Annotated in this window: 42 protein-coding genes and 4 pseudogenes; 29 read left to right on the forward strand and 17 right to left on the reverse strand. The window is 60.3% G+C overall.

Annotated features, from left to right (window positions below; genetic code table 11):
- Positions 1–1,236 precede the first annotated feature (1,236 nt).
- From AC0L25_RS25040 to AC0L25_RS25055, 4 genes are all read right to left on the reverse strand, one after another.
- Positions 1,237–1,431 carry a hypothetical protein gene (locus tag AC0L25_RS25040; protein ID WP_473597974.1) on the reverse strand — a complete coding sequence of 65 codons (195 nt, stop codon included), beginning with the start codon at positions 1,429–1,431 and terminating at the stop codon, positions 1,237–1,239.
- 441 nt (positions 1,432–1,872) lie between these two features.
- Positions 1,873–2,118 (reverse strand): hypothetical protein, encoded by a 246-nt coding sequence (locus tag AC0L25_RS25045; protein ID WP_473597975.1) that lies wholly within the window; start codon positions 2,116–2,118, stop codon positions 1,873–1,875.
- Positions 2,119–2,307: 189 nt separating this feature from the next.
- Positions 2,308–3,390, reverse strand: coding sequence for an FAD-binding oxidoreductase (locus tag AC0L25_RS25050; protein ID WP_473597976.1), 1,083 nt, complete (start codon positions 3,388–3,390; stop codon positions 2,308–2,310).
- An 89-nt stretch (positions 3,391–3,479) separates the two neighbouring features.
- Positions 3,480–4,337 (reverse strand): LysR family transcriptional regulator, encoded by an 858-nt coding sequence (locus tag AC0L25_RS25055; protein WP_473597977.1) that lies wholly within the window; start codon positions 4,335–4,337, stop codon positions 3,480–3,482.
- Between the two features lie 133 nt (positions 4,338–4,470).
- Here AC0L25_RS25055 and AC0L25_RS25060 point away from each other — a divergent pair, with 133 nt between their 5' ends.
- The 7 genes from AC0L25_RS25060 (at position 4,471) to AC0L25_RS25090 (ending at position 11,979) form a co-directional block, all read left to right on the forward strand.
- Positions 4,471–5,553 carry an amidohydrolase family protein gene (locus AC0L25_RS25060; RefSeq protein WP_473597978.1) on the forward strand — a complete coding sequence of 361 codons (1,083 nt, stop codon included), beginning with the start codon at positions 4,471–4,473 and terminating at the stop codon, positions 5,551–5,553.
- Positions 5,554–5,565: 12 nt separating this feature from the next.
- Entirely contained in the window at positions 5,566–5,919 is a 354-nt protein-coding gene (locus tag AC0L25_RS25065; protein WP_473597979.1) for a Rieske (2Fe-2S) protein, read from the forward strand.
- 113 nt (positions 5,920–6,032) lie between these two features.
- Entirely contained in the window at positions 6,033–7,640 is a 1,608-nt protein-coding gene (locus AC0L25_RS25070) for an ABC transporter substrate-binding protein (RefSeq protein WP_473597980.1), read from the forward strand.
- A 74-nt stretch (positions 7,641–7,714) separates the two neighbouring features.
- On the forward strand, positions 7,715–8,761 hold the full coding sequence (locus AC0L25_RS25075; protein ID WP_095488652.1) for an ABC transporter permease: 1,047 nt from the start codon (positions 7,715–7,717) through the stop codon (positions 8,759–8,761).
- Positions 8,758–9,642 carry an ABC transporter permease gene (locus tag AC0L25_RS25080; protein WP_473597981.1) on the forward strand — a complete coding sequence of 295 codons (885 nt, stop codon included), beginning with the start codon at positions 8,758–8,760 and terminating at the stop codon, positions 9,640–9,642. The genes AC0L25_RS25075 and AC0L25_RS25080 overlap by 4 nt, the downstream gene beginning before the upstream one ends.
- Positions 9,632–11,284 (forward strand): ABC transporter ATP-binding protein, encoded by a 1,653-nt coding sequence (locus tag AC0L25_RS25085; protein ID WP_473597982.1) that lies wholly within the window; start codon positions 9,632–9,634, stop codon positions 11,282–11,284. The genes AC0L25_RS25080 and AC0L25_RS25085 overlap by 11 nt, the downstream gene beginning before the upstream one ends.
- Positions 11,285–11,631: 347 nt before the next feature.
- On the forward strand, positions 11,632–11,979 hold the full coding sequence (locus tag AC0L25_RS25090) for an ATP-dependent DNA ligase (RefSeq protein WP_473597983.1): 348 nt from the start codon (positions 11,632–11,634) through the stop codon (positions 11,977–11,979).
- 228 nt (positions 11,980–12,207) lie between these two features.
- On the opposite strand, the gene AC0L25_RS25095 is transcribed toward AC0L25_RS25090, so the two are convergent.
- Positions 12,208–12,444: a hypothetical protein gene (locus AC0L25_RS25095; RefSeq protein WP_473597984.1), complete on the reverse strand. Its 237-nt coding sequence runs from the start codon at positions 12,442–12,444 to the stop codon at positions 12,208–12,210.
- A gap of 52 nt (positions 12,445–12,496) precedes the next feature.
- On the opposite strand from AC0L25_RS25095, the gene AC0L25_RS25100 reads away from it, so the two are divergent.
- From AC0L25_RS25100 to AC0L25_RS25155, 12 genes are all read left to right on the forward strand, one after another.
- Positions 12,497–12,715 (forward strand): hypothetical protein, encoded by a 219-nt coding sequence (locus tag AC0L25_RS25100; protein WP_473597985.1) that lies wholly within the window; start codon positions 12,497–12,499, stop codon positions 12,713–12,715.
- 419 nt (positions 12,716–13,134) lie between these two features.
- Entirely contained in the window at positions 13,135–13,512 is a 378-nt protein-coding gene (locus AC0L25_RS25105; RefSeq protein ID WP_473597986.1) for a VanZ family protein, read from the forward strand.
- Between the two features lie 1,008 nt (positions 13,513–14,520).
- Positions 14,521–15,300, forward strand: coding sequence for a GlcG/HbpS family heme-binding protein (locus tag AC0L25_RS25110; RefSeq protein WP_473597987.1), 780 nt, complete (start codon positions 14,521–14,523; stop codon positions 15,298–15,300).
- 85 nt (positions 15,301–15,385) lie between these two features.
- Positions 15,386–17,182 carry a methanol/ethanol family PQQ-dependent dehydrogenase gene (locus tag AC0L25_RS25115; protein WP_473598011.1) on the forward strand — a complete coding sequence of 599 codons (1,797 nt, stop codon included), beginning with the start codon at positions 15,386–15,388 and terminating at the stop codon, positions 17,180–17,182.
- Between the two features lie 31 nt (positions 17,183–17,213).
- Entirely contained in the window at positions 17,214–18,026 is an 813-nt protein-coding gene (locus AC0L25_RS25120) for a substrate-binding domain-containing protein (RefSeq protein WP_473597988.1), read from the forward strand.
- A gap of 1 nt (position 18,027) precedes the next feature.
- A complete protein-coding gene (locus tag AC0L25_RS25125) occupies positions 18,028–18,561 on the forward strand; it encodes a c-type cytochrome (protein ID WP_473597989.1) in 534 nt (177 codons plus the stop codon).
- Between the two features lie 17 nt (positions 18,562–18,578).
- Positions 18,579–19,571: a cytochrome c oxidase subunit II gene (coxB, locus tag AC0L25_RS25130; protein WP_473598012.1), complete on the forward strand. Its 993-nt coding sequence runs from the start codon at positions 18,579–18,581 to the stop codon at positions 19,569–19,571.
- On the forward strand, positions 19,568–21,544 hold the full coding sequence (gene ctaD / locus AC0L25_RS25135) for a cytochrome c oxidase subunit I (RefSeq protein WP_473597990.1): 1,977 nt from the start codon (positions 19,568–19,570) through the stop codon (positions 21,542–21,544). Before coxB ends, ctaD begins: the two co-directional genes overlap by 4 nt.
- On the forward strand, positions 21,541–22,146 hold the full coding sequence (locus AC0L25_RS25140) for a cytochrome c oxidase subunit 3 (protein WP_473597991.1): 606 nt from the start codon (positions 21,541–21,543) through the stop codon (positions 22,144–22,146). The genes ctaD and AC0L25_RS25140 overlap by 4 nt, the downstream gene beginning before the upstream one ends.
- Before the next feature lie 64 nt (positions 22,147–22,210).
- A complete protein-coding gene (locus tag AC0L25_RS25145) occupies positions 22,211–22,489 on the forward strand; it encodes a hypothetical protein (RefSeq protein WP_473597992.1) in 279 nt (92 codons plus the stop codon).
- On the forward strand, positions 22,486–23,364 hold the full coding sequence (locus AC0L25_RS25150) for a cytochrome c oxidase assembly protein (RefSeq protein ID WP_473597993.1): 879 nt from the start codon (positions 22,486–22,488) through the stop codon (positions 23,362–23,364). Before AC0L25_RS25145 ends, AC0L25_RS25150 begins: the two co-directional genes overlap by 4 nt.
- Positions 23,345–23,755, forward strand: a complete 411-nt coding sequence (locus tag AC0L25_RS25155) for a c-type cytochrome (RefSeq protein ID WP_473597994.1) — start codon at positions 23,345–23,347, stop codon at positions 23,753–23,755. The genes AC0L25_RS25150 and AC0L25_RS25155 overlap by 20 nt, the downstream gene beginning before the upstream one ends.
- A 785-nt stretch (positions 23,756–24,540) precedes the next feature.
- Here AC0L25_RS25155 and AC0L25_RS25160 read toward each other — a convergent pair.
- Positions 24,541–24,777: a hypothetical protein gene (locus AC0L25_RS25160; protein ID WP_473597995.1), complete on the reverse strand. Its 237-nt coding sequence runs from the start codon at positions 24,775–24,777 to the stop codon at positions 24,541–24,543.
- A gap of 162 nt (positions 24,778–24,939) precedes the next feature.
- Between AC0L25_RS25160 and AC0L25_RS25165 the strand changes: the two are divergent.
- The 5 genes and pseudogenes from AC0L25_RS25165 to AC0L25_RS25185 all read left to right on the forward strand — a co-directional run bounded on the left by AC0L25_RS25165 (position 24,940) and on the right by AC0L25_RS25185 (position 28,506).
- Positions 24,940–25,582: pseudogene (locus tag AC0L25_RS25165) on the forward strand (DUF1007 family protein).
- 21 nt (positions 25,583–25,603) lie between these two features.
- Positions 25,604–26,124: pseudogene (locus tag AC0L25_RS25170) on the forward strand (HoxN/HupN/NixA family nickel/cobalt transporter); the annotation flags it as partial.
- Between the two features lie 356 nt (positions 26,125–26,480).
- The gene (locus AC0L25_RS25175) at positions 26,481–27,134 is read left to right on the forward strand and encodes a Crp/Fnr family transcriptional regulator (protein WP_473597996.1); all 654 of its coding nucleotides are present in this window, start codon (positions 26,481–26,483) and stop codon (positions 27,132–27,134) included.
- A gap of 79 nt (positions 27,135–27,213) precedes the next feature.
- A pseudogene (locus tag AC0L25_RS25180) lies at positions 27,214–27,394 on the forward strand (transposase); the annotation flags it as partial.
- A 341-nt stretch (positions 27,395–27,735) separates the two neighbouring features.
- Complete coding sequence (locus AC0L25_RS25185) at positions 27,736–28,506, forward strand: LuxR C-terminal-related transcriptional regulator (RefSeq protein ID WP_473597997.1); 771 nt, start codon at positions 27,736–27,738, stop codon at positions 28,504–28,506.
- A 385-nt stretch (positions 28,507–28,891) separates the two neighbouring features.
- Here AC0L25_RS25185 and AC0L25_RS25190 read toward each other — a convergent pair whose 3' ends face one another.
- Entirely contained in the window at positions 28,892–29,713 is an 822-nt protein-coding gene (locus AC0L25_RS25190; RefSeq protein ID WP_473597998.1) for a LuxR C-terminal-related transcriptional regulator, read from the reverse strand.
- Between the two features lie 645 nt (positions 29,714–30,358).
- Between AC0L25_RS25190 and AC0L25_RS25195 the strand changes: the two genes are divergently transcribed.
- Complete coding sequence (locus tag AC0L25_RS25195) at positions 30,359–32,311, forward strand: polysaccharide biosynthesis/export family protein (protein WP_473597999.1); 1,953 nt, start codon at positions 30,359–30,361, stop codon at positions 32,309–32,311.
- Positions 32,312–32,471: 160 nt separating this feature from the next.
- Here AC0L25_RS25195 and AC0L25_RS25200 read toward each other — a convergent pair whose 3' ends face one another.
- The 9 genes from AC0L25_RS25200 to AC0L25_RS25240 form a co-directional block, all read right to left on the reverse strand.
- Positions 32,472–33,641, reverse strand: a complete 1,170-nt coding sequence (locus AC0L25_RS25200; protein WP_473598000.1) for an FAD-dependent oxidoreductase — start codon at positions 33,639–33,641, stop codon at positions 32,472–32,474.
- A gap of 111 nt (positions 33,642–33,752) precedes the next feature.
- Entirely contained in the window at positions 33,753–35,015 is a 1,263-nt protein-coding gene (locus AC0L25_RS25205) for a GNAT family N-acetyltransferase (protein WP_473598001.1), read from the reverse strand.
- Between the two features lie 13 nt (positions 35,016–35,028).
- The gene (locus AC0L25_RS25210) at positions 35,029–36,363 is read right to left on the reverse strand and encodes a lipopolysaccharide biosynthesis protein (RefSeq protein ID WP_473598002.1); all 1,335 of its coding nucleotides are present in this window, start codon (positions 36,361–36,363) and stop codon (positions 35,029–35,031) included.
- Positions 36,354–37,631 (reverse strand): glycosyltransferase family 4 protein, encoded by a 1,278-nt coding sequence (locus AC0L25_RS25215; protein WP_473598003.1) that lies wholly within the window; start codon positions 37,629–37,631, stop codon positions 36,354–36,356. Before AC0L25_RS25215 ends, AC0L25_RS25210 begins: the two co-directional genes overlap by 10 nt.
- Before the next feature lie 13 nt (positions 37,632–37,644).
- Positions 37,645–38,403, reverse strand: coding sequence for a hypothetical protein (locus AC0L25_RS25220; RefSeq protein ID WP_473598004.1), 759 nt, complete (start codon positions 38,401–38,403; stop codon positions 37,645–37,647).
- Positions 38,390–40,348 (reverse strand): hypothetical protein, encoded by a 1,959-nt coding sequence (locus AC0L25_RS25225; RefSeq protein ID WP_473598005.1) that lies wholly within the window; start codon positions 40,346–40,348, stop codon positions 38,390–38,392. The genes AC0L25_RS25220 and AC0L25_RS25225 overlap by 14 nt, the downstream gene beginning before the upstream one ends.
- Positions 40,349–40,356: 8 nt before the next feature.
- Positions 40,357–41,502 (reverse strand): glycosyltransferase family 4 protein, encoded by a 1,146-nt coding sequence (locus AC0L25_RS25230; RefSeq protein ID WP_473598006.1) that lies wholly within the window; start codon positions 41,500–41,502, stop codon positions 40,357–40,359.
- Complete coding sequence (locus tag AC0L25_RS25235; protein ID WP_473598007.1) at positions 41,490–42,308, reverse strand: glycosyltransferase family 2 protein; 819 nt, start codon at positions 42,306–42,308, stop codon at positions 41,490–41,492. The genes AC0L25_RS25230 and AC0L25_RS25235 overlap by 13 nt, the downstream gene beginning before the upstream one ends.
- 674 nt (positions 42,309–42,982) lie before the next feature.
- Complete coding sequence (locus AC0L25_RS25240) at positions 42,983–44,638, reverse strand: glucosamine inositolphosphorylceramide transferase family protein (RefSeq protein ID WP_473598008.1); 1,656 nt, start codon at positions 44,636–44,638, stop codon at positions 42,983–42,985.
- 344 nt (positions 44,639–44,982) lie between these two features.
- Here AC0L25_RS25240 and AC0L25_RS25245 point away from each other — a divergent pair, with 344 nt between their 5' ends.
- Genes AC0L25_RS25245 through AC0L25_RS25260 form a run of 4 tightly spaced genes read left to right on the forward strand, consistent with a single transcriptional unit; the run spans position 44,983 to position 48,496 of the window.
- Entirely contained in the window at positions 44,983–46,275 is a 1,293-nt protein-coding gene (locus AC0L25_RS25245; RefSeq protein WP_051695241.1) for a glycoside hydrolase 5 family protein, read from the forward strand.
- The gene (locus AC0L25_RS25250; protein WP_164759731.1) at positions 46,272–46,430 is read left to right on the forward strand and encodes a hypothetical protein; all 159 of its coding nucleotides are present in this window, start codon (positions 46,272–46,274) and stop codon (positions 46,428–46,430) included. The genes AC0L25_RS25245 and AC0L25_RS25250 overlap by 4 nt, the downstream gene beginning before the upstream one ends.
- A complete protein-coding gene (locus tag AC0L25_RS25255; protein WP_473598009.1) occupies positions 46,427–47,386 on the forward strand; it encodes a glycosyltransferase family 2 protein in 960 nt (319 codons plus the stop codon). Before AC0L25_RS25250 ends, AC0L25_RS25255 begins: the two co-directional genes overlap by 4 nt.
- Positions 47,387–47,443: 57 nt before the next feature.
- On the forward strand, positions 47,444–48,496 hold the full coding sequence (locus AC0L25_RS25260; RefSeq protein ID WP_473598010.1) for a UDP-glucuronic acid decarboxylase family protein: 1,053 nt from the start codon (positions 47,444–47,446) through the stop codon (positions 48,494–48,496).
- Between the two features lie 84 nt (positions 48,497–48,580).
- Here the strand turns inward: AC0L25_RS25260 and AC0L25_RS25265 are convergent.
- Positions 48,581–49,310, reverse strand: a pseudogene (locus AC0L25_RS25265) (transposase family protein); the annotation flags it as partial.
- Positions 49,311–49,442: the final 132 nt, after the last annotated feature.

The raw sequence follows: 49,442 nt of genomic DNA on the forward strand, positions 1-49,442 counted from the left end.
AGCAGGGCGACGCCCTCAACGCCATCCTGGCCGCCGCCGGCTACAACTTCTCCCTCCTGCTCAGGTGGCTGAAGGATTTTTTGTCGCTCTTGATCGCCCTGCTTCAACTTCGGCCGAAGTCGGAAGCCGCTTAGGGCCCGGATTGTTCACGGTCGACTAACGCAAAAACCCCGCACAAGGCGGGGTTCTGTCTGTGAGCGGTGCGCAGGCGGTCAGGCGGCAATCAGAACCTCGCCCAAGGTCAAGGCAAGCAATTGGGTGGGTCCATGCTATGCTTCGCATTGGGTGTTGGCTGGTCCCTAATCGCACCCTCGGTCAGGTAGGCCCTCGCTCCTCAGCCCCTCGACATCGGCGCTTTGTGCAACCTTTCATAGTAGGCCGGCCTGCTCGTTCAATTGATTCAGCGCCTGCTTCGTGTATCGATGGAAACCTTCCGCGATCACACGGTCGCAAGTTCTGTTAGCTTATTCCTTGCGGCGGACCTGTTACCCGCCTGGCCGGCGTCATCGCTCCCCTCCCAAGCGGCGCCGGCCTTCCCCTTGTATGGCGTTGCCAATCAGCAACCTTCGGTGGTCTTTTTCAGTTGACCGGGGGCAGCGGACTTGGCGTTCGTGTCTTGCTGACCAGAGGCGGCCTCCTGCGCGTTGCCAGTCTGCTGGCCAGGTGCGCAATCCTTGGCCGAGTTCGGGTTCGTGCCGCTGGTGGTGGTCGTGTCAGTTCCCTGATCGGTTGTGGTGGTTGTGGAATTGGCTCCCTGATCGGTGCTTGGCGTGGTGGTAGTCGTAGTCGTGGAGAGTTCTTTTCTCCTGTCTCAAGCGCACGACGCGCTCAGAAACCAACACGCGCACAAAAGGAATGTTCCAGCGAGAACATCATGACTGAGGGTGTGGTTGAATTACTCTTCTTGATCTATCTCTTTGGCTTCATCCCATCGAAGCAGCCATTCATAGCGCTGCGGCTTCCATGGTGGATATGGGCACGCTGAGCGCGGCAGGCCTCGGCAATAGGCGTCGACGCCTTCGTCTCGAGGGTCGGTCTTATGCTCTATGGCTGATTCCATGGCCATAATGGTGCACGACCGGGGGCGTGTCGGCAACTTCTTGCCATTCCTCCCTGACCTTGATGCTCACCCTCGGAATCTTTCTGTGTGTCAAACGATCATCGCGGACCTGTCGCGCCCAGATCCGTCTGAGACTGCGATATCCCCGCCATCCCCTACGGGCTGGGTAGCTCTGGCTACTTGCGCACGATCCATTCCAGCAAGTCAGGATCGACGTCATCGCTCCCGGTAAAGTCGCTGATCAAAAGCGCGGCAACCGACCGCCACTTATCTTCAGGGATATTCTCTTCGATCACGGTTTTTATGAAGGCGCTGCGCAGGATATCGCAGTCAAAAACCGATAGCTGGGCGCCTACTTGGGCTTTCGCCATCTCAGCCCTCCTGCCTCTAGGGCGGAAGCACTGACATCTCCCAAGCGTCCGCAATGCCTCTATTCGGTACGGACGACTTAGGGATTGTACGCTTTATTGCGAATTTCGCGAATCCGGCCTCGCTCAATGTGGCGCGGCCTCCAATCGTCGTCCCAGAAGTTCCTGCAACGACGCGTGCCGAAGATCTTCCTCGCGCACGCGGGCTTTGATCCCGGTTTAACCCACTGAGTGACCGGCCGCTTTGGTATGTTCTTGGGCGGTGGCCCGGCTTGTTCCTGCACTCGTTTCCAAAGCCGCTCGCGCATTTCGTGGTTGACGCTGACGAAAGAGCTGCCGACATATTTGCGGGTCCCCGGCTCGGCCATCAGAGCGAAGGCCAGCTTGCCCCTCTCGCGTTCAACTCCGAGAAGTTCAAACTCGCTTTCGGTGAAGGATCTTGTTTCAACCAATTGGTAGTCGGGCCGCTGCGACAGTTGCTGTCCCGACGCTTCGATACCATCCCTTTTCCAGGCCGGCCGCGTCGATCAGATGATAGATCGCGTTGGCGTCGCCCGGCATGGTCTCACTGAACTGGATGCGGCTATCAAACCCAATAAGGCCGGCCAGGATCTCCCGCCGATTACGGGAAGTGGACACTCTCAATACAGCGGCCTTCCTCTGAAAGGAAGTTGCGAGCAACAGCGCCATTAGCATGGCGGGCCGTGGTGATCGGCATGGAACTGAGCAGCGATTGCAATTGGGTCCCGTCAACAGAAGGCCTGGCGCAAGGCTAGGCACCGATGCCGGAACCGGCTCGTGCGCCACTATAATTCAATTATGACGAGGCACCGGCATGCCCGCAGCGCCAGGCTTTGCCATCAGTCCTCAATGCGTCGCTCAGAGATCGAGGCAAACGGTGCCTTGCGGCCGGCTGCAGCAGGCCAGCACATAACCAGCCGCCTTCTCTTCAAGGCTGAGTCCTCCAAGGTCGTCGATCACGACGTCACCTGAGAGCTTGATCGTCCGGCAGGTTCCGCAAATGCCCTGCTGGCATGCGAAAGGGATGTAGAGGCCGTTATTGCGCGCCGCATCGAGCAGCGTCTCTCCAGGCGCACACAGGTGCTCTACGCCAGACCGGGCGAAACGGACACAAGTTGGGCCAGCGGCAGCCGATTGAGGAGGCATGGAATTGCCCACGGCGCCGCCGAAACTTTCCTCGTGGTACTGCGAGGGTGCGATGCCGATCTCCGCGACGCAGGCCCGAACCGTCTGCATAAACGGCTCGGGGCCGCAAACGTAAGACGTGCGCTGGTGAACGTCCGGAGCCAGGCGCAAGAGCAAGGGGCCGTCGATCCGACCCTTAGGGCCCTGCCACGCCGAACCTTCCTGGCTGCAAATGAAGCTTACATCGACATTGGAGAATCGCGCGGCGAGCGCCTCCAACTCGGAGCGGAAGGCGATATCGTCCGCCGTCCGAGCGCAGTGAATGAAACGGATGTCATGGCCAGATGCCCGGTCGGTTAGCGTCCGCAGCATCGACATAACGGGAGTGATGCCGCTGCCGCCCGAAAGGAAAAGCGGCTTCTCGCATGGTAGATCGTCGAAGTTGAAACGTCCGACCGGCCCTTCGATTTCAATGTCGTGGCCCGGCCGGAGATTGTCGTGAAGCCAATTGGAAACAAGTCCGCCCTTCACCCGCTTCACCGTGATCTGCAGGTCGAGCGGTCGAGTCGGCGGCGACGACACCGAGTACGATCTTGTTACCCGGGTGCCGTCGATCGTCAGGTGCAGGACTAAATACTGGCCTGCACTGAAGCTGAACATGTGGCCAGAAGCAGCTGAAAAGACGAATGTTTTAACGTCGTGCGTCTCATCGATGACGCCCCGGCAACGCACGAACTGTCTTGAGTTCTCCGCCCATTGCCGTTGACGCAGCGCTGGAGCGAAATCGGCGGTCGAAAAGGGAACGTGCGCGTTCATGGTTTGACTCTGCTTGACCCGACCAGAATGGCAGCCCGGATACTTTCAAAAAAGCGGCAGATGTCGGCTTTACAATCGGATATTTCGATCTAGCTTTCCATGGACATAACGGCCAGATGGAGCGCGCGAATCCCTCTACGGATGATCGGCTCGTGCTTGCGGCGCGCCAGAATAGCGGTGTGGACGGGCTGCTGAAGCGCGGGCGCACCCTCGACCACAAAAGACGGCCGCTCGGCGGTATACCGCCGAGCGTCGTCACTGCGCATATAGCAAGTGCCACCCATGCGCCGCAGCATCGCTTCGGCGAGCGTTTCCGAGCCCATCGAAAGACGGCCTATCGCCAATTGCGGCAGCGCCTCGGCGTGGGCTTTTTCAAGCGCGACCGTGTAGCCCGGCCGGATATACATATCCGGGCTGACCTCCGACAGCATCCTGGCCGTCGTAGACACCATCACATATTCTTCGACCATGAGAGGATCGTAGGAGATTTCAGGGAGGTATCGGGGCGCGTATACCACAGCAATATCAAGATTTCCCAAGCTCAAATCAGAAATCATCTGCGGCGAGTAGTCGGACTCTACGTGAATTGACGAGTTCGGCAGCACCTGGAACAGAGTTTCCACCCAACCCGGCAATATCGATCGTGTCATCCCGACCTGCGCAGCGACGCGCAAGGTGCCCTCGAACCGGTTGAATGCCCGAACGTCATGGCGGGCCTGAGACCATGTCGAGAGCATGGCGCGCGCATAGGCTTCGAAACGTCGCCCCGCCGCAGTCGGTTCGGCGCCGGCGCGTCCCCTCAGGAAGAGCTCCGAACCAATGGCCTGCTCCAGGTTCCTGATGCGGGTGCTCACCGTCGACTGCGTGACCCCTAGCCGATCGGCCGTACGGTTAAAATTTCGTGACTCCATGATGTCGAGGAAGGTCTCGATGTGATCCAGCTGCATGTCGCCTCGCAATCGAAAAATCCGATCGTATTACCCCAGATCACGAGCTTGATCAAATAATTGCCAAGGCGGAAGCTGCGATTGAAGAAGCTGGCTGGGTTAGCCGGCCTGCCGCGCCAGGGAGTTGGATAGGGTGTTCATAGTCGATTGCGATTGTCACAATTACTGGTCGAGCGCGACGGTGCTCGAGCCCTATCTTTCCGGCGTCTGGAAAGACATGTTCACAGAAGGCGAAAAGACTGGTCCGAGAGGCGCCTTCCCGCACGGTCACCGTCCGTGGTTTCACCCGCAGGACTTCTCCCGCAAGGACGTCAGGCCAGAGACGGAGGCCGACAACTATCTCATCATGAAAGAAAAGCACCTCGACAAATACAACGTCGGGGCCGCTATCCTCACCGGCGACGAGCCGATCGAAGCCTCCACGCTGGCAAATCCCTATTACGCCAGCGCGCTGGTCAGCGCCTATAACGATTACCAAATCGCCGAATGGCTTCCCAAGGACAGTCGCTTTATGGGCTCCATCATCATCGCGCCGCAGGATCCGAGGCTCGCAGCAGCCGAGATCCGCCGCCTCGGCAACCATCCCCGTATGGTACAGGTTCTGGCCTCCCAAGGCTCGGTCAAACCCTACGGCGATCCGTTCTACCATCCTATTTTCGAGGCTTGCGCCGAAGTCGGGCTGCCATTTGCGATTCACTTGGGCGGCCATGGCGGCATCAATTGGAACGCGGTGGCGCCGGCTCCGACAACCTTTTTCTGGGAGACGCACGCTATTCTTCACATGTCGGCCTTGTCGCACGTGGCAAGCATGATCGCACATGGCGTTTTCGAAAAATGGCCGGATCTGTATTTCGTGATCATCGAGTGCGGCGTGGCTTGGGTTCCATCGGTATTATGGCGTCTGGACGCAGACTACAAAGCGCTGCGTAAGGAAACGCCGTGGCTGAAGATGCTGCCCTCGGAGTATTGCCGGCGCAACATCCGCTTTTCCACGCAGCCGCTAGAGCAGCCAGCGAACGTTCAACATCTCTGGGCCACTCTCGAAGCGATGGACGGCGAGAATACGCTGATGTTTGCCTCCGACTACCCGCATTGGGATTATGACGATGCCAACACGCTGCACATCCCGCCTGCCTGGAGGAGCAAGATTATGGGATTGAATGCGCTCGAGGTCTATAAACGCATTCCCCGCACGCAAGCGGCGAATGCCGCCTGACGGGAGCAGACAATGGCTGAGAAGACATACATTTGCCGGGTCGACGAAATCGAGACCGGGGCTCCCTACATCGCCAAAATCCGCAGCCTTTCAGTCGGGGTTTTCCGCATCGGAGATTCATTCCATGCCTTGCTGAACGTTTGTCCGCACCGCGGCGCTCCGCTTTGCGAGGGACCGCAATGCGGAACCACGGCGCCGGTCGACCAAGCGCAATTCATCTATCACCGCGAGAACGAGATCGTGCGCTGCGCCTGGCACGGTTGGGAATTCGACATAAAAACCGGTGCGGCCCTGGTCGATCCGGGCGTACGTGCCCGAACATTCCCGGTCACGGTGGAAGCTGGTGAAATCTATGTAACGGCGTAAGATTTGCGTCGAACCGCGGAAAAATCGAAAGGAGGCAAATCGCCTGAATCCGCCAGATCTGCTCGGTAAATGCGAACAACAAGAATGCGGGAAATCCGCAATGGGAGGAAGCAGTGTCGGAATCTGAATATAAACTGCGCTTGGCGCAAAACCTGATCGGCCGCGGCAAGGTTTCGCGCCGTGATTTCATCCATCTAGGGCTGGCGGCAGGCCTGACGGTCGCCGCCGCAGATATGCTCTTCGTGAGCGTGGCGCGGGCCGCACCCAAGCAGGGCGGCTTCGCCAAGCTCGGCATGGCGCATGGCGCGACGACCGATTCGATCGATCCGGCCGGCTATCCCGATACCTTCACGCAAACCGCCTTTTCGGGTGCCATGTCCAACAGCCTGACCGAGGTCGACGCGAAAGGCAGCATCCAGCCAGACCTTGCCGAGAGCTTCGAGACCTCGGACGACGCGACGACATGGGTCTTCAAGCTGCGCAAAGGTGCGACCTTCCACAACGGCAAGACCATCACGGCGGACGACGTGGTCGCCTCTATGCAATATCACATGGGAGCCGACACCAAATCGGCGGCGAAGTCGCTGCTCGAATCGGTGATTAACATCAAGGCGGACGGCCCGGAAACGATCGTTTTCACGCTAAACAGCGGGAATGCAGACTTTCCCTACATCATGAGCGACTATCACCTTGTCGTCATGCCTGCCAAGGACGGAAAGGCCGACTGGGAATCGGGCGTCCGGACCGGCGCCTTCGTGCTTGAGAACTTCCAGCCAGGCGTCTCGGCGAAGCTCAAGCGCAATCCCAATTACTTCAAGAACGGCAAACCCTATTTGGACGAGGTGGAGTTTATCGCCATTACGGACCTCGCCGCGCGTATGGCCGCGCTGTCAACCGGCGAGGTTGATTATATCGGCCGCGCCGACCTGAAAACGCTCGGCATGCTGAAGCGCAAGCCGAATATCGATATCCTTGAGGTCACCGGCTACGGCCATTACACGCTGCCTATGAACGTGACGGTTGCCCCATTCGACAACCCCGATGTGCGCATGGCCCTGAAATGGGCGATCGACCGCGAGGAAATCGCGCAGAAGATCTTCCTTGGCCATGCAACCGTTGGGAATGACAACCCGATCGCACCGGCTATCAAGTTCGCCATCAATCCGGAGCCGCAGCACAAGTTCGATCCTGAAAAGGCGCGCTTCCATCTGAAAAAAGCGGGTATGGAAAATCTCAAGGTCGACCTTTCCGTCGCCGACGCCGCTTTCGCCGGCGCCGTGGACGCAGCCGCCCTCATCCGCGAGACGGCGGCCCAATGCGGCATCGATGTCAATGTGGTGCGCGAGGCCGAGGACGCCTATTGGGACAATGTCTGGCTCAAGAAACCGTGGTGCGCCTCCTATTGGAGCGGTCGTGCAACGGCCGACTGGATGTTCACGCAGGCCTACTCGGCGGATTCCAGCTGGAACGAGACGTTCTGGAAAAATGCCCGCTTCAACGAACTGCTGATCCAAGCACGCGCGGAGACCGACGAGGCCAAGCGCTCCGCGATGTATGCCGAAATGCAGCAGTTGACGCATGACGACGGCGGCGCCATCATCCTGGTCTTCAACAATTTTGTCAGCGCCAAGTCCAAGAAACTGGCGCACGGCGAGTTGGCGCCGAACTGGGAGAATGACGGACTGAAGATGGCCGAGCGCTGGTGGGTAGCCAACGCGTGACGTTCGCCCGGCGAGAACCGCCCGCGCCGCGGGCGGTTCGCTCTTTTCAGGGGAAACGCTCGAAGGCACCGCCCATGAATCCGGTCGTTAGGACGGTTCTGCAGCGCCTGGGTCTCGGCCTGATCACGCTGTTCATCGTCACCATCATCATCTTTTCGGCGATTGCCATGCTTCCGGGCGATTTCGCCAAGGCGATGCTCGGGCAATCCGCGACGCCCGAGACGGTCGCCGCATTCCAGCGCGAGATCGGCATCGATCGTCCGCCGGTTGAGCGCTATTTCGCCTGGGTCGGGCAGATCGTGCAGGGGGATTTCGGCTCTTCCTTCGCAAGCCGCACCGGCTACCGGCGCACAGTCGCCGAGATCATTGCGCCCCGGCTGTACAACACGATGTTCCTTGCCGTGATGACCGCCCTTATAGCGGTTCCACTCGCGCTGGGACTCGGCATTCTCGCCGCTCTCTACCGCAATAGCTGGTTCGACCGTGTGGTGAACACGGTGACGCTGACGACGATTTCATTCCCCGAATTCTTCGTCGCCTATATGCTGGCCTATCTCATCATCTCGCGCGACACGTTCATTGGAACCGAATTCGCACAATCCCTGCCCGAGTGGCTCGCGGCTTCGATCAACTGGGTCCTGAACCTGGTTCCCAAATTTCCGACACTGGCGAACATCAGCGACCGAACGCCGTTCTGGGAGCACGTCTGGCGCGCAGCGCTGCCGTCCATCACCCTCACGCTGGTGATTGTTGCCCATATGATGCGTATGACGCGCGTTGCGATTATCAACATGCTGGCAAGCCCCTATATCGACATGGCGCGGCTCAAGGGAATGTCGCCGATGGCAATCGTTCTCAGACACGCCCTGCCCAATGCCTGGGCGCCTATCGTCACGGTAATTGCGTTCAACCTCGCTTATCTCATCGTAGGCGTGGTCGTCGTCGAGGTGGTGTTCGTCTATCCCGGCATCGGCCAATTGATGGTCGATGCGGTGAAGTCCAGGGATGTTCCGGTCGTGCAAGCCTGCGCCCTAATCTTCGCAGCAACCTACATCCTGCTCAACCTGACCGCCGACATCATTTCCATCGCCACCAATCCGAGGCTTTTGCATCCGCGATGACCAGCACCGAACATGTCGTGGCGGTTCCGAGACAGAGGCGCACACGCGCCTCCCGGGTAAAAACCGCACTCAAAAAGGCTCCATTCAGCGCTTGGTTCGGCATCGTGGTCATCCTTGGCTATGTCTTCGTCGCGCTGTTAGCGCCCTGGATAGCGCCGTACGGAGAAACGCAGGTTTTCACCGAGGCTTTCGCGCCTTGGAGCCAGGAGTTCATCGTCGGGACCGACCAACTCGGTCGCGACGTGCTCACCCGGCTGATCTATGGCGCGCGCAATACGATCGGCATCGCCTTCGCGACTACGCTTCTGTCCTTCGCGGTCGGCGTCACGCTCGGTTTGCTGGCCGCGATGTACCGGGGGTGGCTCGACCAGATTCTGTCGCGCGCGGTAGATGTGCTGATGTCGATCCCGAGCCTCATCTTCGCGCTGATGTTGCTATCCATTTTCGGTTCGTCGGTCACCAGCCTGATCCTCATCATCGCCCTGCTCGATTCGACCCGCGTATTCCGGCTGGCGCGCGCGGTCGGGCTGAATGTTGCCGTCATGGAATATGTCGAAGCCGCGCAACTGCGTGGCGAAGGGCCAAGATGGATTCTGACCAAGGAGATCCTGCCCAACGTGCTGCCGCCGCTGATCGCGGAATTCGGCCTGCGCTTCTGTTTCGTTTTCCTCACCATCGCCGCGCTCTCCTTTCTCGGCGTCGGCATCCAGCCGCCGACAGCCGACTGGGGCTCGATGGTGCGGGAAAACGCCACCCTCATCACCTATGGCGACATCACTCCGCTCTTGCCGGCAGGCGCGATTGCCCTTCTCACGGTGTCGGTGAATTTCGTTGTCGACTGGTTCTTGCACGTGACAAGCGGGTTGCGCGATGAAAAGTAAGAATTCTGGCCAACGCGAAAAGGGAACAAAACTCCTCAGCGTTCGCAACCTTCACGTCGAAGGGTTTTCCGACGAGCGCTGGTATCCAATCGTTCGCGGCGTGGATCTCTCGCTAAAGCGCGGTGAGGTTCTCGGCCTCATAGGCGAGTCCGGCGCCGGAAAGTCTACCATTGGGCTTGCCGCGATGGGATATGCCAAGCCAGGCTGCCGGATCACGCAAGGATCCGTCCTGTTCGACGGGGTCGACCTCCTCGCCATGACCGAAACCGCACGGCGGCGGCTCCGAGGCTCGCGCATCGCCTATGTCGCGCAAAGCGCGGCCGCTTCCTTCAACCCGGCCCATCGGCTACTCGATCAGACCGTCGAAACGGTCGTGGCGCACGGGATCGCCAGTCGCGAGGCAGCGAATCGGGATGCCATCAAACTTTACCGGCGTCTTCACCTGCCGGATCCGGACACCATCGGCTTCCGCTATCCTCACCAGGTCTCAGGAGGGCAGTTGCAGCGGGCTATGACGGCGATGGCTATGGCCTGCCGGCCCGACCTGATCATCTTCGACGAGCCGACGACGGCGCTGGATGTTACCACACAGGTCGAGGTCCTCGCCTCGATCCGCCAGATTGTCGAAGAATTCAACACTGCCGCGATCTACGTCACGCATGATCTGGCCGTGGTTGCGCAGATGGCGGACCGGATCATGGTTCTGCGCCATGGCCGTACTGTGGAGGAGGCCGAAACACGCCAGATGCTTGCGGCGCCGGCCGAAGACTATACGAGGACGCTCTGGGCGGTGCGAAAGCTAGCCAAACCCGAAGTGCCGGCCGCGGACCATCTGCTCACGATCGATAACATCACCGCCGCCTACGCAGGGAAAGTCAAGGTTCTGCAGGATGTATCGATCAAGGTGCCGCGCGGACGGACGGTAGCGGTCGTTGGTGAATCTGGTTCCGGTAAATCAACGCTCGCCCGCGTCATCACCGGCCTGCTGCCGCCGGTCTCGGGCTCGATCTCATTTGCGGGGCATCGTCTGCCAAGAACACTGAAAGAGAGGCCCAAAGACATTCTGCGCCGCATTCAGATGATCTACCAGATGCCTGACAACGCGCTCAATCCGCGTCAGACCGTCGAGGAAGTCATCTCCCGGCCACTCGAGTTCTATCTCGGCCTCAAAGGGGCGGCGTGCGACCGCCGCGTTGGCGAACTCATGCACATGATCGAGATGGACGAAAGCTTCCTCGATCGTCTGCCGAGCGAACTCTCGGGCGGTCAGAAGCAGCGCATCTGCATTGCCCGGGCGCTGGCTGCTAATCCGGAGCTCATCATCTGCGACGAGGTGACCTCAGCCCTCGACCAGATCGTACAGGAAGAGATCCTGAAGCTTCTTATGCGGCTGCAACAAGAATTCGGAGTTAGCTACATTTTCATCACGCACGACATCGCGACGGTGAGGGCAATCGCCGACGAAATTGTTGTCATGCATCAAGGCAAAGTCGTCGAGCAGGGGCTCAAGACCGAAATCCTGACGCCGCCGCATGCTCCGTATACCGAACTGCTTCTCTCCTCCGTGCCGGAGATGGATCCAGACTGGCTGACGAAGCTGCTGGAAACCCGGGAGCGCAAGCGGGTCGGCGCGGCGAACTGATCCCAACGCAAGACCTATTCGGGTGAAAATGCGAACGCCAGCGTCCTCTGATGATTTGCGAGCGGTAGCCATCCAAATCGGCTTCCAGTCGTCACCTTGGGGCGGTCTGGCTACTAAGGCGAAACGCGCACCCGCGCCTGGTGTTCCGTGTAGGCAAGAAAGCCGCGTCCTGAGGGAGAGGACGCGGGCCGATCGGTGCATCGGGCCGTCTGCAGCCGTTCATTGGGAGGTACCAGTGCTGCGCGATTCAAACGTCCTGGTTCGGCCGCCGGACGGAGACAAAAAAACCCACCGCACCTTTCCGCACGGCGGGCTTTCAGTCGTTCACCAGGCATGGGGTCTATGCCATGTATCTCGGCGCCTTCGATATCCTGCACCTGAATGGCCACGATCTGAGTGAAATCGGCTGCAAGGGGCGCTGCGAAATCCTCTTCGGCATCATCAAGCCAAACAGCCGGATCCAGTTCAGCGAGGCGATGCCTGATGACCCAAAGGCGATCTTCTATCTCGCCGACCGGGCCTGCCTCCAGGGCATCGTCTCGAAGCGCGCCGACACCAAATATCGCAGCGGCCCGACGTCGAAGTGGCTGAAGACCAAGAGCTTCACAGAAGGCGAGTTTGAGCTGTTCGGCGTCGAGCGTGAGCCAGGCAAGGTGGCATTCGCGCTTTTAGCGGAACTCGGCACAAGGAAATAGTCGGTTCGGCGTTCATCACCCTGGGCCGCGAAATGCGGGAACGACTGTGGAAGCGTGTCCAGGAACATGCCGGGCCGCCGCCCGAGGCCATGAAGAAGCGGCCGGCGACGCAGTAGGTCGCTCCTGGCGTCAAGCTCCGCATCAAGCGTTTGCGCGGCGACCACAGCCACATACGCCACGCTTCGCTGTTGAGTAGACTCGTCTGGGCATCAGCGAGCCACGCTGGCCTCACGGTGGCGGGCTATTACCTTGCAGGTCGCTAGTCAGAACTCTGACGCGGCCGATTTCGTCGAACTGCCCTGCATCGTATTTTTTAGATGCCATTTCACGGACTGCATCCAAGCCGAAATCTTCGACGGCTTCGGTCGATGTCACGACGAGGACACGCTCTGTTCCATCAAAGGCTTCAAGCACCAACTCGAACCGCTCAGTGGTTCCCTCTTCGCCAGTAAAAACCAGACCCATATGCCCTCTCCCTAACCAATAGGAGGGTCTACTGTTCTACCGGAAACGGCTGGTGATCAGGCTCGGCATGATGGAACACTTGCCTCAGATCGCGCGCATCGAAGGTCTGCCAGCAGACTGGGCCGTTAGACTAGATGAAATGCTCCGACTAACCGTCGACTGGGCCATCGTGCCGCATGCCCTTGCAGCCGGTTCCGGGGTTATTGGTCCTGCTCAGCTTCATCTCTTCGAGACATCTGGCTCTGGGTTGGCGATCGTCAAGACGGCTTGACCGGAAGCCGGAATTTGTTCTTATTCCGTTCTCATGGAAATCGAAACGTTAGGCGATGCCTGGAACCGGCGTGAGGCTGACCGCTGCGTGTCAAGCATCTTCGTGGCGATCACAGCCACATACGCCATGGATCGCTGCTGGGTTTCAGTGACGAGGAGTAGCTTCGTTCTGGGCATCGGGTTAGCCGCTCGACCGTCTCGATGATCGCCTTGGCCAGGGGGTCGCCCTCGTGCACAGGTTCAGGCGGGTTGAGCAACCGACCATCAGCTCCCGGGTGGTTGGCAACCCGCCCTGATGCTGCCGCATTAAACGCTGACGACCAGACACAAATCTGGCTCTTGCGTAGCTCGCTAAATCCTGCCAGCTCCGGTGCGGATTATGCGCCGGGCCTGCTGAGTTCTATGAAGGACTGACCTCATTTGTTCCGGGCAAGATCTTTTCCCATCGCGGCAAGGACTGCTTTTCTGGTCACGCTGGCAGGTGTCCTCCTGCTCGCGCTTTCGCCCGCGTGGCTTTTGCAGAATTTCGGCTTGGGCTTCACCTCTCATGATGACAAGCTCAATCACGCCGCAGCGTTCGCGGTGTTGGCGGCAATCGGCAGTTTCGGTTGGCCAGAGCACAGGGCAAGACTGATAATTTTTCTTGCTCTTACCGGCGCGGCGATCGAGATCCTTCAGGGAATGCCAATGATAGGACGCGACATGGAATTGTTCGACTGGTTTGCCGACTGTGCCGGCATAGCGTGCGGGCTCACAATTGCAAGCTGGGCAAAAAGGCTTGTTAGCGGATTGTCCTAGGTCACTTCCTTTCATGCTGGGCTGCGTCAGGCAGCTGCGCTTGACCGTAGAGCGGCCGGCCAGCGCGGACCATAGCGCGGGGCAAGCGCGATCTGATACGCTCGCGGAGCTTCCTGGAAAAACCCTGTTCCGGCTCGCCCATTTGATCCTCCAGGCTGCGACTCGTCCACTTCCACCGGCTCGTGCCCTGGCTGCTCATGCCAGATGACCTGTCGAAGCTCGCGAGAGTCAACCAATTGACCACACGAGGAGCATTCATAGAAATGTTCGCGCTCGTCCTTAACCGGGCCGTGTTTCGTGCCGGAATCCGGGGGCCCAGGTCGGATAGCTTCGTCATTGCCGGTCAACTTCGCCTCCGATGAAAGGTTCCTCCACTCGCTGACCGGAAGCGCGCACGATCCAATTCGCGTTGGCTAGCACGGCCTCTCGCATTTGCTGTCGCAGATCATCATCGCGACCTCGAGACCGAGGAGCGACTGCGCCGAGTATGCCTATGTTAGGTGGAACAGTCCCCGCAGGCATCTCTCACCTAACGGTGCCATGCGCCGTAGGCTGTTTTGGCATCGAAAGTGATGGGGACGCTGTGCATCACGCACGCTGCCGCCGCTCGAAACACCTGACCAACACAATTTTCGGCCAACGTTCAGCGGCCCTCGAGGCCCCCCAACCATCTCGGCGCTATTGCGGCAGCCAGTCATTCGGATTTGCCCCTTGAGAGGGGCGGCTCAAGATCTGCAGACATCTGGTCGATGGTAGTCGATCCTTCTGGCCGATCGGCGAGCAGCGGCTTGCGCGAGAGCATTGCGATGGGCGGCGGCTAGGAAGCTGATTTCGCTTTCTTCCGGAGATGCCAATCTGGGCTCAACAGAGAGCGGCGCAGAACCGTTCCAATGTTCGAACGCAAGGGCGCTGCTTCCGAGCCAACCAATCTTGCATTTTATTTCATGACGTTTGGCACTTCTGCGCCTCCCATGCGTTAGGGAGAGTTCAATAAATGCGGCGCGGGCAATGGATCGTCACTGGACTGCCTCAGTAGCATTGGGTTTGTTCCTGCTGACGATCAGCTACGTCGAGCAAAAAGCCTGGGCGCAGGCGCCGTGCCCTGCTGACCATGGCAGACTGCTCAGCGCCCTCAAGGCGAGCGTTAGGGCGAGCGGCGGCCCCCGCAATGGCGGCTTTGACACCCATGAATGGGCGGCGGTTGTGGCGCGCGACGGGGCGGTCTGCGCCGTCGCCTTCAGCGGTCCCACGCCCGACGCCCAATGGCCCGGCAGCCGCCTGGTTGCAGCCGAAAAGGCCAGCACGGCCAACGGGCTCAGCCTCGCCCACATGGCCCTTTCGACCGCTAACCTCTATGCCGCGGTCCAGCCGGGCGGAGCCCTGTTCGGCCTGCAGGCCACCAACCCTGTCAACCAGGCGGCCGCTTATGGCGGCAATCCTACGACATTTGGAAGTTCCAGCGACCCGCTGACGGGAAAGCTCGTCGGGGGCATAGTCGCATTTGGCGGCGGTCTGGCGCTTTACGATGAAAAAGGGATCGTCGGGGGACTTGGCGTGAGCGGCGATTCCTCCTGTGCCGATCACAATGTCGCCTGGCGCACGCGCGCTGCGCTTGGACTGGACAACGTGCCGGCCGGCGTCAATCCAAATCGCAAAGACGCCATTGTCTATGATCTCGACCCCGGCGGGAAGAGCGCTTCCGGCTGGGGACATCCATTATGTGCCGGAAGCGAGGCGGACATAGCAGCGGAGCTCGGCGCTGGGGTCGGCGGCTCGATGCACGAATGAGACAGGCGCAACAGGCGATGGCGAAGGTCAGTCTCTTTCCCAAAGGGGATACAGGGCGATGGCCAGGATAGTTGGTCGCACCAAAATGAGGGTGATCGGCTGGACCTTGCTGGCGGGCTTGGCGCTCGTGGCCGGAGCGGTCGCCCAGCCGGCGGAGCCTGCCATAAGGCCGCCTGCTGCAGCGGCTCCACCCGAAGACGGCCAGTGGACGATGCCGGCGAAGAACTATGCCTCTACCCGCTACAGCGAACTCGCTGAAATCACCGAAGACAACGTCAAGACCCTGCAGGTCGCCTTCACCTTCTCGACCGGCGTGAACAAGGGCCAGGAGGCTGCGCCGCTGGTTGTCGGGGACACGATGTATATCGTAACGCCTTTTCCCAATATTCTCTATGCGCTTGATCTCGCCAGACCCGGCGCGCCGATGAAGTGGAAGTTCGAGCCGAATCCCGAGCCTGCCGCGCAGGGTGTTGCCTGCTGCGATGTGGTCAACCGAGGTGCGGCTTTCTCCAACGGGCGTATCTACTTCAACACGCTCGACGGACACACGATCGCGGTCGTCGCGGCTACCGGCAAACCGGTCTGGAACACCCATATCGGCAACATCAATATCGGCGAGACCATCACCATGGCGCCGCTGGTGGTTAAGGGCAAAGTTCTGGTGGGCAATTCCGGCGGCGAAATGGGCGTGCGCGGCTGGATCAAGGCGCTTGACGCCGACGACGGGCATGTCATCTGGACCGCCTACAGCACCGGCCCGGATGCCGAGGTTCTGATCGGCCCCGACTTCAAGCCGCATTACGACATGGACAAGGGCAAGGATCTCGGCGTCACATCGTGGCCGCCGGACGCCTGGAAAATCGGCGGCGGCAATGTGTGGGGCTGGATCTCATATGACCCGGATCTGGACCTGATCTTCCATGGCACTGGCAATCCCGGCCCCTGGAATCCCGACCTGCGCCCAGGCGACAACAAGTGGACGTCCGGGATCTTTGCCCGGGATCCGGACACCGGCACTGCGAAGTGGTTCTATCAGTGGACCCCGCACGATTTGCACGACTACGACGGCATCAACGAGCAGGTGCTGCTGGATATGACCTGGCAGGGCAAGCCCCGCAAGGTGCTCGTCCGGCCGGAACGCAACGGCTATGTCTACATGCTGGATCGCACGACAGGCGAGGTCTTGTCCGCGGTGCCATTCGGACCTGTCAATTCTAGCAAGGGAGTCGACCTCAAGACAGGCCGGCTGAGTGCAAATCCCGAGAAAGAGACCGGCACCGGCAAGGTCGTACGCAACATCTGCCCGACCGCATCCGGCCTGAAGGATTGGCAGCCCTCGGCGTTCTCGCCCAAGACCGGCTTGCTATACATCCCGCACAACAATCTGTGCATGGACGAAGAAGGCGTCGAGGTGAATTACATCGCCGGCACGCCCTATGTCGGCATGAATGTCCGCATGATACCCGGGCCGGGTGGACATCGCGGTGTCTTCACCGCCTGGGATGTCGCTGCCGCCAAGCCGGCGTGGATCCTGGAGGAGAACTTTCCGGTGTGGAGCGGTGCCGTCGTTACGGCCGGCAACGTCGTGTTCTACGGAACCATGGAAGGCTGGTTCAAGGCGGTGAGTGCAACGACCGGGAAACTGCTTTGGCAGTTCAAGACCTCTTCCGGCATCATCGGCCAGCCGATCACCTATCGCGGTCCCGACGGGCACCAATATGTCGCGATCCTGTCGGGTGTCGGCGGCTGGGCAGGTGCCATCGTGTCGGGGGATCTCGACCCGCGCGACGCCAGCGCTGCGCTCGGCTTCGCCAACGTCATGAAAGATCTGAAGGACGTAACCACGCCGGGAGGTACGCTGTATGTATTCCGGCTGCCTTGAAGCGATCGGCGGGCCTGCGCGACGGGGGAGAATGCGTTCCCGGCATTCTATCGCGACAGTCGGCGCGCTGGCCTTTTCCCTTGTTGCCGCCCTGGCGAACGCGCGCGAGCTGCGGGTGTGCGCCGATCCCAACAACATGCCCTTCTCCAACGCTGGCGGCGAAGGCTTTGAAAACAAGATCGCGGGGATTGTCGCCAGGGAACTTGGAGCCACTCTTTCCTATACTTGGTGGGCGCAGCGCCGCGGCTTCATCCGCAACACGTTGAAGGCCGGTCTGTGTGATCTCGTGCCCGGCACGCCCGCCAATCTCGAAATGCTGCGCACCACCGCGCCTTATTACCGCTCGTCCTACGTTTTCGTGACGCGCAAGGAGGCGCCGGAAGTCAGGTCCTTCAACGATCCTCGCTTGCGTAATCTGCGCATCGGTGTCCAGCTGATCGGCGATGATGGCGCCAACTCCCCACCCGCCCAGGCGCTCGGGCGCCGCGGGATCGTCGGCCATCTCATCGGCTTCCCGGTCTATGGCGACTATTCTGCGCCGAACCCTCCGGCGCGCATCATCGAAGCGGTCGCGAGCGGCGAGATCGATATGGCCGTCGTCTGGGGCCCGCTGGCCGGCTACTTTGCCGCCAGACAGAAGGTGGCGCTGCGGATTACGCCGGTTGAACCGCGGATAGACGGTCCGCGATTGCCGATGATCTACGACATCTCAATGGGCGTGCGCCACGAGGATAATGTGCTGCGCGGCGAAGTGGACGCTGCCCTTGCAAAGCACCGCGCCGAGATCAACGCCATTCTGGCGCAGTACGGCATGCCCCGGCTCGATACTGCTGGAGCGCCGTGACATGAACCGCGGCCTTCCCTCGCTGTTGTTCGCAATGCTCGCCATTGCCGGATGCCAACGCGAGGAACGCGACACCCGCCCTCAGTCTGCGCTCGGCTCGGGCGAGCAACCGACGCCGGTCACTGCCCTCGCGCCCGGCGGCCAGCGGCCGTCCCCGTCCGACAACAAGGCAGCGGCGTTCGAGGCAAACGCGTTCCATCTTAGCCAGGGCAAACGTCTGTTCAACTGGTTCAACTGTTCCGGATGCCATGCCAATGGCGGTGGCGGCATGGGACCAGCGCTCATGGACGAAAAGTGGATTTACGGCAGTTCGATCGAAAGCATCCACGCCACGATCAGAGACGGGCGCCCGAACGGGATGCCGAGCTTCCGTGACAGGGTCCCCGACGATCAGATCTGGGAGCTTGCCGCTTTTGTCCGCTCGCTGAGCGGCAACGTACCCTCCTCCGCCGCGCCAGGGCGCGACGACGATATGATGGTGCATCCCTCCGAAAATCGCCTGCCAAATGCCGCGACACTGGGGAAGTCGCCGTGAGACGCTTTGTTTGGGCAATGTGCGGCGCAGCCTCCATTCTGCCCCTTGCAGGATGCAGTGGCTGGCAATCCGCCCTCGATCCGAAGGGCCCGGCAGCGGGCGAGCTCGCCTGGCTGATCTGGTTCTTCACCGCCCTCTGCACCGTGGTTTGGCTCCTGGTGATGATCGTGCTGATCATGACGCTGATCCGGCGCGCACGACCGATCGGAGATCCGCTTGTCCTCGACGCCACTTCCGAGCGCCACAAGACGCGAGTTGTCTTTGCGGCGCTCGGGGCCACCGCAGTGGTCCTGATCGGGCTAACGCTGTTGAGTTTCTTCGCCAACAGGACGCTCGCTGCCATCGGCTCGGATGCGGCGCTGACAATCCGCGTGACCGGGCATCAGTGGTGGTGGGAGGTGCGCTATGAAAACAGCCAGCCGAACCGCATCCTGACGACCGCCAACGAGATCCACATCCCGACAGGCGAGCCGGTGCGGTTCATTCTCACCTCGACCGACGTCATCCATTCCTTCTGGGTGCCGAATCTGGCCGGCAAACTGGACCTCATTCCGGGCCACGAGAATGTTCTTGATCTCAAGGCGGACAAGCCCGGCGTCTATCGGGGCCAATGTGCCGAGTTCTGCGGTGCTCAGCATGCCAATATGAGCACCTTCGTAATCGCCGAGCCTCGGCCCGTTTTCGAGGCCTGGCTGAACGACCAGTTGAGGCCGGCCGCCCCGCCTGCCTCGCCAGAGGCGAAAGCCGGCCATGACCTGTTCCTCAAGCGGCCCTGCGTGATGTGCCACAAGATCGGCGGCACCATCGCCGGCGGCACGGTTGCCCCCGATCTGACCCACGTCGCCAGCAGGCAAACGCTCGCAGCCGGAACGCTGACGATGAGCCGCGGCAACCTTGCGGCATGGATAGCCGATCCGCAGGGGATCAAGCCGGGCGCCCATATGCCAGTGGTGGATCTGAACGGTGACGAGTTGAACGCGATCGTCGCCTATCTTGAGGGCTTAAGATGAGCAGCGCCGACCTCGCTCACGAACGTGGCTCCACCCACAAACCCGACTTGGCCTCAGAAGGCAACTTGGCCACTGAGCGCGACGGCCCGCGCGACACTGGCCTCGACGATGACAGCCTTGACCGCTGGCTTGCCCGAACGTGGCAGACCGCACCTGGCATCATCGGCGCCCTTTCGACCGTCGATCACAAAATCGTCGCGCGGCGCTACCTGATCACCGCCTTCGTGTTCCTATGCCTCGGTGGGCTGAGCGCGGTCGCCATGCGCGTCCAGCTATCGGGTCCCGAGCGCGGGCTGATCGGGCCGGACCTCTACAATCAGTTGTTCACGATGCATGGCGTGACGATGATGTTCCTGTTCGCCGTGCCGATCGTGCAGGCGAGCGGCATCTACCTTGTGCCGCTGATGGTCGGCACCCGCAATATCGCGTTTCCGCGCCTTGTCGCCTTCAGCTTTTGGATCTTCCTGTCGGGAGGCATGTTCGCCTGGGTGTCATTCGCGCTCAACATGGCGCCTGATGTTGGATGGTTCGCCTATGTGCCGCTGTCTGGTCCCGAATTCGGACCAGGCAAGCGCGCCGACGTCTGGGCGCAGATGATCACCTACACCGAGGTCTCGGCACTAGCAGTCGCGGTCGCAACCATCGTGACGGTTCTGAAGCAGCGCGCCCCCGGCATGTCGCTTGACAAGATCCCGCTCTACGTCTGGGCGATGCTGGTCACCTCCTTCGTGGTCGTGTTCGCGATGCCGGCGGTGATGATCGCCTCGACGTTCCTGATCCTGGACCGGCTGGTCGGCACCCACATCTTCAATCCCGTCGAAGGCGGCGACGCATTGCTCTTCCAGCATCTTTTCTGGTTCTTCGGCCATCCCGAGGTCTACATTATTTTCCTGCCGGCGACCGGGATGGTCTCCTCGATCATCGCCGCCTTCGCACGGCGCCCGGTGCTTGGGTATTTGGGGCTGGTGCTGTCGCTGATCGCCATTGGGTTCTTGTCATTCGGCCTCTGGGTCCACCACATGTTCACCACCGGTCTGCCCAAGCTCGGCGCGAGCTTCTTCACCGCATCGAGCATGTTGATCGCCATTCCGAACGGCCTGCAGATATTCTGCTGGCTGGCGACGCTCTGGGACGGTCGGCCGATCATCAGGACGCCGCTGTTGTTCGTGTTCGGCTTCTTCTTCATTTTTGTCGCCGGTGGTCTGACCGGTGTCATGCTGGCTTCTGTGCCGTTGGACCTGCAAGTTCACGACACCTATTTCGTGGTCGCGCATTTCCATTATGTGCTCATCGGCGGGTCGGTATTTCCCTTGCTGGGTGCCGCCTATTTCTGGTTTCCCAAGATCAGCGGCAGGATGATGAACGAGCGCCTCGGGCGCTGGCATTTCTGGCTTGCCTTCATCGGCTTCAATGCGGCGTTCTTCCCGATGCATATAGTCGGCATCTGGGGCATGCCGCGACGGGTATACACCTATCCGGCGGAGCTCGGTTGGGGTGACATCAATCTGTTCATAACTGCGGGCGTGGTTGTCCTGTTCGTGAGCTTCGCGCTTTTCACCATAAATGTGGTGCACAGCTCCTTGAGGGGCGCCCCCGCCGGCGACAACCCATGGAATGCAGGCACATTGGAATGGGCGACGTCATCGCCGCCGGCGAGTTACAATTTCGCCCGCATTCCGGTCGTAACGCACGTCGAGCCGCTATGGGCCGAACGCGTCACGGTTCCGGTAGCAACGGGGCTTCGGGTTGATGCACGCGAACTGGTCATCTCAACCGTGGCGGAGGCACATCCCGACGTGCGCGAAAAGTCGCCGACGCCGTCGATCTGGCCGCTATTCGCCGCCCTCGCAGTCGGGGGTACCTTTCTCTACTCGATCTTCAGCCCATGGGCAGTGGTTTGGGGAGCGGGACCGATCGCCATCACTTTGGTCGGCTGGTTCTGGCCGAGAGGCGGTGCGGAGGACGAGGAATGAAACAGCGGCCTGCCGTCGATCTTTCCGAGCTCCCGACGTTCGCGCACGGACCGCGCACCCCGACCTGGTGGGGCACTCTCGCGTTCATGGCGCTCGAAGGCATGGGATTCGCGCTCGCGGCGGGAAGTTATCTTTACCTCGCCTACCTGTCACCCCAATGGCCATTGAGCGCGCCAGCGCCGAACCACTGGCCGGGCACCATCGTGACGCTTTTGCTGCTTGCCAGCCTGGTGCCCAACCACATATTAAAGCGCTATGCTGAGGCCTGCGCGATGGTGCCAGTGCGCATTGGCCTCGTGGTAATGTCACTACTCGGGATCGTGCCCCTTGTCGTGCGCTGGTTCGAGTTTCCAGCCCTCAACATCTATTGGGACACCAATGCCTACGGCTCTATGCTCTGGGTGTTGCTCGGCCTCCACACCGCGCACCTGATCACCGATGTCGGCGACACGCTGGTGTTGACCGCTTTGATGTTCACGCGCCACGCCAACAGTGGCCGGCGCTTCGCCGACGTGGGTGACAACGTCTTCTACTGGGACTTCGTGGTCCTGACCTGGATTCCGATCTATCTCTTAATCTATTGGATGCCGAGGCTTGATTGAGATGCGCACGCTTCGGCCAGGCACCTCATGGGGCGGCCTCTTGTCGGGGCCGTTGGCCTGGGCCGTGTCGACGCAACTGAATTACGCCGTTGTGGAATGGCAGTGCGCCCACCGGATTCCTGTCATACCCTTCATCGCACTGGCGCTTGCGATAATGTCTCTGGTTGGCGGGGCGCTATCATGGCGGGCGCGGCAACAGGGCGGCGCCTCCTTCAAACCGGAGCGCACGCGCGGCACTGAAGCTTTTGTTGCCAATCTGGGCATGCTGACTGCAGTGCTGTTTGCACTGGTCATCATCATGCAGGGCGCCGCCTCGCTCATTCTCGACGAGTGTGTGCGATGAGCTTCGATGCGCTCTTCTCGACCTCGATCTGCTATGGCGGCAGCGCCCCGGGGTGGACACTGGCGCTGCCGATCACGCTGCCGTTGGCGACGATCGCATTGCTGTATGCGGCAGGCGCCATTCGACTCTGGCGTAGGAGCGGTCGCGGCCGCCCGTTGCGGTCGCAACAGGCCCTGCTGTTCGCTTCCGGCTGGGCCGTATTGGCGTCAGCGCTCGTCAGCCCGCTTCATCCGTTGGGCGAGCGCGTGTTCACCGCGCACATGATCGAGCACGAATTGCTCATGGCGGTCGCAGCGCCTCTGCTGGTCGCCTCTCGTCCGGTGGCTGCGATGATGTGGGCACTGCCGATCTCGCTAAGGCAAACGCTAGGCGCAGCCGGGCACGCGAAAATGCTTCAGGCCGTCTGGGCCGCGACCAGCCGTCCCGTCGCGGCCACCATCCTGCATGCTGCTGCGATATGGGCGTGGCACGTGCCAATGCTGTTCGAGGCTGCACTAGAACGCGGTTTCCTGCACTATGCCCAGCATGCCAGCTTCTTCGGCACCGGCGTCTTGTTCTGGTGGGCGCTGCTGCCGCGTCCCGGCCGTGAACAAGCCTATGGCAGCGCGGTCATGCACCTCTTCTTCACCTCGCTGCACACCGGTCTGCTCGGGGTGCTGCTCCTGGTCTCGCCGAGACTTTGGTACCCCGAAAATGCCGCCGGCGCGCAATTGTGGCGCCTCAGTCCACTTGAGGACCAGCAACTCGCCGGCCTGGTCATGTGGGTTCCGGCCGGCCTGATCTACGGTGGAACTGCCTTGTTGCTGGCAGGCTTGTGGATCCGCTCGAGCGGACAGAAAAACCGGGAGGCGTCGCTTGCGTTCCGACCTTTCTAGGCTGGTTTTCGGCACGAGCGCCATTGTCGTACTGGCAATTTTAGCGGCGCTGACATGGTGGTTGGAACGCACCGATAGGATCGAACGGGAAGCAAATAATGCAACCGGTGGCATTGGTACCCGTGCCATACCGATCATGATGGCCAATGGTTGCGCCGGTTGCCATACAATCACCGGCGTCCCCGGCGCGCATGGACTGGTCGGCCCGCGCCTGGACGCCACCCTGGCGACCAAGGTCTATGTCGGCGGGGTGTTATCGAATAATCCAGAGAACCTGATCCGCTGGATTCGCGCCGCCAGGAAAATCAATCCGCAAACGGCAATGCCTTCGACCGGCATTTCCGAGCAGGAGGCTCGAGACGTCGCGGCCTATTTGTATGCGCTCAGGTGAAGCTAGAAGCTTGTCATCCCGACCAGCGGTCCTGAACAGGAAGTCGACCTTCGCGCGGATCTTCTCTGCAGAATACTGTGCCAACCGAGCGCGGCCGTTCTTATCGAAAGTCCCGTGGCTAGGCAGCTTGATCGGCATAGTCTCCGGCTCGGGATATCCTGCGGCCACATTGATCAGCTCAAATTGAAAACGCGGGATTTCAGGTAGGAAGGAGCCCTCCAGAGACATAGAGATTAATCGTCTGGGGCGCGTGGCGTATTATTCGGACGGTGTTGGAAGCACGAATTCCGAAGCGGGCGCGCCGAACTGATCGTTCGCTAGAGCGCCGGAATTGGCTGATCCACTGCGCCGCGTTTAGGCCGTTGAGGTCAGCTTTTGCCACGTTCTGGAAGCGGACATAGCCGGCGACCATTCTTTAAGTCGCGGTTGCGCATCGCATAGTGGGTTCACCAGGCAGGTGTTTCCGCGATGACATCTCCTAAGCGAACGCCGGTCCACTTGACCGGCGTGCCTCAAGTTCCATTTTCGGATGAAGCAGCTACCTCGCTTGCCACCCCGAGGTGTGACTGACATGTCGAAGATCCTAGTCGCAGTTGCAACTGTATGCCTGACATCCATGCCGGTATTTGCCGACAACGTCGATCTGGCGTTGGAGGCTTTTCACGGCACTTGTCTTGCGCACGGACCCGACTTCGAACGGACCGTCGCGATGGGAAACTTGGATGGACGCCGTTGTCCGGTGAGGCTGCCGCTTCAATTGCTCCACTAGATAGCGTCGATGCCATTCAGGGATGGGTGCCAACTGGGAACGATATGCCGGCCAAAACCACGATCGCGGTAACAAAGGCCACCTTGAACGGCAACGTCGTGCAGACATCACGCTGCTCGATACTGACCGGGCGACGTTCGAAAAACGTTTCTTCGAACGGACGGATGCCGAAAAGATCGAGGAAGACAGAAAAGGACCACAAATTTCCAAGGTTTTCATACTGATTGCCGGCAATCGCAAGCAGCTTGGGCATTTGACGTCGCCGAATTCCCCGGATACTCCGAATATATTGATTGCAAGCTCGATAGCCGACGGCTGATCGACGTTCCTCAAAGGTCGGCCGTCCCATTTCGGCCTGCTTGCAATGGCAGGTGTCTAGCCTGATCCGGAATGGACGAAGGAAGGACGAGCAAAGATGCGACTGGCAGGCACGATATCCGGCGCTGCTCTGTTGTTCGCATCAATGGCTCCGGCAAGCGCCCATCCGCATGTCTTTGCCGAAGCGAGGCTGGACCTGACCGTTGGCTCTGACCGGACCATCAAGTCGCTTCGGCATCTTTGGCGTTTCGACGATCTCTTTTCCAGCACGGTGCTGATGGAGTTCGACAAGAATTCCGATCTCGCCCTTGACGCTAAGGAGCTCATGAAGTGGCTCTCACTGCATGCGTCGCTTGCCGAGTATAATTATTTCCAGCTTGTGACCTTGAACGGCAAGGACATGGAAATGGCGCCGCCGCCGAAGCTTGTGGCCAAGTATGAGAACGACCAGCTGGTCGTCCTGTTCGAGACACAGCCGAAAGACACATTGGCCCCTTTCGGGAAAAGTCGGCGTCGGCATCTATGACCCGACCTTCTACACGGCGATTGAATTTACCGATGATGACAAGATGGCGGTCGTCGGCCTGCCCGAGGGATGCGATCGCTTGGTCGTGCGTCCCGATCCGGAAACCGCGATCGCGCAGAACCAGACAAAGCTGACAGATGCGTTTTTCAGTGATCCGACTGGGACCAATCTCGGCAAGATTTTCGCGACCCGCCTCGAATTGACCTGCCAGTGAAGCGAAGCCGATTTGATCGCCATGTTCCCGACGCTTGTCGAATTCCAGCGCCCGATTTATCTAGCGCTAGCCGAGCAAATTAACCTGCTTTCGGCCGGGGGCGGCTGGCTGGCATTCATGGCCTTCCTGCCGATGGGCGTCGTCTTCGCGCTGCACATGCGCTGACGCCGGGTCATAGCAAAGCCGTCCTGGCGACGTACCTTGCTGGTTCGGATGCGAATGTTTCGCGCGGCCTTCTGGTATCGATCACTCTCTCGTTTACCTGTGATGATAGCCGTACTGATTGCGGTTCTCTCGCTGCCGCTGGTCTCCATCGCCTTGGGCAGCGTCGGCCGCGCTCCGCTTCTGGAGGATATCAGTCGTGGGCTGCTCGGCCTCATTGGCGTGTGGATGCTGTGGCGCGCTTTGCGCCACAGCCATCACCACAAGCATGACGGCGAGGCCTTCGGGGTCATGGCAGGTTTGATCCATGTCCTCTGACGCTTTTCGCCATGACCTTCGCGATGTCCAGGGGCATTCCCGGCGCCGTCATTCTCTTCGCAAGGCGCGTTTCGTTGAATGACTGAAATGGGCAGGAGAACGAACCCGCTGGGCGAGATGGTCGCGCGCGGTGAGGTTGAGGTCACGATCAGGTTCCCGCGCGCCCGCACTAAGCGTCGTTCGGCGGGGACAGAGCATCACAGGCTTCTTCAACAAGGAGCCTGGCCCTGCCCGTCCCAAGCGCAATTTGCCTCATTCAAACAGACGAGGACAGTAGGCCAGCCTACCCCTACGGTAGGAGGTCGTTCTGTCGAATTCGTCCCGGGGCAATTATTGTAGGTTGTGCGGAAATAGAAGCAAACTCGCCATTCCTCAGACACTACGGTAGTCCATGCGCTCGCATCCTATAGGGAGAACGTTGTCGAAGAACGATTGGGACAACGACGATTTTCTCGGTGTTAACGCAAAAACCTACAAACCCCATTCGGTGATAGCCCGCCAAGATGACGACAACCAGGTGATATTCATCGTAAAATCGGGTTGGGCCATCCTTTATCAAGGGCTACTGCACGGAGAACGGCAGATCATCGACACTCCCCTCACCGGGGACATTGTCGGTTTCCGTTCTGTTGACGGACCACGTTTAGCATCGCTGGCGTCCATAACCGAACTAAGTGTTTATGAAATTTCCAGTAAGGAACTCGTCGAGGCCATCCTGTCGGAAGGCCACCTCGGGAAGAAGATCGCTTGCTCCCTGGCTCGCCTGAACGCCATCCTTGCCGAACATCTCATGAATACCGGGCGGCGGAACGCGATGAGCCGCACCGCCCATTTCCTGCTCGAGTTGGAGGAGAGGCTCTCCATGGTTGGCTTGGCCCATGGAAGATATGAATGTCCCCTTACACAATACGACCTGGCCGACATCCTCGGAATGACCACCGTTCACGTCAACCGAACGTTGAGGGAACTCCGCAAGGCCGATCTCGTCTCTTTCAAGGCGGGCCATGTACAGATGATCAACCGCAAGAAGCTGATCGAAATAGCCGGATTTGATAGCGAGTATCTCAGGTAACGGCCATCTTCTAGGTGGTGTGGACTCTTAGGATTCCCATTTTGACCGAAGCATGTTTCACCTGCTTTTGGAGGCAGCCTTGGGCGTAATGGATCGGTTGATATTGAGTGGCGCGGATGTCGCCGCAGATCATCGGGCGTCCTGATCAGAAGGGATCGACGGGCCGGGATAATCGGATGTTCGTCGAGCCGGTCCTATGGATTGTGCGAAGGGGTTCCCCCTGGCGCGATCTTCGCGATGTATTCGGCGATTGGAACTCGGGCGCTTTTGCATATTGCTCAACACGGACGACGTTGAGTTCCGCTCGGTCCGTCCTTCACCCAACCGGATGCGGGGTACCGTTATGGCGATGCGCCGCCTAGGACTTGGCGCGGTTTTCCTTAAAAATTTAGAAAAAGCAACCTATGTTAGAGACTGCTTATAAATAAACCCTACAATCACCCAAGCTGGTCTCGCTGAGGGGGCGGAGAGCTGAAAACCGCTCGAATGGAGTAATCGACCCTCAAGCTTTTTCAAGGCCTATCAAGCCGTCAATGCTAGAGAACGAGGAAACTGTATCCGCCCCGCCAGGTGGTTGGGGTGGGAAAGAGTGGGTATTGATATGGGTTCCACAGCAGGACTGCATGATTACCCTTCGACCAATCAATCAGGAGTTCCGGCCAGCGGAACAGAAAGCGTCCACGGACAGGCAGGCAGGGAATGCCTCCTCATCCTGGACGGAAGGGCTCTGGATCGCGAGTGTCTCGCATCGGCTCTCGTGGACCGCGAACTCGGTATGGATGTCACCGCCTTACGTTCCGTCGAGGAATGGCGATTCAGAAAGAGCTCTGCCCCTCCCCTTGCAGCCATACTCTTCAATCTTGGCAGTCGGAAGGTCACCGATAATGGCATCGCTGACGAGATAAGGCATATTTCGTCCGAGTTCAAATCAGTCCCTGTGGTCGTCCTGGCCGACACAGAAGACCTTGCCCAGATACTGACCGCTCTCGAATGTGGTGCGCGCGGCTACATTCCGACCTCTGTTGGCATCGATGTCTGTGTCGAGGCTATCAACCTTGCGGCAGCGGGAGGCATGTTCGTGCCGGCGAGCAGCGTCCTTTCTATGCGGCACCTGATAGATTCGGGCGGCCGCGATACGCAGCCATTGGCAGGCATGTTCACGCTCAGACAGGCCGAGGTTGCGCAGGCGCTCCGGCACGGCAAGGCGAACAAGATCATCGCCTACGAACTGAATTTGCGCGAAAGCACGGTGAAGGTCCATATCCGGAACATAATGAAGAAGCTAAAGGCGACCAACCGCACGGAGGTCGCCTGCAAGGTTAACGATCTTCTCGCGGAAGGATCTAAGTATAACACTGACCACCTTGGCTGACTCCTGAGGCAGTATTCGATTAGCGGTGGCTTGTTCTGCTATCTAAGCAGGCTCGGGGAAGGTTTGTCTTCCCACCCATCCTATGGCCTGCTCGATCGTATCGAAGTTCTTGTGCTGCCCGCTAAGTAGCCCGAACCCCGTTCGAGGAACCATTTGCCTGTCGTGGAGTAAGCTTTCTCGTCGATTTGAGTAAGGACCGCCACCAGTTGGTCGCGTTTCCACCCCCTTGATTCTCCGCCTTGGCCAACTGGCGCCGTCCGCCGGATGCGTACGTCTCCACCGCGTTCCGTTGCCCATCGCCGGGAAGGATGAGCCCTAGGCGTTCTTGATCGGCAAAGAGGCTCTGGCACTGAATGCGCCAGCCCGAACGAAGATCTATCGCAGGTCATATCGGATGATCATCATCGAGAAGGGGGTATCCGTTTTTTGCTTCAGGTAGATCATGCGAATGGTCACATGCGTGAGGTGCCATCATATTGTTCCCCGGCGCGCCTTTACCAGACGCTGGAGTAAGCATACCATGGTTCATCGCCCAAACTGCAGCCTGTGTTCGGTTGCGGACCCGAATCTTTCGAAGGATGGCTTTGACGTGCACCTTCACAGTAGCCTCGGCGATATCAATCTCGCGCGCGATGGCTTTGTTCGATTCCCCCCCGATCAAGCGGCGCAGAATACATTTCTCCCGATTTGACAAAATTATTGATGCTTCACTTTCGCTCTCTATTTTAGCCTCCACGTTTGTTAACTCATCCGTTACAGCATCATTTCTAATACCTTGCCTGATATCTTGAACAACCACCGACGTTTCTGCAGGCAACACCATTTGGCCTAGCATAACCAATTCAAGAGCTTTGAAGAAGGTGTCGTAAGCAGCGACCTTTGTCAGATACCCGTCAGCCCCCGCACGAAAGGCTGAGACTATATTGGTCGTCCGACAGTGATCGGCCAGCGCAACGACATGGCTGGCTGGGTAAATCGCCTTAAAGTTTGCAATCTGTGCGAATTCAGCATCCGCATCAGTATCGCCGACGTCTATGATGAGCAAGATGGCCCGGTGCTGGGGTAGCGGCTTCTGCAGAAGATCGTGAACACATGCCGCAGAGAAAAGAACACGAAAATTTGCCGCATTCAGGATTCGACTAAGCCCTTCTCGAAATAACTCGCTCGGCTCGACAAGCACGGTTGTGAAGGATTGTCTTGCCATCATCTCATACTCGCACGGCGCGATTGGGATAGACGCGTCGATAAGGGGGCCCACGCGCCAACCGCACAGCTTCTTTTTCTTTCTCAACTTTACACTCGGAAACACTTACCCCCAAATACCCTCGTTAGGCGTAGGGCAGCATCATCGAGGCGTATCCGAATTCTTCAACCTGGGCTTATGGTCGAGGGTACGAGCTCTTGGTTGCAGCAGCTCAGGGAGGCGGCCATCGTGGCAAAGGACTGCGCGGCCTTGAGAATCGCCAGGGTTTGGTCTCCGGTGGCGTGGTGGAGCCCCGATCTGGCGGGGCAGTGTTGCAGATTAAGCGGAGAGCGGCGGGCCCAGGCGAGCCGCGCCGCGGCAGCCGCCTATTCGGGAATGTCGGCGCAGGGCCGAGGTGAAGCCGACATTGACGCGGGCACGCTGATCCTGAGCAACAGTCGCGTTTACATCGAGGAAGCTCTCCTGGAGCGCAGCAATCTCGTTGGTCGAGTTCCCTTCAGATTGTGCTTTATCCGAAAGGAGTGCCCACAAAGGGATAGTTGTGCCACCCGCGGTGAAGGGTCACGATACGGCAGAGCCTTGCTCGTCGACCCGTGCTCGACCAGATCGGGACGGGATGGCCGCCATTGAACGAGAAAGCCACACGCTATGGCCGCGCATACAGAATTCAATTCCGAGCCCGTCGCTCCCTCATCACAGACGGCCAACCGCAGGGGATTGAAGGCCGTCCTGCTAGTCTTCGGGCTTTCCGGGGTCGCCGCCCTGGGCGGGGCTGCGGCCAAAAACTTAGGAGCAACAGAGATTTTTTCCAGAGCCATGGCACAGATCAAGGAAGCTTCCGGATCCGTGATGCAGGAGGTCGAGAATGTCTCCGGAGCCGCGGCACAAACCGTGGAGGATGTTTCCGTAGCCTTGGTCCAGAAGATTGAGGAGGCCTCCGGACCCGCGGTCCAGAAGCTCGAGGATATCTCAGGAGCCCTGGCGCAGACAGTCGAGGACGCCTCAGGAGCCGTGATGCAGAAGGTATCTGCTGCCGTCGATAGCTGGCAAGAACAGCCGGTTCAAACCATGGCCGAACCCTCCCCCGCGATCGCGTCGGGACCAGATGCATCGGTCGTGGCGTCGGTCGAACGGAGCGCAGTCCCTGCGGTCCCCACTAGTGCCGAGCCCCCCAAAACTAGTGCCGAGCGCCTCAGAACGGGACCGGATGCATCGACCGCGGCGTTGGTCGAGCGGGGCGTCGTCCCTGCCCTCCCCACCAGCGCCGAGCGCCCCAAAAACCTCAGCAAGGCTTCAGAGGTGGCGACCGGAGCGCTGTTTGGCGTCGGCGATCGCCTCAAGATCGTGTTCTACGAGCGCGTCGACGTCGAGGAAGATAAGTGGGGGCGCGCTTCCTCGGCCTTGCACGGCATCCAGCAGCGTCCGGAACTGAGCGGCGAATATATTGTCCAAGAGAACGGCACGATTTCCGTGCCTTTGCTTGGCTTCATTCCGGTCGCCAACCGGTCGACGCAACAGGTACAGGCTGAACTGGTGGAAACCTTCAATCAACTGCTGGGCCGCGAGGGAGTGGTCAACATCCTGGCGCTGGAGCGCCCGCCCATTTACGTGCTGGGGCCGGTCAAGAGTCCTGGCTCGTTCAAGTACGCGGCCGGCATGACGATCCTGCACGCGATCGCGCTGGCCGGCGGACTCGACCGGGCCGAGAGCGAGCCGTGGCAGAAGATCGAAACCGTGCGTGAGACCCAGAAGCGGAGCGGGGCGATCGATTCCATGTTGAAGTTGCTCGCGCGCGCGGCGGTGCTGAAGGCCGAGCGCGACGGTACGGCACCCACTATCCCGCGTCAGTTGCTGGAGCTGGCCGGCGCGACCGAAGCTGCCAACCTCGTCAAAGAGCAGAGCGACCGGCGCAAGGCCATCGCCACGGCCCGCAAGGATCGCGAGCGCGCGACCATGCAGGCGCTGGAGGCGTCCAGGCAGGATGTTGTCGCTTATGGGCGCATGGAGTCGCTCGACGAACTGGTCAAGCTGCGCCAGGAACGTGTCAACAGCATGCGCACGCTCGTGGACCGCAAAGTTCTCAGCATGACGGTGATGGCTCAGATCCAGAGTGAGTTGTCCGACGCGGAACAGCGTCGGCAGGACGCCCTCAACCAATACGCGAGCGCCAAGCAGCGCCTCGCGTCGTTGGAGTTTGAGGTGTTGCGGACCCGGGCCGACCTCAGGAACGATCTGGAGGTCGAGATCGAGACCACGGAGAGCCAGATCGCGGCCAATGTGCGCGAGTTGAACGCCAGCGAAGGCGTCCTGTACACGTTGCCGGTGACCCGCGCCCAGTTTGCGAAGGACGCAAACAGCGCAACTTATCAAATCGTGCGGCAATCGGCAGCCGGGCCGGTCAGCATTGAGTCCGTCGGGATGACCCTGTTGCGGCCAGGCGACCTCGTCAACATCATCGTGGGCGAAAGCGAGCCAAGAGAGCCGGCCGGTTCGCCGGTCCCAACCTTGTCGCCGACCTGCGAGAGCTTGCATGCCGCGTGCCACCCAAGCGATGTCGACCCTGCCCGCGTGGTGAGGGAGGAGAGGATCGGTCCGAATTGATGTGGCTGCTTGTCTCCTGCCAGAATGGCTTCTGCCAGTGATGCGTGCCAGTTAATGCGGTCACTACGTCGAAAGCCCTGACCAGCGCCAGCCTGAGGGCCTTCGACGAAGCGGCTTCGGCCCCGCGCAGGCGCCAACAACGCTGTCGATACCGCCAAGTTCAGCCTGCTCCCCAACGAACTGCGCTTGCCGCCAAGCGAAGTTGTGGGATCGAGATTCCCATCATGTCGAGACCAATCCTGCCCATCCGACGAATACGCCATAAAAGCGTTGTATCGGACGCCAGTGATCGGTTGTAAGATGCTTCGGCAAGCGACCATTCATCACAGGCAACTTTGACGGGATCACAGTAGTATGTCTGAATTTTCTCAACGCCCATTCCGGGCGTGGCTAGCCATGTCGGAATATGATGGCATAACCGATCAACATCGGTTAGCACTTTATTGAGACCGGTACCCGCCGCCGGATCGCTGGTAGCAAAACTGTCACCGGCCAATACCAGACCGGGTTGCTGTTCGTGATTCTGCGCGGCGTAAAGATCAACTGGTCGAATCTGAATATCGCTTGACACGACAGCATCACCGAGGAGACGCTTCAATCGGGGCATTGCCGCATACAATGCAGATAACGGCGATGTGCGCACTTCCTGACACCACGGATGGCGTATATCACCATGGTAGACGAACACATTGGCGCGCATTCTTGAACCAATCGGAAACATGCTCACATAACCCATAGGCCCTGGCTTTTCCGCAAAATACGTTAAAGCTTGAAATTTGAAACCAGCTTTAGAGGTGAGATCAAAACCAACACTGATCGAGTGGCATTTGCTGATCTCGGATCGCGTTATCGCACCCCGGACGACATTGTTTAAGCCGGTCGCCACCACAATCAATCGGGTCGACCATGTGTCACCATTTGACAGGGTAATTTCCTGCCGGTCGGAACTTGTCGTTATTTTGGTAACTTTGGCGCAGATGAATTGGACACTATCTGGAATCTGGCGGCGAATAACATTTACCAAATCCTGATAAGCCACCCCATATTCGCAGGGCTCGCCGTTTTTCCCATGCTTTTTGCCGATGACATAACCGTGACGGGCCACCCATATCTCAGTCATCGGTGTCGCAGCCGACAATACGGCATCCGCCAGCCCGGTTTTTTTGAGCAAGTCGACTTGATCGTCATCGAGTTTTTCGCAGCGAAACTCCACCGGATAGACTTGGTGGATATCAACAAGGATGGTCGAAATCCCCATCCGGCCAAGCGTCGCAGCGGCTAACGAGCCGGCGGTACCCCCACCGAGGACCCCTACATCAATATTATTCAATTCCCGCTCCTACATCATCGCTTCCCGCAAAGTAATCGCATTATACTATACTATTTCGCGAAGCTCGATGATTGCATCCCGCGTCGAGATCAAAAACTCGTGATCAGCCGGTCAGAGAAACATGCGATACAAGGATCGTCTTGTCTTACGAAGAAACTGCCGCAGCGGTGGCTTTAATAACGGCGTTTGATTATACCATGTATCTACATAATGTACCGCCATTCGTACCGCAACGACAATACGACCGCGCAAAGTTCTGCTATCAAAATGAAAAAACAAAAGCAAATTGATATCAGACCATGCAAGCTTATACGGCTCGTCGCCGATCGTAAAATCGAATTTCTGCATCTTCTGGCCAATTGCATATTGCATCATCTCCTGAATATGCTGACGCCCGGGACTGTATTTGGCGAACTCTTCCTGATAACTCGACATCACCAGTGAATAACTGGAGTTGAACCGGAGCCCCAGACCCGTCGCCACCGGAATCCCATCCACGTCCAGCCGCGTGACATGGACGACCTCGCACAACCTAGGATTGGCGACAATCGCCAAATAAAATTCGCGAAAACCCGGACGTTCGAACATATCATGAACACCCATTCGGGCATAGCTGCTCCGTTTCTGTTCGATCAGCTTTGCAATGGTACACTCGATCTCGGCCTGATCTTGCACGTCTACAAAGCGAATCGCCCCGCCACCTTGCTTGGCCAGGTTTTTGGCCTTGCGCCGGTGGGTATGCAGCGTCGAATTCGAAAACTTTGACGCATAAAACCGATCCCAGTTCCCTTCCGGGAGGGTTGCGACATGTCCGGCGCAATTAGCCAGCAAGACTGGCAAGTCGAGAAAGGGATTAGGTTGAGACCCGACAACACTGGGCATATTGTAAAATTCAACAGCGTCGAAACGAAGTCGATGATTGTCTTGAATCGCCCGAATTATGTCTTTCCACAGGCGGCCGAATTGCCCAGGTTTCACGTGATCGCTAAAATTTATCGCCAGAATGGGCGAGTTATAATCGCACAATTCCGATCCAAACCAGACCAGCCGGCGGATCAGACCATGGCGTTCGATCGCCAATGGCAGAATAAAAACCGCCACGCCGGTATCGTCGAGACCCAGCACGATCACCGGAATCAGGTTCTCTTTGGAGCCGATGTGGCGATACCATTCCATCTGCCAATCAAACAATTGGAATACGGTACAATCCGCATGCTGCTCTAATGTTCTCCACTGAGCTTCCACCGCCTCCATATCGGTGAAAATTTGCAGAGCAATATTCGCCCTCGTCGTTGGGGTGTGCCTATGTAACAAAGGATTTGCCAGTCCTGCTGCTAGAGAATGTTCTGCTTGAAATCCCAAACCCAGCGCCATGATCGGTCTCTCCTCAAGTCTGGAGCGGCGACGCGGTCGGTCGTTCGTGCGCGGGGCCGGCGGCAGAATCCAGTTTCATCGCGAAGGCCAAAATCAGGGCCGCACATGCACCCTCGATGCTGACGGCGAGCGTCCAGCCCAGGACAAGGCCTTGAAGTCCATAAAGCTTTGCCCCCGCGACCACGAGGCACAGCTCCAGCAATCCGCCCACCGCGAACCAGCGAGATGCCTTGCGCATCCTGTCGCCCAGCCGCGCGAGCGTGCAGGCATGAAATTTGAGCGTTGATCCCAACAGGCTGAAGCCGAGGAAGCGCAGGCTCGAACCGGCGATCTCCGGATAGGCCGGATTGAAGGCCGCAAGGATCTCCTGAGAAAAGGTGAAGATGAAGGCAGCGCAGACCAGTGAGAAGAGCAATGACGCCGTCAGCGACAAAAGGATATCGTGCCTGGATTGTTTCGGGCTTGCTCTGACCACGGGGAACAGCACCGTGGCCATGGCTGCGGGAATCAATGAGGCCATGGAGACCAGCATCCACAACGGCACGAAGGCGGCATTGGTGGTCGGCGACAGGAGGACCAGCACAAGGTAGGGCATGATGATGCCCGGGGCCTGTGCGGCCACATCGAGCGCGTAGTGACCGAATACCATGCGCCGAAGCGTATGGAGCAGCCGGAAATCGGGGCGCCCAACGAGGCAACGCGCACCGCCCCGGGTCAGGAGATCAAAGCCGATCCAAGACGCCGGCAGCGCGGCCACCCACGACAGAAGAATAGCGGAATTGGAGGCGTAGCCGGCAGCCGCGAGGGCGGCGATCAGCATCAGCTTGACCACGGAGAACAGCACCTGCCGAATCATCTTGCCGCTGCTCCGCAAGTGGCCGACGAGCGCCTGATCGCCCACCATGCTGAGACCAGTCAGGCCGCAGCCGAGGACGAACGCAGCGCCCACGAACCAGCCTCCGATCAGCCCGGTCGAGCTATTGAGGTGCGCCTCCTCGAAGACAAACAACACGGCCAGCCCGACCGTCAGCGCCACCCCGACGGACGCTGCTGCGGCCACGAGGCCGCGCTCCTTGCCGGGATGCCGGACGATCTCGCCCATCAGCAAGGTCCCAAGCCCGGCCTCCCCCAGCAGACCGACGAGGCCCATCACGGACAGGAGGGCGGAGGCCTTGCCGATCACCTCCGGCGGAAACAGCCGGGCGGCGAGCCACCAATAGACAAACCCAAGACCGGCCGTTGCCACCGTTCCGATCGCCAGAGCGCCGAAATTCATGACGAGCGTGGCGCTCTTTCGCAGTGCCCGGCGTAGACGAATAATGGCCGTCCCGGCGAGGCCTACCGGCATGATCGCTCTCCCGAACCTTGGTGCGCCGGCACCGCGGATCTACTGGCGGCTGGGAGCAGGACGTCCCGGTAGACCTGCTCGATCCGGGTCACGACAACTCCGGCCTTGAGACGCCCAACCCTGGCGATGCTTGTCGCCTCCAGGCCGACCAGCAAGGCGCGGTCCTCCAGGAGTGTCTGCATCGCGTGGCCGAGGGCGTGCGCGTTACCGGGCGGCACGAGAAGCCCTGTTCCGCCATGATCGACGAGATCCGGCATGCCGCCGACGTCGGTTGCGACGACTGCCTTGCCAGACGCCATCGCTTCCATGATGACCGTCGCGCAGGCTTCGGGCCCGACCGACGGCAGCACGCCGAACAGTGAGCGCCGCCATGCATGCATGACGGCGGAATGCGGCCACGTACTGAAGACGCGGACGTTCGCTGGAAACTCGGCTGGCGTGTCGGCAACCCGGCGCCCAATCAGGACCAGCGGAGGCGCGCGCTCCAGGCCGGCATAGGCTTGCAGGAGAACGTCAATGCCCTTGAGGCGCATCATGTCGCCGACGAACAGGATGAATCCATCCCCGGGTAGCTCCCGCAGGCAGGGATCTTCAGGGCCAAGCAACCCGACATCGTCGGGGACGAAGTTGGGGATGACCTCGTAGGGGACGCGGCCCTGGGTGAGTCCGGTGTGACGCGCCACCGCGCGGCTCACCGCGATGAAGCGGTCCACCACGCGCCGAGCGGCGAAGCTCGACGCCCAGTTGCCCAACGTGGTCGCGGCTGCCTTCACGGCCCCGTAATGCCCTGTGGCGCAGGGCAGGCACTTGGCCGGCGCTGGGCCACTGCAGAGACGGGTGCCCAAGTGCATGAAGTTCTTCTTGGCGCAGACAAGGCCGTAATCGTGGAGCGTAACCACGAGGCGTGCCCCACCCAGAATTTTGAGCGGCAGGAAGGACGCATAGATCCAATTATGGGCGTGGACGATGTCCGGCCTCTCCTGGGCGACCAGCCGATTCAGGGCCAGCACCAGTTCGGGATCCGGGAAGGGCGGTGCATGGCGGCGCTCGGGATCGGTGTGGAGACCTGACAGACGCTGGAGCGTGCCGCGCAGGCGATGCACGCGGACCGCGCCGTCCAGCTCGGTTTCGGGCGATCCGGGATGCATGATGGTTCCGACGCTGACATGATGGCCCCTCTGCGCCAACGCCGCCCCGAGGTTGCGGACGTGCCGCTCCTCTCCCCCGATCACCGGAGGATAGAACTGCGACAGCAGCAGGATTCGCATAGTCGAGCCTCGTTCAGATGCGGGGCACCAGCGTCGAAACACTGCGGTAGAGTCGGTCGTCTTCCGGCCGATAGAGCCGGGCCTCCGCCTTCTGCGGGGTGGCTAAAACGGGCACCGGGATTTCCTGAGCCCAGGTCTCGCCCGGCGCGATGGTGAGTGATCGGAAGACGGCGAACGGTTGCAGGTCGAGGGTGATTTCCAGGTCGAATCGCTGAGCTTGGGTCTCGGCGCTCCTGACGCCGACGGTGAGTCGGCCGGGCCCGCCATCGGTCGACGGCACTATCCAGAATTCGGTGTATTTGAATTCCCGGTAGGCCGTTTCGTCCCGGACGGCCAGCGCATAAGCTCCCGTCGCCACAAGCACCGCTAGCACGAGCGCGGCCCCCTGCCAGAGCCGGACCCGCGCCGGAGCCGGCCATGCAGGCAGATCGGGAGTGTCGCGGCGGCCCGCGGCCACCAGTGCTGCGGCGGCTGTCACGGCCCAGAACCACAGCGCCCAGCCGAGCGGCGTAAGGTAGCCTGCGGCGTTCAGGGCAAAGCCCCCGGCGATACCGGTGGCGAGGCTTGCCCCTACCGCGTAGACGAAGTGTTGCAATGCGGAGCCGGTCCTCACGCCTATAGCCCGCAGCACCGTGTGGCCCGAGACGAGGAACACCATAGGCGCGCCCAGGGCAGTACGGATGAGCAAGCTGTCGCTGACCGCAACAGCCGCCACCGCGGCCCCTGCCCACAGGCACGCGGCCAGAAGGTCCAGCTTGCTACAAATTCTCATGTAATCCCCTCACGTCATAGATGACGATCCAGCCGTTGTCGTAGATGCGGGTGACGCCCTTGATGTCATTGAACTTAAGCAGCGCTGCGCCCGAGAGCGGCGTTCCCTGCCGTTGCCACGGCTCGAAGTAGAAGCCGAGCACCGGCGGGGCCGTGGACAGGCGCAGGTCCACCAGCAGGAAATCGATATCGCTTCTCACCAAGGCCCAAAACTCGTCAGGCCCCAATGTCTCGTTCTCGAACACCCGCGAGGGAGGCAGGCCTTCGACTATCTCTACTCTCACGTCCTGCCGCCCGTAGCTTGCGAGCAGCAGGCGATTTATGCGGTCGGATGTGAAGCGGTTGCCGGCCCCGAGCCATGCTTTGGTCCACAGCGCCGTTTCGATCCCCATGGATTCGATCGATTGCTGGTCGGCCGCCACCCTGTAGCGTCCACGTAACGGCTCGAGCGTAGCGCTCGTGACGCCGCCCAGAACGATGACCGCCAGAGCAACGGCCGGTGCGATGCGGCGCCACCCGCGTAGCGTGCGGCCCTCCCAGAAGTGGACGACGCTCACCGCCACGACCAGCCCGACGGCGATGAACACGAACGTTCCCATGCGGTTGCCGATTTCCCATCCGCCGATGGTCAGCCGGAAAGCCACCGAGATCGGGAAGCCGAACGCCAGCAGGCTGAGAAAAACGACGCGGCTGTCGCGCCAGCGCCTCCCGAGAACATCCTGAATCGGAAGCCAACCCGCCCGCGCGTCGCTCCGCGCCGCCGTGGCCAGCGACCGAAAGAATCCTGTCGCCAGCCCAAGTGCCAACAGCAGGATTGCGAGCAGCGTGGTCAGCCGCATGGCGAGGGGCTGGGGTGGCGCGCCGAGCTGGTCCGAGTTTAAGGCGCCCGTGATCTTTCCGAGCAATGTCTTGAAGCCGGTTTCGACGACGGGTCCGAGATAACCTGCGAGATGGTTGCCCCGCGCCTCCATCCACAGGAGTGGCAGGGCGATGGCCAGCATCCCCGTGAAGCCCACTGCGATCCTCGCTTCGCTCCGCATGGAGGCGTCCCGGCGCAAAGCCTCGAGGCATGCCACCGCTCCGAGGTAGATGGCGGCGTAAAAAGCCGAGAGGTGATGCGTGACCGAAAGGCTCATCAACAGCAGGGCGATCAGCCCAAGCACCTTCAGCCGCTCTCGCCCGACGAGGTCCTTGGATGCTGCCTCGACGGCGAAGATCAGCACGCACAGCACGATGCCGAGGCTCTCATAGGAGAACATCGACTCGAACAGGACGAAGGTTGAGCAGCCCATATAGGCCAGACAGGCGATGGCCGAGATGCGTGGCGATCCGGTGATGCTTTCGAAGAACAGAAACAGGGCACCTATGAACGTGCCCCTGAGGACGGCCAACAATAGAGTCCCCGCCGCAAACAATGGCAAGCCCGTCAGATTGACGATCGCCGTCGTCAGGATTTCCAGGGCGGGATACGTTGGCCCGATCGGGAGAAGCGGGTTGGACAGAAATAGCCGGCGGGCCGTCATAAGATCGTCGGCTGCGATCCAGTGCAAGAACTCGTCGTGACCGATGAAGCTCGTCGGGGAATAGACCGCCTTGTAGTAGAACAGGGCTTCGGCGAGCAGAAACAGGAGGAAGAAGCGCTCACCCCGGGCCACCATCGGCCAAGCTATGCGAAGGCTGGTCGGGACGACCAGGAGGACGACACCGGACCAGAAGAATAGCGGCGCCACGTCATAGCCCCGGCGTCCGGCGGCGTGCCCGGCCACGACCAGGACGAGCGCCGCGGCGATCGTCAGGCATAGAACCGCGATCCATCCGCAGTTGGCCCGTCGCGGCGGCGCATCGGCGCTGCCGCCGCCAAGGTCGGGACCGATAACGGTCGAGACGAATCGTATCCCGGCCCGGAGCGGGTTGATCCTTGTTCCCGTGGTGAAATGAGCCGGCATTATCAGCCTCATACGCCCGTCGCAGGAGGCCACGACATCACGCCGCCGGGGGGCAAGCGGACCACGGATCGGCTGCTCAGGACATCACAATAAACGTCGCTCAGCGCTTGAGCGCAGGCATCCCAGTCCGGTAGCGCCAAATCCGGGACCTCCCGATGGGCCTCCAGCTCCTCGGCCATGGCGGCGGCCAGCTCTTTCGGACCAGCGTTGCGCGGAATCGCCCTGCACAGGCCATTGGCGGCCAGCTCCCGCAGCCCGGACGTGTCGCTGACAAGGACCGGACGGCGCAGCGACAGGGCTTCCATGACGGCAACCGGATGGGCTTCGTAGTCGCTGAACAGCACGAACAGCGCGGCGCTCGCCAGAAGGTCTGCCATTTTCTGCCGCTCGGATCCGGGGATAGCTTCGATAGTGACCCGCTTCTCGAGGCCGAGCGTCGCGACGAGGCGCCGCAATTCTCCCTCATACGGACCTGTTCCGACGATTTGCAGTCGCACGTCCGGTACCCTGTGGATCAGTTCGGGCAAGGCCCCAATCACCCGGTGATGGCCCTTATAGCGCTCCAGCCTGCCGCCCGAGACGATCAGGTGTGGATCGACCTTGATGCCGGGGCTCACGGCTGGCATCGCGGCGCCGTTCGGGATAACGACAAACCGTTCCCGCGGCACGCCCATCCTCACGCTGAAGAAGTCGGCTTCGAATTCGGAGACGCCTATCAGCCGTGCGGCCCGGGCCACCAGCGGCCGGAGCAGCGCGTGCTGTGTGCCGCGCACGGCGTTGCGCAGCCGGGAGGAATGCCCGCCGCTGTGGAAGGTCAGGATGAACGGCAGGTCCCCTCGGACGGCCGCGAGCAGCCCGATCGGCGCCACGAAGGTGTTGTAACCTTGGAAATGGATCAGATCCCAAGCCCCGCGCCGGATCGCGGTATAAATGCCGGGCGCAACATAGAGGTCGAGCTCCCTCGGCCAGGCCGGCACGCGCCGCACGCGCATGCCGCGCATCTCCTCCTCAACCTGCAACTCCCCCGAGGGATCGGTGGTGAGCACGCCGACCGAGTGGCCACGCGCCACCAAGCGGGCACCGACTTCCTGGATGTGAGTTTCGATGCCGCCTATGAGAGGATAGCAGCGGGCGGCAACCATCAGGATTCGCATCGGGTTTGTCCACCGCCATCACAGGCTGTCGCGCTCCGCCTGTGCTGTGGGTGCACCCTCTCGCGCAGGATGGTTTTGAGGACGCGCCAGCCGTCCGGGAGGGCGCGCAGATGGCTCACACCGCTGATGCGCGGAGCCTCGAAACTTGCCACCTCGACGATATTGAGGTGGTTCTTCAAGGCTCGCACGTTGATGAGGGTCTCGATCTCGAACCCGTCGCAATCGCAGTTCAGCGTGGCGACGTGCTTGCTCCAGAAGGCTATGTATCCGTAGCATAGATCGGAGTACCAACCGCCATAGAGCAGCCGCACGAACAGGGTCAGCCCCCTGTTGCCCAACATCCGGAAGAGCGACATGTCACCGGTGCCGGCGCCCTGGATAAAGCGTGAACCCTTAACGAGATCCGCGCCGGCCATCAGCGCACTGACAAAAACGATCGCCTCCTCCGGGACCATGGAGCCATCGGCGTCCAGCATGACGATGATGTCGCCTGTGGCGGCCAGGAATCCCGCTTGCAGTGCAGCGCCCTTGCCCCGACGGGGCTCCATGACAACCTTCACGTCCTCGCGCAAGCGACGCGCGACCGCGACCGTATCGTCAGTCGAATGACCATCCACAATAATGATCTCATGCGCCCAATTGGGGATGCGCGGCAGAAGCCAAGGGAGGTTCTCGGCTTCATTGAGCGTCGGGACCACGAAGCTGACTCGGGGCAGAGTCAGCGATCGCCGCAGCGCGAAATTAATCAGGTCAGGCGGCGATGTGGCACCGACGGGGGCGAGAATGCTGGAGAGCCCGGCGTTCATGGCAGCGCTTCGGGGTCGTACCACGATGGGACCCATCCGGGGGGCATATTGTGCTTCCATGACCCCATGAGCTCCCCGAAAATCCGGTGCTCCACATCGCGTGCGCGCAAATGCGCGGCCAGCGACAAGCCGCAGTGACCAGCTCCAATGACCGCCACATCCACGGATGTGCTTGATCCAACCATATGCGGACTCCCGGCCATATAATCAAAGGAGATGAAATGAAAGAAGATCGGTACTCTTGCCCCCCCATAATCTTAGGTTGTTATACGACGATTACTGATTCAGAGCCTAAATGGAAGGACGATAGATGGTTAGGAAAAGACAATAGATGATTAGCCCTTTTGGGGTATCCCTTCAGGTTATTTCCAGTCCATACCACCTGCGCGGATAGCACGGCAGCGCCACCGATCATCTTGAGCAGCTGTGCTGGCAGCGTTGCCAAACCCGATTAGACCTCTGGGGCCACCTTCAACGCCAGCGGGGACAATCCATCGACCTGCGGCTGGCACTAGCTCACAAGCGACAATTTCTACTGAGCGAACCGTGCGGAAGGCAGCGAAGGTCGTCGGCGCGAAGAAATGAACGTCTATCGCAACGCTGACATTGCCACTGGCCAGAAGCTGCGATGCGCAGGTGGGGCTCGCTCCTTCACTCGGCCGTGATTTCCGAACTTATTCTGTGCCCGAGAAAGGTCGGGCGCGCCACGGCCCTTCGCAGGCGGGGTACCTTGCGCTCGACCACCTGGGTTCGGGTGGCTGACCCGGACGAGACCGGCCAAGAGAGGGACTGCCCACGCGGTCCCGAGACCCCACGCGGTCCCGAACCGGCGCGTCGGGTACCAGCAAACGATAGGAGGTCGTGACCTTTCGCAAACCCCGGATATGCCCGAACAGGTCGATCACCTCCAAGCCAGACCGGCGGTTGTAGGTGTGACACCCCAACGCTCCGGACCAAATGCGACCGACCGGAGTCTGGGCAAACTCCGACGCCCCGAGCGCATCGATCTGGCAGAACGTCACCGCGCCGCCGTAGCCGCGCGCGCAGTCTTGGACCGGGCGTAGCGTGCGTCCGCCGTGTCGGATGACGGCGCCTGCGGGGCGGCTGAGCCTGGCATCGATCAGGACGGGGTTGGCCGCATGGGGCGTCCAAGATCCTGTCAGGCTCTCGGCACGGTAGAGGCTGAGGACATCCCAGGACGTGGACCTCCACAACCTTGGGCTGACGAAAAACCAAAAGCCGCCCGCATGCCAGAGCGGCGTGGTATCGTAGCCCTCAATGCCTTCCATGAGGCAGGCCTCCCGCGTCCACCGGTAAGGGAATTCCACTGCCCGGTAGAGGCTGACATTTCTGGCCGCCCCCGATTCGGGGATCATCCAGATCTGCCCATCCTGCTCGAACACGAACGGGTACGAGAGGTGATGCGGTTCCTCCACGACGATCCGGGATGCGCCGGCTGTCCCGTCCCGGTTCACTGTCACGACCGCAATGCACCCCCGGTTCTTCGAGTAGAGGTACTGTTCGACAAAAATGAAATCCTGCCCCTGGTGCCGGAACGGGAATGGGTCGGCAAGGTAGCTGTCGGCATTTCCGGTGAGCACACGGAAGGCTGCTTCGCCTTTGTCGAGCAGGCTCGCCGATTCATCGAAGCGCCAGCCAATCCCCCACATCCTGCCGCCCCTCGCCAGGACGTCCAAAAGCCTGATCGCCTTCGATGCAACCGTGCCGGTCGCTCTTGCAAGCGCCGAAAGCGCGCCAAACGAAGGCACTGCCATCCGTGGACCGGGGGTACCGGACGCAGCTGAACCGGTTTCCTCGAACAGGGCTTTGAGGATCAGCGGCACAGCGCAGGAAAGGGCGCTGTCGAGCCTCGCTGCCAACACTTCACGATCTCTACTGGCCGGACGCGCCGTCCACGGCCGCAACGGGCGCGCCGTGTCATGCAGGTCGACGAGTAGATCCTGATGATTCAACCAGGCTGCCACGATTCCGATCTCGCCGGGTGCGCCGTTGAAGACCGGGGTGAGCACGCGCCGCGCCGCCGGCAGCGATTCCGCCCCGCCCAGATCGATCACCACATCCACTTGGTCGGCCTGAGGCGGCGGCAGGCACCGCAGCGCCGCCTCGACGGGGTCGATGGCGCCGTTCCCACGAAAGCCATAGACCAGTCGTTCGAGTTCGAGCAGCAGACGGCAGATTAACGGCAGCGGGCGGCCACCGGCCGCCAAAGCGCAAGAGACTTCGTTGCCGGGCACCTCAGCGAGCGCTTCTGCCAGCCAGAGGTGCCACCGCAGTAGCCGGGACGGATCGAGACTCAGGCATATGCGCATTGTTGTTCTCACGGCGGATTTTCAAAAGGACGCCAGCTCACAGCTTTGACAAGACCACCTCAGGCGATCCGCCTACATTGGACTCCGCCGTGGGCCGGCGAGCCAAAGGCGGCAGATGGAAAGCCGCCACGCGAGGATGGTTTCCACCTACTGCGGTTGCGGGGACTCGCCATGTGGGGAGCCGAACACTTGATTGGGAGATGCCTGACAGCACGGGTCCATACTCGAGCGGCTGGAAGCGGCCAAGCACCACTATGCCCGAACGACGCCGGGCTGTGCGAGGTCAGAGGAGGTAATCCTTCGGGGTTCTTGTGCTGTGCCTCCGGCAAGGGTCATGTGGAGGGATGATTATCGAATGGCAACGGGCGAAATACGGACTGCGCAGGGCGTGGTTGTGTGCGCTCGTGTTCGCGTTCGTATCCGTTCCGGCAGTCGCGAGCGCCGCGGACGATCCGTCGGCAACGTCCTTCATCAAGACTTCCGGAACGAACTTCACCTTGGACGGCAGGCCGTTCTTCGTGACCGGCGTAAACAACCACTATCTGACCTACGGGTCGCCGGATGAGGTTACCCGCGTTCTCGACGACGCGGTGGCGATGGGCGCCAATGTGGTCCGCACCTTCCTCCAGCCGGTGATCGGATCGCTCGACGGAAGCAAGCCTACGATCTGGGATTGGCGGCTTGAAGGCGAAGCCAGCAATCTCGCGGTCAAGGGCACGTACCTGCTCTACTGGGACCCGAGCCAAAACAAGATGGCGATCAATGACGGCGCCAACGGCATGCAGAAGGTTGATTTCCTCATCGCCGAGGCCGGCAAGCGTCGCCTGAGGCTGATCATCGCCGTCCTGGATTTCTGGGCCTTCACAGGCGGCGCCCAGCAGATGCGGGCCTGGTATGGGAGCCGGGACGCCCCAGGCGTGCAGAGCCAGTACAACACCGACCTCAGCAAAGAGAAGTCGGAGTTTTTCTTCCAGGATCCGCGCACGAAGCGCGACTACAGGACCTGGGTCAGCCACGTCGTGCAGCGAATCAACCCGCTCACCGGGCGCGCCTACCGGGATGATCCGACCATCATGGCCTGGGAGTTGATGAACGAAGGCAATGCGCAGCCTGAGGCTTTGCGGTTGGCTTGGACTGGCGAAATGTCGGCTTACGTCAAGTCCCTCGATTCCAATCACCTTGTCAGCTCAGGGCATGCCAACATTCTCGACCCGAAGCTAGCCGATTTGACGATCCCGACTCTCGATTTTGGGACCTGGCACGGCTACCCGCTCTATAACAAGCTGACGGTCCAGCAATTCAACGAGATGATCCCCGAGTTCTGCCAGCTGGCCGCCCGCGCCAAGAAGCCGGTGCTTCTGGAGGAATTCGGCTATGCCCGCTCCAATCAGAACGTGGCTGCAGCTTACGCCATGTGGCTCGACACGCTGACGCGTGATCGCAACTGCGCCGGCTGGATGGTGTGGCGGCTGGTATCCCGGCAGGACAGCGGACGTTATCCAGTCGACGAACACGACCAGTTCGATATCCGCAACGACGGAAGCGCGATTTGGAACATTCTCAAAGCCGCGACGGCCCAGGCGGCGCAGACCCGCGAGACCCGCCGGGCCTCAGAAACCATCCGGGAAGTCCCATGACCGAAGTCTCCGTCGTGATCTGCGCGCGCACGCTCGACCGCTGGGACGAGTTGAAGCGTGCGGTCGGGTCCGCCAGCACCCAAACGCGCGCCCCGCGCGATATCGTCGTAACAGCCGCAATTCAACAGGCCCGCGAAAGGAACCAGCAGCCATGATCGATGCGTCGGTTGTCATCTGCGCCTACACACTCGATCGCTGGGACGATTTGAACGCGGCTATCGCGTCGGTGCGCAACCAGACCAGCCCTGCCCGCGAGATCATTCTCGTCGTCGACAACAATAAGGCTCTCTTGAAGCGAGCCCGGCGCGAGATCGAGGGTATCGTCGTCACACCCAACAATAACGTGCGTGGACTGTGCGGCGGTCGCGTCACGGGTGCCGGATTGGCAACCGCACCGGTCGTGGCATTTCTCGACGACGATGCGATCGCCGATGAGCGCTGGCTAGAAGAGTTGCTGGTGCCCTACGCCGATCCGCGCGTGCTTGGCGTCGGCGGACGCATTGAGCCTCTATGGCGCAAACCTCGGCCCTGGTGGTTCCCACCTGAATTCAACTGGATCATCGGCTGCACCTATCGCGGAATGCGGGTACGAAATGGTGGCGAAGTGCGTAATGTGATAGGCGCGAACATGTCTGTGCGCGCCGAAGTGCTGCATGGCTGCGGCGGGTTTGCCGGTCAAATGGGACGCATCGGCGGCGGTAGGGGCTCAGCCAATACATGCGACGACACCGAGTTTTGTATCCGCGCCACAAAAAAAATAGGAGGCATATGGATATACAAACCCGAGGCCAGCGTTCGCCATGTGGTTACAGCGGAACGCACGACCTGGAAGTATTTCCTCCATCGGTGCCGCATGGAGGGGACCTCCAAAGCGGCACTCGTAGGCTTAGCGGGGACTAAGGACGGGCTGGATTCCGAGCGGCTTTACGTCCTTACTCTGGGGCGCTCCATCCTCGAATACGCAGCGACTGGCAAGATCGGTCAGGCGCTCGCCATCTTTGTCGGATTGGCGACTACTTCAATTGCTTACACGCAGGCACGGGCATGGGCCGCCATCTCGCAGGGTCCAAAGATAGCCACGGAACAAAAGGGCGTTACGTCCAGGACGTGACTCTCGCCGCTACTGGCACAATGCAGCGTCAGCCTATCATTTCGCAAGGAGATTCACATGCCACGGATTTATGAGAGTCGCAAACGCGTTTTGGTCACCGGAGGAGCCGGCTTTCTGGGCTCCCACCTAATAGATCGACTGCTCTCCGATGGTCATGAGATTCTCTGCGTCGACAATCTCTTCACGGGAACCAAGTACAATATTGAACATCTACACGCGAACCCGCGCTTTGAATTTCTGCGCCACGATATCACGTTTCCCTTATACGTCGAAGTCGACGAAATCTACAACTTGGCCTGCCCTGCATCGCCCATCCAATATCAGCACGATCCGGTGCAGACCACAAAAACGTCGGTGCAAGGCGCGATCAATATGTTGGGCCTCGCCAAGCGGCTCAAAATCCGAATTCTGCAGGCTTCAACAAGTGAGGTCTACGGCGACCCTGCGGTTCATCCTCAAACCGAGGATTATTGGGGCAATGTGAACCCCATTGGTCCTCGGTCCTGCTATGATGAGGGAAAGCGTTGCGCCGAAACGTTATTTTTCGATTATCACCGACAGTGCGGCCTTGAAATCAAAATTGCGCGCATCTTCAACACATACGGCCCCCGGATGCATCGGGCTGACGGTCGAGTTGTTTCCAATTTCATTGTTCAGGCACTCAGCGGCGAGCCGATTACGCTTTACGGTGACGGCAACCAGACTCGTTCATTCTGCTACGTTGATGACCTAATAGATGGTCTTGTACGCCTCATGGACAGTCGAGCTTCATTCACGGGACCAGTCAATTTTGGAAATGATGGGGAATTCACCATCCGAGAGCTTGCGGAACTGGTGCTCGCTGAAACCGGCTCGTCGTCAAAACTCGTCAATTTGCCGTTACCCGGCGACGATCCAAGACAACGCCGACCCGATATATCCCTCGCCAAAGCCGAATTGGGCTGGCAACCGACCATGGCACTGAAAGGCGGGCTGAAGCCAACCGTTGCATTTTTTCGCAGCGACCAGGCACGCCGATCACGATCGCAGGAGGAGCCACAAGTGATCGCTTTCGAAGAGCGGAAACAACGGTTCCATTCCATTGCTGGCGACTTCCTTTCATCTGGATAACCACTCGCACATCGTGAGCTTCGGCATTCCGACTGTCGACCGAATCTCCGGCGCCCCGAAGCTGCGTCGCGACGGTCTATGCCCCTAGATGTTGAGTCCCGGCATCTGGTGGAGCGGATGAGTGTGGAAGCGCTCGGGCTGAGTGGCCCATGACTTACAGATGAACTCGTAGGGTGTGAGACCCTTGAGGGCCTTGAGTCTTCGGCCGAGTTGTAGGCCGCGATGAAGTCGGCGAGATGCCGGCGGAGTTGGTCGTGTTTCTCGTAGTAGAAGCGTTTGACGGTGGCGTCCTTGATGGTCCATGGATGCTTGGCCTTGGTCGTGCGGTGCTCGATGTCGTTCCTGGCGCAGGCCAGTTCGAAGGCATGGCCCAGAAGCGTTCGCCGTTTGCGATCGCCTCCTTGATCAGCGGCACTGCCGACCCTCCGGCGCCGGGGCTTGGTGTGGATCTTGTAAGGGACGGCCGCGATCAGCCGCAGCAGGAAGTCTCTCGAGATGGCGGTGGTGGCCTTCTCGTGCAGGCGCCCGCCTGCCGGAATGTCGAAGGCGACAAGCCGGCGAAGAAGAAGTTCAAGAGCTACCCGAGCGGTTACTTCCACGTCGACATTGCCTAGGTGAGGGCCGTGGCGCTGCAGACAGCGGTGCAATGAAGATCGTGTCAAATGGGGGATGGTCGGCTGGAGCGCATAGAGGCAATCATCCAGCGGTAGCAACGTATAGCGCCTGAAAGCGACCATGACCGCCTCCTCCTCGACCGAGAGCACCGTCGATCGCGGGCTTTCGGACCAGTCGGAAGATCGGCGACCGAAGTCCGCGTCGTTGCCGCCACTTGGAGTCGGTTGTTCTGACGCGCGCCTAACACCACCTCAGCTAGAGCATCGGACGTTCAAGTGAGTCCATACCCTGCTGCTGTGAAGTAGTTTCTGCATTCAACTGGCGAGAACAG

The organism is Mesorhizobium sp. WSM4813 (assembly GCF_055811555.1).

Excerpts from the sequence above, each read along its gene's own strand:
- AC0L25_RS25095 (WP_473597984.1), bottom strand. The coding sequence starts at position 12,444 with ATGGGTCTGGTTTTTACTGGCGAAGAGGGAACCACTGAGCGGTTCGAG.
- ctaD (WP_473597990.1), top strand. The coding sequence starts at position 19,568 with ATGAGCAGCGCCGACCTCGCTCACGAACGTGGCTCCACCCACAAACCC.
- AC0L25_RS25210 (WP_473598002.1), bottom strand. The coding sequence starts at position 36,363 with ATGCCGGTAGGCCTCGCCGGGACGGCCATTATTCGTCTACGCCGGGCA.
- AC0L25_RS25190 (WP_473597998.1), bottom strand. The coding sequence starts at position 29,713 with ATGATGGCAAGACAATCCTTCACAACCGTGCTTGTCGAGCCGAGCGAG.
- AC0L25_RS25090 (WP_473597983.1), top strand. The coding sequence starts at position 11,632 with ATGTATCTCGGCGCCTTCGATATCCTGCACCTGAATGGCCACGATCTG.
- AC0L25_RS25150 (WP_473597993.1), top strand. The coding sequence starts at position 22,486 with ATGAGCTTCGATGCGCTCTTCTCGACCTCGATCTGCTATGGCGGCAGC.
- AC0L25_RS25230 (WP_473598006.1), bottom strand. The coding sequence starts at position 41,502 with ATGCGAATCCTGATGGTTGCCGCCCGCTGCTATCCTCTCATAGGCGGC.
- AC0L25_RS25080 (WP_473597981.1), top strand. The coding sequence starts at position 8,758 with ATGACCAGCACCGAACATGTCGTGGCGGTTCCGAGACAGAGGCGCACA.
- AC0L25_RS25120 (WP_473597988.1), top strand. The coding sequence starts at position 17,214 with ATGCGTTCCCGGCATTCTATCGCGACAGTCGGCGCGCTGGCCTTTTCC.
- AC0L25_RS25220 (WP_473598004.1), bottom strand. The coding sequence starts at position 38,403 with ATGAGAATTTGTAGCAAGCTGGACCTTCTGGCCGCGTGCCTGTGGGCA.
- AC0L25_RS25085 (WP_473597982.1), top strand. The coding sequence starts at position 9,632 with ATGAAAAGTAAGAATTCTGGCCAACGCGAAAAGGGAACAAAACTCCTC.
- AC0L25_RS25255 (WP_473598009.1), top strand. The coding sequence starts at position 46,427 with ATGATCGATGCGTCGGTTGTCATCTGCGCCTACACACTCGATCGCTGG.
- AC0L25_RS25185 (WP_473597997.1), top strand. The coding sequence starts at position 27,736 with ATGGGTTCCACAGCAGGACTGCATGATTACCCTTCGACCAATCAATCA.
- AC0L25_RS25115 (WP_473598011.1), top strand. The coding sequence starts at position 15,386 with ATGAGGGTGATCGGCTGGACCTTGCTGGCGGGCTTGGCGCTCGTGGCC.
- AC0L25_RS25055 (WP_473597977.1), bottom strand. The coding sequence starts at position 4,337 with ATGCAGCTGGATCACATCGAGACCTTCCTCGACATCATGGAGTCACGA.
- AC0L25_RS25065 (WP_473597979.1), top strand. The coding sequence starts at position 5,566 with ATGGCTGAGAAGACATACATTTGCCGGGTCGACGAAATCGAGACCGGG.
- AC0L25_RS25235 (WP_473598007.1), bottom strand. The coding sequence starts at position 42,308 with ATGAACGCCGGGCTCTCCAGCATTCTCGCCCCCGTCGGTGCCACATCG.
- AC0L25_RS25205 (WP_473598001.1), bottom strand. The coding sequence starts at position 35,015 with ATGGCGCTGGGTTTGGGATTTCAAGCAGAACATTCTCTAGCAGCAGGA.
- AC0L25_RS25110 (WP_473597987.1), top strand. The coding sequence starts at position 14,521 with ATGGATCGTCACTGGACTGCCTCAGTAGCATTGGGTTTGTTCCTGCTG.
- AC0L25_RS25250 (WP_164759731.1), top strand. The coding sequence starts at position 46,272 with ATGACCGAAGTCTCCGTCGTGATCTGCGCGCGCACGCTCGACCGCTGG.
- AC0L25_RS25160 (WP_473597995.1), bottom strand. The coding sequence starts at position 24,777 with ATGCCCAAGCTGCTTGCGATTGCCGGCAATCAGTATGAAAACCTTGGA.
- AC0L25_RS25075 (WP_095488652.1), top strand. The coding sequence starts at position 7,715 with ATGAATCCGGTCGTTAGGACGGTTCTGCAGCGCCTGGGTCTCGGCCTG.
- AC0L25_RS25050 (WP_473597976.1), bottom strand. The coding sequence starts at position 3,390 with ATGAACGCGCACGTTCCCTTTTCGACCGCCGATTTCGCTCCAGCGCTG.
- AC0L25_RS25125 (WP_473597989.1), top strand. The coding sequence starts at position 18,028 with ATGAACCGCGGCCTTCCCTCGCTGTTGTTCGCAATGCTCGCCATTGCC.
- AC0L25_RS25140 (WP_473597991.1), top strand. The coding sequence starts at position 21,541 with ATGAAACAGCGGCCTGCCGTCGATCTTTCCGAGCTCCCGACGTTCGCG.
- coxB (WP_473598012.1), top strand. The coding sequence starts at position 18,579 with ATGTGCGGCGCAGCCTCCATTCTGCCCCTTGCAGGATGCAGTGGCTGG.
- AC0L25_RS25215 (WP_473598003.1), bottom strand. The coding sequence starts at position 37,631 with ATGCGAATCCTGCTGCTGTCGCAGTTCTATCCTCCGGTGATCGGGGGA.
- AC0L25_RS25225 (WP_473598005.1), bottom strand. The coding sequence starts at position 40,348 with ATGCCGGCTCATTTCACCACGGGAACAAGGATCAACCCGCTCCGGGCC.
- AC0L25_RS25195 (WP_473597999.1), top strand. The coding sequence starts at position 30,359 with ATGGCCGCGCATACAGAATTCAATTCCGAGCCCGTCGCTCCCTCATCA.
- AC0L25_RS25245 (WP_051695241.1), top strand. The coding sequence starts at position 44,983 with ATGATTATCGAATGGCAACGGGCGAAATACGGACTGCGCAGGGCGTGG.
- AC0L25_RS25040 (WP_473597974.1), bottom strand. The coding sequence starts at position 1,431 with ATGGCGAAAGCCCAAGTAGGCGCCCAGCTATCGGTTTTTGACTGCGAT.
- AC0L25_RS25240 (WP_473598008.1), bottom strand. The coding sequence starts at position 44,638 with ATGCGCATATGCCTGAGTCTCGATCCGTCCCGGCTACTGCGGTGGCAC.
- AC0L25_RS25045 (WP_473597975.1), bottom strand. The coding sequence starts at position 2,118 with ATGGCGCTGTTGCTCGCAACTTCCTTTCAGAGGAAGGCCGCTGTATTG.
- AC0L25_RS25260 (WP_473598010.1), top strand. The coding sequence starts at position 47,444 with ATGCCACGGATTTATGAGAGTCGCAAACGCGTTTTGGTCACCGGAGGA.